This is a genomic window from Streptomyces sp. NPDC029152, from assembly GCF_055564355.1.
In genome coordinates this window covers 57,672-102,738 of the sequence record NZ_JBVHWR010000023.1, presented here as the reverse complement: position 1 = coordinate 102,738, position 45,067 = coordinate 57,672, and the positions used below count along the sequence as shown (strand labels likewise).

Genomic DNA, 45,067 nt, shown 5'->3' with positions numbered 1-45,067 from the left:
TGGTTCGGGAAGTCATGTGGGAGGTATTTCCAGGGGATTCCTGTGCGGTTCACGTAGAGGATCGCGTTGAAGACGTCCCGTAAATCGACTTTGGCTGGCTTCCCGGTTGGTCTGCGGTCGAGCCGGGCCTTTCTCCAGGCCGTCAGTGTCGGCTCGATCAGGGCCCATCGGGCGTCGGACAGGTCGCTGGGGTACGGCTTGCGCTCGCTCACGACGTAGCGTGATCACGAGCGAGACGGAGGACTCGATTCCGCTGGTCGTTGGGCGATTCCGCAGCAACTTCAAACCAGACGGACTTCCAGGCGTAAAAGCGAACGAGACGGATGACCAAGCATCCACCGCGGAGAGCGCCATTCGCCACCTACGGGATGAAAGCCCTCAAAGCAGAACAGGAGCAAAAACCGCTTACAGGGCTTAACCTGCGTAAACGCCCTCTAAGAGGTCATCTCGTTTGGGGCCGTCCCCTGCCAGCGGGTGCCAGCGCCTCACATACCTCGGTCTGGGCCGTACCAAGGCTCGGGACGTTCGCCGGCAGACATCGGGAGGTGCTGCAGTTTCACAGGGCCTGGATAGAAAGCTGAGCTGTTGGGGCCGGTCATGTCTTCGCCGACCAGGTAGCGATAGAGCCATTCGGTGAAGCACATGCGGTGCTCTGCCCAGGTTTCGTCATAGTTGACCACGAGTCTGGTGGCATCGGCGGCTGCGTCAAGGAAGATCGTCTCTCCTCGGTCGGTGCTCGCGATCGGCCACAGGCCGTTGCGGGTGCCGAAGCTCAACTCCTCGAGTCCAAGGAGCTGGCGGGGATCCTCGCCGCGCTCGAGGTCGAGCTCATCCCAGGGCACTTCTGACCACGCCTGGATGGTGTCCCGGATCCACTGGACCAGGTTCCACCGCTCGGTCGCGGGGTGGGACAAGGAGAGATGACCGTTGAGTTGGATCGGGGCGTATGCGTCGACGATCACCCGGTAGTCGGCCGGCAGCCGTATGCCGAGATCGGCGTGGAGGCGGCCCCATGCCGAGGGCTCTGCATAGCGGTTCTGGGCCGGTCCAAGCATTGCCATGGTGGCAGCCAGATAGTCGGTCATGGGGTACCTCGTTGGTATGGATCGCTGCCGGGCAGCAGGCCAGCGGCAGGGCGGGATCGTCCGAATGCGTTATGGATCATGCCAGCCTGCCGTCCTCGCCGGTCAGGTCGCCATCCTGCGGTAGCAGATCAGGGCGGCGGCGATCCCGACGAAGGCCAGGAAGTGGTCGGCCTTGCGTTCGTAGCGGCGGTGCAGGCGGCGGCACCCGGCCAGCCACGCCACCGTCCGCTCCACGGTCCAGCGGTGGCGGCCCAGCCGCTGGGAGGACTCGACACCTTTGCGGGCGATGCGCGGGATGATGCGTCGGGTGCGGAGCCATCGGCGCAGGTGGTCGTAGTCGTAGCCCTTGTCGGCGTGGAGCTTGGCGGGCCGCCGACGGCGCGGTCCGCGGCGGGAGCGGATCGGTGGGATACCCCGCACGAGGGGTTCCAGGCCCTGGCTGTCATGCGTGTTCGCCGCCGAGATGCCGACGGAGAGGGGCAGACCGGTCCGCTCGGTGATCAAATGGATCTTTGAGCCCTTCTTTCCGCGATCTACGGGATTCGGGCCCGTCAGGTCCCCCCTTTCATCGCCCGCATGCTCACCGAGTCGATCGCGCACCGCGACCAGTCCAACTCGCCGCGAGCGCCGAGCTCGTCCAGCACCAGGCGGTGAAGCTTGCCCCACACCCGGGCCCGACTCCACTCGGTGAACCGTCGGTGCGCGGTCGGTCCGGACGGGCCGAAACCCGTCGGCAGCTGGCGCCATGTACAGCCCGTCGTGGCCACGAAGATGATCGCCGCCAGCACCTGTCGGTCCCCGTACCTGCGCCGGCCACCACCCTGAGGCCGAACCGGAGCGGCGGGTACCACCCGCTGGAACAACTTCCACAACCCGTCCGGCACCAGACGCTCCACCATCGCTATCACGCCCGGCAGCCTACTGATCAAGCCAGTTGAGACGATCTCTAAGGAGGGTGGGGGTCAAATCGGCCGTCTGTGCCTCCCCTTGCTCGCGATGGGATGAACCAGCCGACGACCTCTGTGGAGAAGGTGTGATGAATCTGAGGGGACCCAAGCGTCTTTGAGTCTTCTGCATGGTCGGGTCCGTCGTTGTCAGCTGGCTCCCCACGCGGGGCTGTGACCTGCCGTGGTCGGGCCCGCAGTCTGGGTTCTAGCGATCGTTGCAACACCTCGGCTCAGAGGTGGCGATGGACGTCGAATTTCGTGAGAAGCGAAGGCCCCAGGGCAACAGGCCGCTGGTCCAAGAACGGGAGACATACTTCCTGCTTGTGGATCAAGGAATGAGCTTTGCCGAGGCCGCCAGGGCCGTCGGCATCAGCACCCGCACCGGCGAACGATGGCGCAACGGACGAGGTGCCTCGGGTCGGTTCAAGGCAGCACCACCGCTCAACGCGGCACCCGTCGATGAATCGAGCAGTCCCTCGCGCTATCTCCGTGAGGCCGAGCGCGTCTACATAGCCGACCGGCTACTGGAGAAGGCCACCATCCGGACGATCGCCGCCGAGCTGGGCCGCAGCCCGTCGACGATCAGCCGAGAAGTCCGCCGCAACGGCACAGCCCTGGCCGACGGCCGCTGGCACTACCGGCCCTATGCCGCCCAGCGACGCGCTGACGCCCGCCGGCCTCGTCCAAAGACCGGGAAGATCGGCCAGAACCCGGAACTGCACGACTTCATCCAGTCGCACCTGACCCTGCGCTGGAGCCCTGAGCAGATCTGCCACGCTCTGCGCAGACGCTTCACTCATCGGCCGGACATGCACGTGAGCCACGAGACCATCTACCAGGCCCTTTACAGCCAAGGCCGCACAGAACTCCGCCGCGAACTGACCCAAACTCTGCGCACGGGACGTGTCAGACGGCTCCCTCGCCGCCTGGCCGATCGCCGGCGCTTCCGGGCAGTCAAGAACAAGGTCATGATCAGCCAACGGCCGCCCGAGGCAGCCGACCGGGCCGTCCCCGGGCACTGGGAAGGCGACCTGATCCTCGGCCGCAAGAAGCACTCCGCGATCGCCACCCTGGTCGACCGCAGCACCCGCTACCTGATGCTGGTCCGCCTGCCCGACGGCTACAACTCCGCAGCCGTGCGCGACGCCCTCATCGCCACCGTCAACACCCTGCCACCTGACCTGAAACGGTCACTGACCTGGGATCAGGGCACTGAGATGGCCGCTCATCGCGACTTCAGCATGGCCACCAACGTCCCGGTCTACTTCTGTGACCCCGGCAGCCCGTGGCAGCGCGGCTCGAATGAAAACACCAACGGCCTGCTCCGTCAGTACTTTCCCAAGGGCACCGACCTGTCCGTCCACACTCGCGAGCACCTGAACGCGGTCGCCGCCGAACTGAACAGCAGGCCCCGCAAGACGCTCGGCTGGGAAACGCCGACCGAGCGCCTGTCTACACTGCTCAAGGCCCAACAGAGCCGGTCGTCGGCTTTCCGTCGACACACGGCAGAACCGCGGCAGGGGGAGCGGTGAGAGTACCTGCGGAGCTGGTCGGCACCCGTGTCACACGCACGGCCTTCGACCACCAGATCCGGATTAGCTTCACCGATCACGCCCCAGACGGCCGCATCCGCGTCGAGGGCGAGCTCGTCATCGAGACACCGTTCACCCTCGTGGACTCCTTGGGCCACCGGGCCCTACTGATGCCAGCCACTGGACCGTCCCTGGCGCCGGTACTCGGCCTGTTCGCCAAGTGCGTCACCCAAACCGAGGTCACCGGGCAAGGCACCCTGTCCCTCGGCTTCGACGACGGCACTCGGCTCAGCATCGAGCCAGACCCCGACTACGAGTCGTGGAACCTCACCGGCTCAGGAATCGATCCCGTCCTGGTTGGCCCAGGCGGCGAGACCGACTGGCAACACTGATCACCGCCGCAACCGACACCGTTGCGGCACTCAACCTGTTGCAACGACCGCTGGAATCCGCCCCACGAGTCCGACCACGCCCCCTTGTCCACCTCTGCTACCGCCCCGACCACGGCCGTGTTTCTCCTTGACCGGGTCCGCTACCGGCTCCGGTCAGACCGCGGACAAGGGGGTCGGTTGCACGCTGCTCCCTCGAGTCCCCGCCCACCAGGGCGGCCCGAAGCGAAGGAGCCACCGTGATGACCGCGCACCGACCCCCGGCAGGCGCCCGGCGTGCCCGCCCCGCCCACGGGCCCGACCAGCAGCGGGCAAGCCGCCCCGGCCTCCTGCGGTGCGCACTCGGGAGGCCACTGTGGAACCCACTTTGGTGCCCGGCACCATGCCGCATGACGAAAGCCCAGGTCACCACGCAGATACGATCGCGCGCCGCGTTGTCACAGCCCCCTTCTCTCCTCCTGAACTTGAAAGGAATGTCCGTGGTGGGGGAGATCATCGGGTCCGGGGGCCGGGTGCCCTTGGCGGCCGGGCGCGGCCAGCGCTCAGCAGGTGGCCGCGCGCACCAGTCGACGGGGAAGGAGCGCAGCTGATGGCGGCCAAGCGTGAGGAGAACCCGGCGGGGTCGTCGAACAACCTGCGCGGCGACGTGCTGCGCGTGCTCGGCGTGCTGAAGGTCGCCACGGCCGAACAGATCCAGCAGATCTCAGCCCCGCACCTGAGCTACCGGCACACCGACAAGCCGACCCCCTCGAAGCGGAAGCAGGCCCGCACCGCCTCCCACACCGGAGCGCTGTCCGATCTGCGCAAGCACGGCCTGGCGGAGAACGGCGGACAGCTCCCGAGCGGAGACAGGCTGCGCAACCTCACCCCGATGGGATTGAAGGCCGCCGCCCGCGAGCTGGGGCGGCCGGTGGGGGAGATGGGCGACCCGGCCCGCGGCGCCGGCCGCACCGGCGCCTCGCACCCGATGACGGTCAACGAAGCCGTGCTCGCCCTGCTGCGCCCGAAGCCGGACCTCGCCCAGCTCACAGGCGAGCCGGCCGACGTCCGCGCCGCCGCGCAGACGGCAGTCGACGCGCCCGCCGGGCTGGGCACCATCGCCTCCTACACGACCGAGGTGGCGCTGCCCGCGACCGGCACCTGGTCCAACCCGGGCAGGGGCGGCGCCCAGGCGGACATCGTCATCACCGCGCCCGAGGACGGCGTGCCGCTGCTGTTCGTGGAGATCGACAACTGCTTCGAGTCCGCGCAGGTCCTCGCCGCGAAGATCGACAAGTACATGCGGTTTGGCCAGCGCAAGGTGAAGGACGTCGACGGCACCGAGCGGCCGATGTGGCGCACCCGCTGGTGGGCGCCTGACGGACGCCACGGCGACCAGCCGCACCCACCACTGCTGCTCGTCTTCAACCGCATCGGCCCCCGCAACCCCGACACCGTCATCGCGCAGCTGGCCGAGCTCACCCAGCGGCACTGGAAGGGCACCTGGTACGAGGACGGCTTCCACATGTACGACGGCAAGCTCCCCATCGTCGTCACCGGCATGAAGCACCTCAAGGAGCACGGCCCGGCCGGGGCCGTCTTCCGGCGCTTCGGCCGGCCACAGAACCAGACGCTCCTCGAGGCGATCGGCAACCCGCGCCGCGAAGCCCACGACGCCCGCCAGCAGGCCGAGTACGCAGCCAGCCAGCGCGAGCACCAGGAGGAACTGCGCCGTATCGCCGCACAGCACAAGGCCGAGCGGGAGGCCAACCGTCCGGTGTGCGCCGGCTGCGGCAGCCGGTTCACCGACGAACGGTGGAAGGCCATCGAGCCCGCCGGGTGGGGTGCCCCACGTGAGACCCACCCGCACCTGTGCGTCGACTGCAAGCAGCAAGCCGTCACCGCCGAACGCCACGCCGAGCAGGCCGTGCCCGAGCACCAGGAGCACGACCAGGCCGTGCCCGAGCAGAAGGCCGACGGCACCTGGCTCTCCCGCTTCCGCAGGTGACGCGACCGCACCCCGGCTGACAGTGGCAGCTGCCACGCTGAACGGATGAACCGTGATGACGAGCAGCTGCCACGCCGCCGGGTCTACGGCCACGACCATGACGACCCCGCCCCGGGCCCACGGCCGGCCCGGACCTACGCCGACCTCGTCGGCGGCCCGCTGGACGGCCTGCTGCTCGACATCACCGGCTGGACACAGGACGAGGCCGACGACGGCGCCGCCCTGATCACCGAGGCCGGGCAGTTCCCCGGCGGCCGCGCCCTGTACGACCCGCGCCCCGGCGAACCACGCACACAGGGTCCCGGCATCGCCTGCCGCTCCTCCTGCTCCGGTGACACTCCCTGACCATCAGCCCGACCACGGTGGCGGACACCCCGACCATGTCTGGTCAGCGAGCCGGAGCACCGCGCCGGTCGTCCGCCCGCCCGGCGACGGCGGCCCCAGCTACGTGCCGGTGTCCTGGCGCAGGTCCAGGAAGAGGCGCAGCCGCACGCCGGGCTCGCCGGGTTCCCGGGCTGTACGGTCCGCGGGCGCGGTGACGCACCGCGCGGCGGGCAGCGCCTGGGCCGCGAAGGCAGTCTCGTCGTCGGCGGCCGCGGCCTCCACCACGGCCAAGCCCGGCACGGCCACCTGCACGTCACTGATCCGCCTCATGCCGGGCGCTGCGCGCGGGCACCCGAAGCGGTTCTCCGGTCCCGCTGTCGTCATCCGACCCAGTGGCGGCGGCCTCGAGGGACGACGCCCTGTGCCCGGGGGTGCGCGACGGCCGGCCGGGAGCAGGCGGCGGCCATGGAGGCCACCGGCCGTCTCCTGATGTTCAGCGCATTCTCTGAGACAACCTCTCTGCCCCGTGCTTTTCCGCTGTGACCGGCAAGGACGATCCGTGAGCACCGCTTGGCCGGCAGGCGGGGGAGGTCTGGCCCTGGCCGAAAGAGGGTGGTCGCTCACCTCGCACTCCATGAAAGGAGCCCAGGCCGACAGGTTCCGGTCAAGAGACCCCCGGGAATCAGTAACGGAACTGTCAATTCCGCCTGCCTGCCGTGGTGATTGATGCCGTTAGGTCCCGCTTCGCCCCGGTGAAGCGGTGGGGCTGATTCCGGCCCGCATGCAGATGACGTTCGAGGGGACGTCGCGCCGGTTTGTGTGCTTCCTGTGTCAACTTGTGCGCCACCGGTGGCCGTTGTGGTCGCTGGTTCTGACTGCCCGTCTGACTTCCTGTGGGGGGAAGCTGATGCACTCGCGTGCTGCGCGCACGCCCCTGTGGCGTGCCCGGAGAACACACAGAACCGCTCTCGTCTCGGCGATCACCACGGCCGCCGTGGTGATCGCCGCGGCTCCCGGCCTGGCGGCGGCGCCGAAGCCCCAGTTGCCAAAGCCGGAGAGTCCGTGGACGAAGCCGACGAAGGTCGAGGCTCCCGCGACGCCGGCCGGTTCGGTCAAGGCGCCGGAGTCGGAGGCGGAAGCGAAGCCGTCGGCCGAGGTCGCGGCCTGGCGGGCGGCGCAGAAGGCCCGCGCCACCGGCGAAAGCTCCGACAAGTCCTCGGCGTCCCGCTCGACGGCTGCCGCCGCGGCCGCCGGCTACCTGCCCGAGGGGCAGGGCCAGGTGCCCTGGCACCAGATCCTCGACACCCGCCTGAACGACGCCCTGGTGGCGCGGGTGAATGTCTCCGACGGCAACCTGATGCTGGCCGCCACCGACTTCGACATCGCCGGCGTCGGCCAGAAGCTCCAGCTGGCCCGTACCTACAACTCCCTCGAGGCGCCCTGGGGGAAGGTGTCGCAGCGCTGGTGGCAGGCCTACGAGCGCTACCTGCAGGTGGGCGACGGCGAGGTCGACGTCTTCGACGCCACCGGCGACCTGCTGCGTTTCACCGCCAACGCCGACGGCACCTACACCACGCCGGCCGGTTACTCGAAGGACCTGAAGAAGAACGCGGACGGCACCTACACCCTCACCGACCGCAAGTCCGGCACCAAAGACACCTACAACCAGCACGGCACCCTGCTCAAGGTGACGGACAGGAACAAGGGCACGATCACCGTCGACCAGCACGACGAGGGCAGCGAGCACAAGGGATTCAAGCTGACCGAGACCCGCTCCGGCCGCTGGATCGACCTGCTCAAGACCTACCCGAACCAGTGGCAGGCCAAGGACCACACCGGCCGCACCGCCGTCTTCGACCTCGACGCGGCCGGCAACCTCGCCAAGGCCACCGACACCGCCGGCAAGGCCACCGCCTACGAATACGACGGCTCCCGACGGGTGACGAAGGTGACCACCCCCGAGGGCACGGTCACCCAGTTCACCTACGACGCCCACAACCGCGTCACCTCCATGCAACGCGCCACCGGCACGACGGGAACTGGCCACACGGGCCCGACCTGGCGCTACGACTACAGCGCGGCCACTGCCTCGGATGCGGGCACGACGACGCTCACCGACCCCGACGGCGACGAGACCATCTACACCCACAACGCCGACGGCGAGGTCACCAAGGTCACCGACCCGCTCGGGCACTCCCGCCACTCCACGTACAAGAACCACCTGACCCAGACCGCCACCGACGCGATGGGCACCGGCACGGACGGCACCGGCGGCAACACCACCACCTACGGCTGGGACGGCCGCAACAACGCCGTCTCCCAGAAGCTGCCGATGGGCGCGACCGCATCGGTGACGGCCTATCAGACGGTCGCCGGCACGGACCTGCCCAACGACTTCACCAGTGCCGACGGCCGCAAGGACAGCTTCAAGTACGACGCCAACGGCAACACGATGTCGGTGACCACCTCCGGTACGGCGGGTGCGACCCGGGAGTACACCTACAACGAGGCCACCCCGAAGTGCGGCGGCTTCGAGGGCCAGCGCTGCACCGTCAAGGACGGCAACGGCAAGGTCACCTCCTTCACCTACGACGACCACGGCAACCTGTGGAAGGTGAAGCCGCCGGCGCCGCTGGGCGAGACGACCTACACCTACGATCCGCTGGGCCGGGTGGAGACGGTCAAGGACGGCCGCGGCATCACCACCGTCTACGGCTACGACACCCGCGACCGCGTCCGCGAGGTGTCCTCCACGAACGCCACGGTCACCTACACCTACGACGGTGACGGCAACGTCACCACCCGCACCGACGCCTCCGGCACCACCACCTGGGAGTACGACAAGCTCAACCGCGAAAAACGCCGCACCCTGCAAAACGGCGCCCAGACCGCCCTCGCCTACACCCCGGGCGGCGACGTCGACTACTACACCGACCCCACCGGCACCACGGACTACACCTGGGACAAGGCCGGCCGCCTGGACTACCTGACCGCCCCGGACGGCAAGAAGACCGACTTCGACTACGACAACAACGACAAGCGCACCAAGACCGTCTACCCCGGCGGCACCACCCAGACCGTCACCATCGACAACAACGGCCGCCCCAGCGCCGTCAAGACCACCTCCGGCACCCAGACCTTCGTCGACCTGACCTACAGCTACGCCAGCGCGGGCAAGGACACCACCAAGATCCGCACCCGCACCGACAACCTCACCAAGGACAAGACCAGCTACACCTACGACTCCCAGGACCGCCTCACCTACGCCCTCGAAGCCGACTCCGCGGGCGCGCGGAAGGCGTCGTGGCTGTACTGCTTCGACAAGGCCGGCAACCTCACCAGCCAGGACGGCAGCGCATCCGCCTGCCCGGGCGCCACGACCTACACGTACGACGACGCCAGCGAACTGACCGGAAAGAACGGCTCCACCACGGGCTGGTCCTACGACAAGCTCGGCAACGAAACCGCCGCCGCCGGCACCACCGCCCGCACCAACGAGACCTGGACCGACTACAGCCAACTCGCCGGCATCACCGCGGGCGGCAAGACCTACGACCTGGTCCACGCCGGCACCAGCAACGCCGAACGCACCAAGTTCGGTTCGACCTGGTTCCACCACACCGCCCTCGGCCTCGCCTCCACCACCACCAACGGCGTCGACACCGGATTCATCCGCGAACCGGCGGGCACCCTGAACTCCATGACGACTGGGGGGAAGTCCTACTACTACCTCACCGACGCCACCGGCAACGTCCTCGGCCTCGCCGACGACACCGGCAAGCGCACCCACACCTACGCCTACGGACCCACCGGCGCGCCGCGGAGCACGCCGACCGAGACCGTGCCCCAGCCGTACCGGTACGCGGGTGCGTACGCAGACCCGACCGGCCTGTACAAGATGGGGCACCGCTACTACGACCCCGCCCTCGGCCGCTTCACCCAGCCCGATCCCTCCGGCCAGGAATCCAACCCCTACCTCTACGCCGCCGGCGACCCCATCAACAACAGTGACCCGACGGGGCTGTTCAGCTGGCCTGATGTGGGAAGCGCTATTGGTGGTGCCGTGGCTGGCCTCGCTGCTGCAACAGCTGTGGCCGCAGCTTGCGCAGGGACGGCCGGAATAGGCTGCGTGGCCGCCGGCGCGGTAACAGGCGCCCTATGGGGAGGCGCCGGTGCAGGGCTGGGAGCCGTGGTCGCGGGCGGAGACAGCGACGACGCCAAGAACGCTGTCCTTGGCAGCGTCGTCGGCGGACTCATCGGCGGAGCGAAAGTCTGACCAACAGGGAGAACACCTGTGCCTGACGCGAGCAAGGCGTATGCGATCGCTTGGAAGCGCGGCATGCTCTTCGCACTGATCGGTGCGGTGCTTGGAACAGTGCTGAGCCTGGCCTTTGGCTTCATCGGCACACCCTGGCAGGGCGCGCTGGTGATGGGCGCCATTGGTGCCGTCGTCGGCCTGATCCAACCACCACTCGACCGAGCGGTCCGAAGGTCCGTCTATCGCGATTAGTGACGCCCGCTCTGTGACCGCTCGCGAGCAAGTGACCTTCCTCCAAATTGCGGCCCTACGCCGGATCCGGCGTAGGGCCGCAGTGCGATTGACCGTGTGAGACTGCACGGCCAGCTCTGCTGACCCTCTCGCGGGTGAACGTTGGCTTCCGGGAGAACTGCTGCCGGTGGCGGTGCGTCGTGCCGACCATGGAAGCGATCAACGAAACGCATGTGTCCGAGCCCGGTCTGGTCGTGGTCGACGTCGCCACTGCGGATGATGAGACCGCGTTCGCGTTTCACGCGGCGCTGGCGGCGTGGTGGGCGACGACGTCGGTGGAGCGCACCACCCGGGATGCCGGTCAGGCGGGTGTGCGGCTGCGCTGCTACCTCGACATGCGTCAGCCGCTGGCCGGGCCCGGCGGGGGAGGGGCCTGATGGTGCGCCGGCAGGTGGTTACCGTGCGAGGGTGACCTCGACCGGGAGGTTGGGGCAGCTCGTGGTGGCCTGGGCGCCGATGCTCGCGCTGACCGGCGAGTCCAGGTTCTGGGAGCCCCGCCGTCTGCGGTTCCGCCTGTTCAGTGCGGCGGGGCAGTTGGTGACCACCGGCCGTCGGCGGATCCTCCGCCTGGCCCGGCACTGGCCCTCCCAGATCACCGCTGCCCTCGAACGGCTCGCACTCCTGCCGAACCCTGGCGCCCAGCGGGAGCCGGCGATCCGGACCAGGTCGACGATCTCGATGCCGGCGGGTGCGTGGGCCAGGTAGTAGGCGATCTCGCCGGGGTTGGACAGGCTGCGGCGGGCCATCACCCACCGATGGTGGGTCGGCGGGTCGGGGCCGAAGATCAGGTTGGCGGGCAGTTTGGCCGCGGCCCAGTCGTAGATCCGCGGGCCCTTGGCCCTGTCGCCGCAGGAAAGCCGCTGCCAGGCATCACCAGGTGCTTCGTCGATGAGCTGGTCGATGCGCCAGATGCCCGCCAGGGACTTGATCTGCTGGGACTTGGGCACGGCGACGACGTAACCGAGGCCGAGTTGCTCGAGCAGGCGGCGGAAGCTCCAGTCCTGCCCGTAGGCCTCGTCCGCGGTGACCCACTGGGCGGGCAGGCCGGCGGCGAGGCAGCGACGGACGATGTCTCGGGCCAGTTCCGTCTGGCGTCAGTTCGCCAGATCGAGTGCTCAGCCTGAGGCGCCCTCCAGCGGAAGGTGGTCTCGGAAGTACTCCGACTCCAACCACTCCTCCTTCACGAAGAGCGGACGGGTCAGGCGCGTTGCCCCGACCTGCTGCGAGCGGAGAAAAACCCCTATATCAGTCAGGGAAAGCGAGCCATCAGGCGTGTAGAGCAGGCAGTTCCCATGCTCCGCAGCGTGGTCCAGCAGGAACTGCTGGCCCTGCTCCGGATCGCTTCCCGCCAGCGGGAAGCCAGACAGGAAGACCTGCGGACCGGTGACCGCATCCAGTGCAATGCAGGCCAGCTTGCCCACGTCGTAGAACGCTTTCAACCCATCCGGGAAGTCCTCCTGCGCATACGGACCGCCAGCCCGTTCCTGCGGTTCAGGAGCCAAAAGTGCCTGGGCGACCTCGGCTGGAGACATCCCGAACTGCAACGGTCCCACACCGACTCCCGACCGCAGCTCCCAGCGCTCCCGCTCCGCGTCCCCGCCCATCCACCCACTCCTACGCCCGGCCGACCCGGATCTGCTTCTGCTGCTCAAGCCGCATGCGCAAGGCCATGGGCCAAGATGCCAGCTCAGCTGCACAAATGCCAACGGGAGTGCTGTTCTCAGCCGGGCCCATTCTGAAACGATCAGTGAGTAACCCAGCCTGGAGACACACAGATAGGTACGCTCCGCTCCCGGAGTTGCCGTCGGTGACACCTGATGCGTCATGGTACCCAGGGGTCAGAATGGCGGGTCGTCGGAGTAACCGTCAGCCCATGGGCCCTCTACCGGTTTGGAGCCCCAGCGTCGTGGGTCGGGCAGGGGGCCGGGCTCTCTGCCCCAGGTCATGAGGCATCGCTGAGCGAGGTATCGGTAGCCTCGGTTCTCGCTGGTGCCAAGAGCGCGTACGAGCGGCACAACTTGCGGAATGTGCACGGCCAGTTCAGACACGGCGAGTGCCATCGCAACTGCGTGCACGGCGGCTTCCTGGAGCAGGGGATCCGCATCAGCGAGGTATGGCTGCGCCACCTCGTAGATCAGAGGGAGGACAGCCCGCACCGCTGCGACATCGGCAGGCTCTCCCGGGCCCTCTTCGTCACAGGTCGCATCATCGTCGCATCGTCAGCGAGGTCGCCCAGCCACTCCAGGAGCGCCGCACGCACAGGCCGGCGGCGCTCCTCGTAGAAGTAGACCCCCGAGGCCATCGTCCGGGGATGGTCAAGGATGGCGATGACGAAGCGAGCCGACGGGGCGGTAGCGGCGTAGATGCTGTTCTGGTGCGTTACTACCTGCCTGAGGTCGTCTACGGCGGCCCTTTGAACGTCCTCATCGTCATCCAGCAGCCCCGCCAGGATCACGTGAGTCGCCGGGGCGACGTTGGGACAGCAGTGATCGACGCTGCTTCAGTCCGTCGCCAGCAGGAGTGCCCAAGGGTCGATTGCCTCGCTGTCACCATTGAGCACCATGGGCGCAAGTGTGGTCTGCGGGCAGCAGGCCGAACAAGGCCCGGTCAGGTGCCTTCTGGCCATGCCCGAAGGCACCGTCGATGGCCCTAATTCCTGACAGTCACGTCTACGCCCTGTGCACCGGGCTGGACTCGCCGTCCAGCAGTCGCACCGGTTCTGTCCCGGCGTCACGTCTACCCCGCTGCCGTGCCGCAGGACGCGGGTACGAAGACCATTTTCCGATGCCGGCGGTGTTGCGAAGGCGCACGCGTACAACGCCGACCGAAGGCCGGCAAGGTGCAACGTCCTCCAGGTCTGGCCGGTCGTGCCTGTTGGTGCCGGAAATGTCCAGACGCAGGGGCAGTTCTCCAGTGGGTGGCCGGGTGGGTTCCGGGCCCCCTTACTGCGGTCGGTCGAATGCGCCCTGGTCAGGGCCGGCCTCGGGAGAGCATCCCGAGGCGTCAACTTTGTTGATCTTGCTGCGTCGCATCTGAGGCCGACTCGTGATCAACTTTCATACAACCCTCGGTAAACGTCGAATTCCTCACGTGCCGTTCCGGAACTTGACGGTATGTTGTCCGTTTTTCTGCCCGTTGACCTGACGTTCTGTTGAGGCGTTAGTTACCCCTGGCTACTTTGTAAATCTTGTGGGTGGGGTGTGGCAGGGATGTGGACCCGGTTGCGGGGCGGACGAGGGGTGCTGCCCGGGCTGAAGGGCCGTGCGGGGAAACCTGCCGGAGAACGTGGCCGCAGTGCCACTGCGGGTGTGACGGCGGTGGTGTGTGCGGCAGTGGTGGCTGCCCTGGTGCCGGGGCCGGTGGCCCACGCGGTTGATGAGGAGCCGCCGGCTTCGGCGCCGTTGTCGGAAGGGCAGAAGGCCCTTGAACAGGCGCAGGAGTCCGGTCAGCGGGTGGAGGTGACGGGGGAGCGCACGGAGCGGACCACGGTGTTCGCCAACCCCGACGGCTACACGTTCACGCTGGAGGAGTCGTCGGTTCCGGTCCGGGTGCCGGTGTCGGGCGGTGGCTGGCAGAAGCCGGACGCGACGCTGGTACAGCACGCGGACGGCATGGTGGGCCCGAAGGGTGCTGCCGTGCAGATGGCGTTCTCCGGCGGCGGCGACGGCCCGCTGGCGCGGATCGAGGACGCGGGCCGCTCACTGGCGCTGGACTGGCCGGGCACGCTGCCCGCCCCGCGCCTGGACGGGCCGAGCGCCCTGTACCCGGAGGTCCTGCCGGGCGTCGACCTGCAGGTCACGGCGACCCCGCAGAGCTTCCAGCACGTCCTGGTCGTCAAAACCCCGGAGGCGGCCGCGAGCGAGGAGCTGCGGAAGCTCACCTTCGGCCTGGAAACCAAGAACCTCGCCGTCCGTGAGGGCGCGGCCGGCAATCTGGCAGCGGTCGACGGCAACGGCACCACGGTCTTCAAGGCCCCGCCGGCCCGGATGTGGGACTCCGCCGGCCAGAACACCACCACCGGCACCCAGACCCAGCTGATGACCGCGGCCACCGACGACCCAGCACCCGGCGCCACGGGTGAGCCGTCGGACCCGGCGGAGACGGCCCCGTCGGGTTCGGGTCTGGAACCGGGCCAGGGCGACACGGTGACCCGGATGGACATCGAGGTCGGCAAGGACTCGCTGTCCGTCATCCCGGACGCGGACATGCTCACCTCCACCGAGAAATCCGCGTTCCCGGTGTTCATCGACCCGACGGTGACCTGGGGCGAGTCGGAGCGCACCCTGCTGCGCAGCGACGGCTACGAGTCCTACGGCTGGGGCAACGGCGACGACGACCAGGGCAAGGGCGCGGGCAAGTGCGGCTCCTGGAACGGCTACTACTGCGGCCCGGGCTATGTGCAGAAGCTGTACTTCGAGTTCTCCCCGTCCAGCCTGGCGGGCAAGCAGATCCTGGACGCCACGTTCCGTGTCACTGAACCGTGGGCGTTTCAGTGCGACCCCCGCTGGGTCGATCTGGTCCGCACCGACAACATTTCCTCCTCCACGACCTGGTCGTCCCGCCCGAAGGAGCTGGACTGGATGGTCGACCGGTATGTGTCGGCCGGACGGGGCTCGTTGTGCGATCCCGGCTCGGCGGATGCACCGATCGAGTTCAACGACAACCCCGAAGAGACCAACGAGAACCTCACCCCCACGGTGCGGGACTTCGCGGCCGGCAAGTTCTCCCGGCTGACCCTCGAAGTCCGCGCCCATGACGAGTCGGACACCTCTGCCTGGAAGCGGTTCAAGAACGACGCGGTGCTCGCGGTGGACTTTGTCGGGTTGCCGGACAAGCCCACGGGCGTCGGTCTGCAGGGCGGCGGAACCAGCACGACCCCGGTGTGCGAGCGCAGTGAGAGCGACCCGGCGGTCATGTCCTACCCGGAGCCGACGCTGAAGGCCACCGCCCAGACCAAGGCGGGCGGCGAGAAGGACGCTCAACTGCGGGTCTTCTTCGACGTCGACGTGAAAAGCGGCACCACCTGGGCGGACGTTCCTCCTGGCAACGGCGAACTGAGCCCCTCGACCGGTTATGTGGCCGACAACCGAGCCGTGTCCTTGAAGTGGTCGAAGCTGACCGACGGCGCCCTGTACCGCTACCACGCATGGACGTGGTCGTACTACAACGGCGGTTCCAGCCACCTGAGCAGCGTGGCCTCCGACGGCTACTGCTACTTCCGCATCGACTCCACCCGGCCCAAGGCACCGCAGATCAGTGTCGGCTCCCCGTACACCGAGTGCACGACCAACGACTGCGCGGCCCGCGGCGGCCCGGGAGTGAAGGGCACATTCACCTTCAGGCCCGCGGCCGGTGACACGAACGTCGCCTACCAGTACAAACTCTCGTCACAGGCCGCTTGGTCCGCCGAAATCAAGGGCGCGACCGCCTCCGTGCCCATCACACCCACACGGGCTGGTCTGCACCGCATCTACGTACGGGCCAAGGACAGCCTCGGCTGGGGAGCGCAGACCGTGGTCGACTTCCTCGTCGCAGCCGGAGACGGCCCCATCGGCCAGTGGTCCTTCGGCGAGGACAGCGGGATCGCGGCGGACGCCGCTACTGCGGACGGCCGTGACGACGCAATCCTGTCCGGGGGAGCGCTGCGCGACGACCGCGGCCGGCGCGGCCTGATCACCCACGACAGCAACGACGTCCCGATGGAGACACCGGTCACGGACAAGGGACTGGTGCTGAACGGCAGCACCGGGTACGCGGCCACCACCACACCGGTGGTGGAGACCCGGGCCTCCTACACGCTCTCCACCTGGGCCCGCGTCGACGCGGGCGTCAACCGCACCATGACGGTGCTCGGCCAGATACCCGACAATCCGAGCCCGTTCGCGAAGAAGTACACCCCCTTCGGCCTCTCGTACGCGGGCGGCGGAGCCAACACCTGGAGCCTGAGCGCGCTGGGCGCCGACGGGGTCCTGCACAAGGCCACCGCACCCCAGGCCACACCCCGCGGGGTATGGACCCACATCGTGGGCGTCCACGACGCCGAGAAGAACGAGATGCGTCTCTACCTCAACGGCAAACTCCAGGCCACCACCGATGCCGGAACCCCGTGGGAGACGACCGGCACGCTGCAGATCGGCCGAGCGATGTGGGCCGATGTGCCCACCGACTACTTCGCCGGCTCCATCGACGAGACCACGGTGTGGCAGCGGGCCCTGACTTCGGAAGAGATCACCGATACAGCGACACCGATGAACTCGCCCGCCCACGCGGCGGTGGAACTGGTGGCGGACTGGTCGGCCGACCGCAGCAGCAATAGCACCATCGCGGACACCACCTCCGGCTACGGCAGGTCGCTGACACTGGCGGGCGGGGCGTCGCTGGACGGCGAGGCGATCGTCCTCGACGGCGTGGACGCCGCCGCGACGGCGTCCGGACCGCTGGTGGACGACACCGGGTCGTTCACCGTCACCACACAGGTCGCTGTGGACAGGAACAAGATCGCCTCGAAGCCCGTGGGCTACACCGGGCAGGTCCTGGGCCAGCGCGCGGCGGACGGCTCTGCGTGGGGTATCTGGTTCGAGCGGGGCCCGAACAAGACCATCTGGGACGAAGAGGTCATGGATTACGTGACCGTCCCGACGGGCTACTGGCGCTTCGGTCGGCTCAACGCCGATGGCACCTTCAGCGCGGTGGCTTCCAGTGAGGAGGCCGCGATCGGTCCGATGACGCGGCTGACCGGTGTCTACGACGCCTCGACCGGCACGATCAGCCTCTATCTCAGTCATCTCCGCAACGGGGACCCGCAGGTCTTCACCGCGAAGATCGGCTCGGGTGACTTCGCTATCGGCAAGGGCCTCAGCAAGACCGCCTGGGAGCACTTCCTGCCCGTCAGGGTGACGGAGGCGCGGGTGTGGGTCGGTGCGATGGCAGGCCCGGAACAGATCGGCGAGAGCGTGGGCGGCTGACGAGGCGCCGGGTCAGGACAGCCCTGGAACGGCTGTCCTGACCCGGCACGGACAGGGCACACACGCCGAGAGCGCGAGCGGCGTACCGGACTTCCTTCTGAACATTCCTGGATGGACGAACAACGATGAGCTTTGGCATAGGCACCTCAAGACACGCCGGTGAGGGCGGCGGTAGGCGGCGCACCGGCAGGCTGCTGGCACAGTCACTGGCCCTCGCCTTGATCGTGCCCACCAGCCTGGCACAGGTGGCCCAGGCGGCCGCCCAGCCCGGCGGACTGGGCCGGCCCGACGTGCCCAAGACCCAGGCGACCAAGGTCAAAGCGTTCGTCGGACCCGGTGCGAAGAAGGCGCGGGCCAAGGCCGCCAGGGAACGCAAAGCCAACGCCGAGCAGGCCCAGCATGCGACAGCGGAACGCAAAACCGCCTGGCCCCAGCATGGCACGGCCACCATCCCGCTCACACCCGGCACGGATCGCAAGGCGACACCGGGCAACATCCCCGTCACCCTGAGCCCGGCAGCACCCCCCAAGTCGCGTTCCGCCGCACCGGCTACCGCCACGGCGGGAGGCGAGGCGCAGATCACCGTCCTGGACCAGGACACGGCCCGCAAGGCAGGGATCACGGGTGTCCTGCTGACGGCCGCGGCGGACACCCCCGGCGCGGCCACCGTCCGTGTCGACTACAGCAGCTTCGCCTCGGCGGTCGGCGGTGGCTGGTCACAGCGGCTGCGCCTGGTACAGCTGCCGGCCTGTGCGCTGACCACTCCTGGCAAGGCCGAGTGCCGTACGCAGACGCCGCTGGCGACGGACAACGACCTGGACGGCCAGACGGTTGCGACGACGGTCGCCCTGGACCGGGCACAGAGCGGTGCGTCCACACAGCTGCTCGGCAAGGCGGGCAGTACCGCCTCCGGTGTGACGGTGCTGGCGGTCACCGCCGCATCGGCGGGCTCGGGACAGGCGCCCAAGGGCGCCGGTGACTACTCGGCGACGCCGCTGTCGGCGTCGTCGTCCTGGGAGGCGGGCGGCAGCTCGGGCGCGTTCACCTGGTCGTACGACTTCACGATGCCGCCCGCGGCGGCCGGCCCGGTCCCGCCGCTGTCCCTGTCCTACGACTCCGGCAGCGTCGACGGCCGCACCGCGACCACCAACAACCAGACCACCACGGTCGGCGAGGGCTTCAACCTCACCGAGTCCTACATCGAGCGCTCCTACACTTCTTGCGACGACGACGGCCACGACGACGTCTTCGACCAGTGCTGGAAGTACGACAACGCCCGCCTGGTCCTGAACGGCAAGTCCACCCGCCTGGTCAAGGACAACACCAGCGGCACCTGGCGGCTGGCGGACGACGACGCCTCCACCGTGACCCGCTCCACCGGCGCGGACAACGGCGACGACAACGGCGAATACTGGACCGTCACCACCGGCGACGGCACCCGTTACACCTTCGGCCTCAACAAGCTGAACGGCGCCGCCGACCAGCGCACCAACTCCACCTGGACCGTCCCCGTCTTCGGCGACGACTCCGGCGAACCCGGCTACACCAGCGGCGACGCCTTCGCCGACCGGGCCCTGACCCAGGCCTGGCGCTGGAACCTCGACTACGTCGAAGACACCCGGGGCAACGCCTCCACCTACTGGTACACGAAAGAGTCGAACTACTACAAGAAGAACAAAGCAACCAAGGCCAGTACCCCCTACACCCGCGGCGGCTACCTCGACCGCATCGAATACGGCCTGCGCAAGGACGCCCTGTTCACCGACAAGGCCGACGCGAAGGTCTCCTTCACCTACACCGAACGCTGCACCGCCTCCGACTGCTCCAGCCTCACCAAGGACACCGCCGAAAACTGGCCGGACGTGCCGTTCGACGCGATCTGCTCCAAGGACGACGACGAGTGCAACGCCGCCGGCCCCTCCTTTTTCACCCGCAAGCGCCTCACCAGCATCAACACCGTCTCCTACAACGCCACCACCGGCGCCTACGACCCGGTCGACTCCTGGACGCTGACCGAGGAGTACCTGGACGGCGGGGACATCGGTGACAGCTCCGACCAGGTCCTCACCCTGAAGTCCATCAAACGGACCGCCAAGGCCGCCGACACCCCCATCACCCTCACCCCGGTCACCTTCACCTACCAGATGCGGCCCAATCGGGTCGACGCCACCGACGACATCCTGCCCCTGACCCGCCCCCGCATCTCCACCGTCACCTCGGAGACCGGCGCCATCACCGAGGTGACCCTGTCGTCACCGGAATGCGTGCGCAGCGAAGTCCTGGGCGCCGCCCCGGACACCAACACCCGCTCCTGCTATCCGCAGTACTGGCACATCAACGGCGCCGAGAACGCCGCGATCGACTGGTTCCACAAGTACCGCGTCACCGCCGTCGGCGCCCACGACGCGGCCGCCGCCAACCCGGCCGTGGAGTACGCCTACTCCTACAGCGGCGCGGCCTGGCACCACAACGACGACCCCCTCATCCCGAAGGACGAGCGCACCTGGTCCGACTGGCGCGGCTACCGCCAGGTCACCGCCTACACCGGCGCCCTCAACACCACCCGCTCCAAGACGGTCTCCCTCTACCTGCAGGGCATGCACGGAGACAAGACGAAAAACAGCACCACCACCAAAACGGTCACCGTCCCCCCACTGCTCGACACGGACGTCGACCTCCCCGACGCGGCCGACAGCGACCAGTACAAGGGCCTGCTGCGCCAGCAGATCACCTACGACGGCAGCCAGCCCATCAGCAGCGTCTTCCACAACTACACCTACAAGAACACCGCCACCCAGACCGTCCCGGACGCCGCCGCCCACACCGCCCAGTGGGTCCGCACATCCTCGACCTACACCAGCACCTACCTCACCACCTCTGCCAAGTGGCGCACCCACACCGCCGCCAACAAGTACGACGACCTCGGCATGGTGTACGCCGCCGACGACCTCGGCCAGAACGACGTGAGCGGCGACGAAACCTGCACGCTCACCTGGTACGCCCGCAACCCCGACATCGGCATCACCAGCCTCGTCTCCCGCACCCGCACCGCCGCCAAGCCGTGCTCGGTCACCGACGCCAGCCTCAACCTGCCCGCCACCAGCACCGTGTCCGGCGACGTCCTCGCCGACACCGCGGCCGTCTACGACACCGCCGGCGTCACCACCTGGCTCGCCACCCAGAAGCCCACCAAGGGCGAGGTCACCTGGGCCGGCCGGGCCACCGGCTACACCACCACCCCCGCCGGCGACGGACAGCGCCTGCCCTCCGGCTGGCAGACCACCGCCACCACCACTTACGACACCCTCGGGCGCCCCCTGACCGTCACCGACACCGCGGGCCGCACCACCTCCACCGCCTACACCCCCACCGCCGCAGGCCCCCTGACCAGGACCATCACCACCGACCCCAAGGGCTGGTACTCGGTCAGCTCCTTCGACGCCCGCCGAGGACTCGAATACCGCAGCCTCGACATCAACCGCAAAAAGACCGAGCAGACCTTCGACGCGCTCGGGCGCCTGACCCAGGTATGGCTCCCCAACCGGGACCCGGCCAACCAGGCCCCCAGCGCGAAGTTCGCCTACCACCTCGACACCACCAAGCCGTCCTGGGTGTCGACCTCGACCCTGACCAACGACAACACCACCTACAACACCAGCTACGCCCTCTACGACTCCCTCCTGCGGCCCCTGCAGTCCCAGACACCGACCCCCGACGGCGGGCGGCTGCTCACCGACACCCACTACGACACCCGCGGCCTGTCCTTCGAAACCTTCGCGGACATCTTCGACACCACCAGCACCCCCAACAGCACCTACACCCGCGCCGAATACGGAGAAGCCCCCACCCAGACGGAAACCGTCTTCGACGGCGCCGGCCGGCCCACCACCAGCACCCTGTACGTGGGCGGCGTCAAGAAATGGGCCACCACCACCAGCTACACCGGTGACTCCACCGCCACCACCGCCCTGCAGGGCGGCTCCGCACAACGCACCATCACCGACATCCGCGGCCGCACCACCGAAACCCGCACCTACGCCGGCACCACCCCCGCCGACGCCGGCTACGGCACCAGCCCCGCCACCCCCTACACGTCCACCAAGTTCACCTACACCCCCGCCGGCCGGCAGAAGACGATCACCGGCCCGGACGGCGCCACCTGGTCCTACGGCTACGACCTGTTCGGCCGCCAGACCAGCACGAACGACCCCGACAAGGGCAAGGCGACCACCGAGTACAACGCGCTGGACCAGGTCATCAAGACCACGGACTCCCGTGGCAAGGCGATCCTGAGCGCCTACGATGAACTCGGCCGTCCCACCGCCACCTGGGCGGGCTCGAAGACCGACGCCACCCAGCTCACCGGCTACACCTACGACACCCTCCTCAAGGGCCAGCCGACCTCCTCCACCCGCTACATCGGCGGCAAGACCGGCGCCGCCTACACCCAGGCCGTCACCGCCTACGACACCATGGGCCGCGCCACCAACACCGAGCTGCGCCTGCCCGCCAGCGACCCGTTCGTCAAGGCAGGCCAGCCCGCCACCCTCGCATTCGAGACGCACTACAACATCCCCGGCGCGGTGCAGCTGACCGGCGAGCCGGCACTCGGCGGCCTGCCCGCCGAACTGACCGACTACGAACACGACAAGCTCGGCAACCTCACCTCCATCGGCACCTACCTCACCGACATCGACTACTCGGCCCTGACCGAACCCCAGATGCTGACCCTGGGCACCGGCACAAGCAGCGTCTTCGTCGCCAACACCTTCGAACAGGGCACCGGCCGCCTCACCCGCAGCTACACCCAGGACCAAACCCACCCCTACCAACTGCAGGACCTCAACTACACCTACGACCAGGCCGGCAACGTCACCTCCATCGCCGATCCCACCACCCTGGGCGGCACCAGCAGCGCCGACACCCAGTGCTTCACCTACGACGCCCACCAGCGCCTGACCGAAGCCTGGACCCCCACCTCCCAGAAGTGCACCGACGCCCCCAGCGCTACCGCACTCTCCGGCCCCGCCCCCTACTGGACCAGCTACACCTACAACACCGCAGGCCAGCGCGCCACGGAAACCAAACACACCGGTAGCGCCACCACCAAAACCACCTACTGCTACACCAACACCGCCCAGCCCCACACCCTGACCGGCACCACCACCAAGACCGACTGCGCCGCCCCCGAGCGCACCTACACCTACGACACCACCGGCAACACCACCAAGCGCCCCGGCAGTACCGCCACGCAGAACCTGACCTGGTCGGAAGAAGGCAAGCTCACCAGCCTCACCGAGAACGCCCAGAGCACCGACTACCTCTACGGCGCCGACGGCACCCTCCTCATCCGCGCCACCAAGAACGGCGAACGCGTCCTCTACGCCGGCGCCACCGAACTCCACCTCCGCGCCGACGGCACCACCTGGGCCCAGCGCTACTACACCGCCGACGGCATCACCGCCGCCATGCGCTCCAACCAGACCGGCACCACCAAGACCACCTACCTCGTCAGTGACCCCCACGGCACCTCCAGCCTGGCCATCAACCGAGACAGCGCCCTGACCTTCACCAAGCGCTACACCACGCCCTTCGGTGAAGACCGTGGCAAGCCGCTGTACGGTCCCTGGCCCGACGACAAGGGCTTCCTCGGCAAAACCCGCGACACCACCACCGGCCTCACCCACATCGGCGCCCGTGAGTACGACCCCAGCCTCGGCCAATTCATCAGCGTCGACCCGCTTCTGGAAGCGGGCAGATCCCAGACGCTGAACGGCTACAGCTACGGAGCACAGAACCCCCTCCTCTTCTCCGACCCCACTGGCATGGGCCTCGCCTGCGGCGGAGCCGGCGGAGCATCGGAAGGATGCCCGAATCGTCCCGACGGCTCGAAGGGAAACGGGCGCCCCAACGAAGCAGTCTCTGGACCACCCAAGACCCAGCACCCTTGCAACAGCAACTGCGGAACCGCCGATTGGAAAACCGAAGGAACAGGCGTGGCCGCGGATGTCGACAACGACGGCTACATCTTGCTGCTGCCCGGAGTTGCCATCCCGAGCACAACTAAAGATGTACAGGTTTTTGTCCAGGCTTTCTATACCCAATTGGAAGGCCTCACTGAATACGGAATTGCCTCCTACGCGGATCACCAAGATGTGCCGTACGTTCGGGCCGATATCTACAAAGCTCTTCTCGATTCCTGTCACCTCACCGGCTGCTCAGACTGGAAGAAGTTCTTCCTGTCATGGGCGAAGGTGAACGCAGTTGCGGGCATAGCGGAAGGCGGCTTGGGTAAGGGATCCACCCGTGGGTCGGCGGCGGGGCGAGGCGGTTGCCTTCACAGCTTCGTCGCCGGGACAGAGGTGCAACTTGCCGACGGTAGTGCGAAGCCCATAGAAGATGTGGAGATCGGCGACAAGGTCACGGTCACTGACCCGGAAACCGGAAAAACCGAAGCGCACGAAGTAGTCGATACCATCGTCACCCAGCACGACGAAAACTTCGTGCAGGTCACTGTGGACCAGGACGGTGACACAGGGCAGGGATCGCTTACAGCGACGACCACGCATCCCTTCTGGTCGCCGTCTGCGGGTGGTTGGGTTGACGGTGGCGAACTCCGAGCCGGAATGACGCTACTCACGCCGGATAGGCGGGCGGCGAAGGTCGTGGAGGTCCGTCACTTCACGATGCCGCAGGTCACTTACGATCTCACGATCGAGGGTGTCCACACGTACTATGTTCTGGCGGGGGACACGCCGGTTCTCGTTCACAATTGCAACACGGGGCCTCGAGGCTTTCCGGCAAGAGCACTTCCCAGAAACAAGCATGGAGAGCCCGTCGGTGACCCGGATGCTGCCGGATATCCCCACACGGTACTCGGACAGAAGAAGGGTAGGCGCGAAACGTATGCTCAGGCCCGTGAGTTTGATGCGGAAGGGAAACCCGTCAAGGACGTGGACTTCACCGATCATGGGCGCCCGCGGGACCATCCCGATCCGCATCAGCATCCGTACAGTGAAAATTCAACCGGTGGCTCACGAAGCCGTGGTGACGCTGAGTCGTTGGAAGGGTGGGACTACTAGTGAGTAAACTGGTGAGGTTCCGAATGCACGATGGGCAGGGCGGACTTGTGGGCCTTGCTGATGTGCTGACCATGGTCCCGGACAACGAATGGGTTTGGAGCATGCTGGATTTCGATGGGATCGGGCGCGTTCCTGGCGGGCTTGAGTACCACGAATTCAGAGATAATATGCTCGCCTTGCCCGAGGGCTACATCATGTCGTGGTCTCAGTTGCAAGACTTTGCGGCCGGAATCAGGCAGTGTTTCGATTTGCTCGTTGTGGCAGTCAAAGAATACGACCACCTATCGCCAGAGAGGTTTGCTCTGGACGACTTTGGAAACTGCCTGATGACCCTCGCGGCAATTGATAGCGGTTCGTGGGAAGTGACCGTAGACGACGGCGTCGAAGCCAACTCCGGAATTGCGGTTGAGCTCCAAGAGCGCTATCGAGGCGAGTTGAGATAGGCGTGTAGCGCGCTTGCGGTAGCTATACAGTGGAGCCCCGTCAGGTGCGTCCTGACGGGGCTTCTACGTTGGGTGACGACAGTAGTCGCCGGCAACGTCAGCGGACGATGACTCCGCACTGTGCGTCATCGCGGATCAGCTTGTAGCTGAGGCTGATCCTTTGGAGTGGACACCCTGACAATGGATCTTGATAGTCCAGGGAGGGATGTCCAGGTGGGACGTAAGTCTCCGTATCCGGAGGAGTTCAGGAAGGACGCGGTCGCGCTCTACCGTGCCGGGGGCGGCAAGCGCACATACGCGGCGGTGGCGGCGGACCTCGGCATCACCGCCGAGTCGCTGCGAACGTGGGTCCGCAAGGAAAACGAGTCCCAGGCAGTGCCCGAGCGCCGCGAGGCCGGCGGGAGTCCGGCTGAGGAACTGGCCCGGTTGCGGACGGAGAACGCCCGGCTGCTGAAGGCGGAGAAGGAGTGGCAGCTGGAGCGCGAGATCCTGCGCCGGGCAGCTGCCTATTTCGCCCGGGAGGTGAAGTGAGCCCCCGCCGCTGGGACTTCATCTCCGAGAATCGCGCCGACTTCGGCGTGAAGCGGATCTGCCGGGTCCTGGGCGTCTCCCGCTCCGGCTACTACCAGCACCGGGCCACTGCAGACGCCCGCGCCGAACGAGCCGTCGAGGAAGAGCGGACGGTGTCGGAGATCCGGCAGATCCATGCCGACCACCAGGGCGCCTATGGTGCCCCGCGCGTCCATGCCGAACTCCGCTCCCGCGGGAGAAGGATCAATCGCAAGCGCGTGAGCCGGCTGATGAGGATCAACCGCATCGTCGGCCGTCATCTGCGGCGCAAGAAGCGCACGACCATTCAGGACAAGACGGCCCCGCCTGTGACGGACTTGGTGATGCGTGACTTCACGGCGGACATGCTCAACACCAAGTGGTGCGGCGATATAACGTACGTCGCCGTCGGCTCGACCTGGCTGTATCTCGCCACGGTCATCGACATCTGCTCGCGGCGCGTGATCGGCTGGTCGATCGCGGACCACATGCGCACCTCGCTGGTCACCGACGCGATCGAGATGGCCGTGGCTGCCCGCGGCGGTCACATCCACGGCGTCGTCTTTCACACGGACAGGGGCGCGCAATATGGATCGGCCGCCTTCGCCGAGGTCTGCCGTCGGCACGGCATTCGCCGCAGCATGGGCCGCGTCGGCTCAAACTATGACAACGCCCTTGCTGAATCGTTCTTCCAGGGCCTCAAGCGCGAGTTGCTGCACGGAAGGCGCTGGACCTCAAAGGCGCAGACGCGGCTGGAGCTGTTCAGGTGGCTGTCGTACTACAACCGGCGCCGCCGCCACTCCGCCCTCGGCTACCTTGCGCCAGCCGATTACGAACAGCAACTGATCACGTCACGTACGCTGTCACTCGTCGCGTGAAACCCGGTGTCCACCCCCGGGGAGCAACCTCAGGTGAGCATTTTCCCGAACGCGCGGACGTGCCCGGTGAGGGCATCCAGTTCGGGGCAGCCGGCGAGGACGGCTTTGAGCTTCAGGCGCTCGCTCTCCGGCAGGGTATCGGGGTGGGTCAGGATCCAGCTGGTAACCGTGCGTGGGGACGGCGGGCGGGCTGCTGGTGCGGTCGGGGCTGTGCGGAACGGCTGGAGGTAGGCGCGGACGGCTCCGTAGCCGCCGGTGTAGCCATGAGCCTTGATCTCTTCCCAGAGGGTCCAGGCGTTCGTGCAGCCTTCGGCCCATCGCTCGTGCAGGTAGGGCTTGAAGTCGTCGAGCTTGGTCGGGCGGTTCTGCCACTGCCCCTGGAACAGGTCTTCCGGCCTGGCAGCGTCGGCCAGCCGTTGGACGGTTCGGTAGGTCATGCCGAGCTGGCGCTGGATCGAGCGTCGGCTGTGGCCGGCAGTCAGCAGCGCGTGGACGGTGGCGTGCTTGGCCCGGGTGCGATCGGCGAAACGGTGCCCGGTCGGACATGGCGACCCGCTCTCGGCCGGGGCCGGCGCCTTCTCCGGCTCCGACTCTACGAAGGTCGCACGTAGGCACGGGCGGTGGCGGGAGACACACCGCTCGGCCGCTTCGCCGAGGTTGCGCCACAGGTGGAACCGGTCGGCGACCTGGATCGCAGTGGGCGCCCCGATCCTGGCCCCCTCGGCGAAGAACGGAGCACGGTCACGGCAGACGACCTCGATCCCCGGGCGTTCGGCCAGCCAGGCCGCGACAGTGCCCGCCTCACGATCCGGCAGCAGGTCAATCGGCCTGCGAGTCTCGACGTCGACCAGTACAGTCCCGTAGACACGGCCCTTGCGCATCGCGTACTCGTCGACACCGACCACCCGCGGGACCTGTGGCTGGGGTTCCGGGAGGGCGTCGACCAGCCGCAGGAGCGTATTCCGGCTGATCCTCGCTCCGAAGACGTCGGCCAGCCTGGCACCGGCACGGCCGGCTAATGCGAGGCCGACCTCGGCCAGCACTGACCGCATGCGTTCGGTCCGCTGGCTGTATCGCCGGGTCAGGCCCGCGACCTGCTCGACGAACGTCCGTCGCCCGCAGGAGACGTCCTCGCACGTGAAGCGCCGAACACGAAGCCGCAGCACCACGCGCCGTCCCGCCACGGGGAGGTCAGCTGGAAACCGCAGGTAGGAGCCGTGCACCCGCCCCGACCAGCTCCCACAACCCGGGCACCGAGCCCCAGCCGTCCGGCATCTGACACCGACCCGAATCACCTTGCCATCGTCCTGCACTGACTCCACCCTGATCCCCGGATCCGCCAGGAAGAGCAGCTCTTCCAGCCGGAGTAGTACCTCGCGCACAGCCCAGAACCATCAGCCCGGACGTCGTCGGCACCAGCAGTTTCCAGACGATCTCGCGAGATCTACCAAAAAGATCAACGTCACAGGGAGTAGGCACACCACAGAAGTGATGCTGTTGGTGATCTTCACTCGGTTGGGTGAAGTCTGCGGACCCTGGCTGTGTCGATGCCCCGGTGGTGCTGCGCTGGGAAGAGCGGGGCGGTTTCGGCGGTCGGAGGGGTGACCGCGGTGGCAATGGGTTCGGATTCAGGGCGGGTGATTCCGCCGTTGACGGTGCGGATGGCGCGGGCGAGCAATCCTCGTGGCACGGCTGCGATGTGGGTGCGCGATCGGCTGGATGGTTTGTTCACGGATGCCGACTTCGCCGACTGGTATCCGGCCAACGGGCGGCGTGGGCTTGCGCCGGCCCGGCTGGCGCTCGTGTCGGTGCTGCAGTACGCGGAGAACCTCACCGACCGGCAGGCGGCGGACGCGGTCCGCTGCCGTCTGGACTGGAAGTACTGCCTGGGCCTGGAGCTGGACGATCCGGGATTCGACTTCACGGTCCTGAGCGAATTCCGTGACCGGGTGGCCGAAGACGACCGCGCGGACCGGCTGTTGGCGCTGATCGTGAACCGGCTCGCGGAGGCGGGGCTGGTCAGGCGGCGGGGTCGGATCCGCACCGATTCCACCCACGTGCTGGCAGCGGTGCGCCGCCTCAACCGGGCTGAACTGGTGGCCGAGACGCTGCGCTGCGCTCTGGAGGAGCTCGCGCTGCGGGGCGAGAAGTGGCTGGCCGCGCTCGTCACCGCGGACTGGGCGGACCGGTATGGCCGGCCGGTCCGCTATGACCGGCTTCCCCGGGGCAAGGACGCGCTGGCCTCCTGGGTGCTGCAGGTAGGTGAAGACGGGCTGCACATCCTGCGCGCCGTCTATCAGGATGATGCCCCGCCCGAACTGCGGGAGTTGAGGTCCGTGCAGGTCCTGCGGCAAGTATGGGTCCAGCAGTACTGGCACGACGCATCTGGCCAACTGTGCTGGCGGCAGGCGAAGTCGACCCGCGACCGGGCCAGCCGCAGGGCGGTGGAGCAGAGGAACACCGGCAAGAGGTCGGCGGCCGGGCGGCCGGATGCTGATTACGCACGGGTGCCGTGGTCGACGATGGAGATCGTCACCCCGCATGATCCCGAGGCCCGTTACAGCCAGAAGGTCACCGCGGCCGGCCAACGTGACTGGATCGGCTATCGCGACCACCAGACCGAGACCTGCGATGAGACCGGCCCCAACGTCATTGTTCAGGTGGTCACCCGCCCGGCGCCGCAGCAGGACATCGACGCCCTCGACGACATCCACCAACAGCTGACCCGCCAGGGCTTCCGGCCCGTCGAGCACGTTGTCGACGGCGGCTACGTCACCCCGGACAGCATCCACCAAGCGGCCACGAAGTGGCACATCGCCGTGCTCGGCCCGGTCCGCGACGACCCGCAGGCCGCCCAGCGGCCGGGTTTCACCAAGGAGGACTTCCGCATCGACTGGGACAACCGCACCCTCACCTGCCCGAACGGCATCACCAGTCCGCCCTGGAAACCCACCCTGGGCGACGGACACCCCCGGCTGTCCGTCCTCTTTCCGCGCAAGGCATGCCGGGAATGCGACGACCGCCTGAAGTGCACCGGCAACGTCGACGGCAAGGGACGCCACATCTTCCTGCTGCCAGAACCTCAGCAGAAGATCCAAACGCAGGTCCGGAAAGACCAGAAGACCGGCACCTGGCAGCGGCGCTATGCCATCCGCGCGGGCTGCGAGGCCACCGTCTCCGAGACCGTCCACGCTCACGGCCTGCGGCACTGCCGCTACCGCGGCCTGGCGAAGACGCACGTCCAACACGTCCTCACGGCCGCCGGAACCAACATCATCCGCCTCAGCGAATGCTTCCCACCCGGCACCACACCAGTTTCTCTGCCCCGACCGCCCGGCCACTTCCAGCGACTCTGCCAAGGACTGACGTCCTAGAGATCACCAACAGCATCCAGAAGTTGGACCAGAGCCAAAACTCGTGAACATCACCCGACCGTGGAAACAGGCGCCTTCCAAACCCGTGTGCAACCGCCGTCACGAGTCGTGAATAAAGCCACTCCGTTGGAGACTCACGGCCGACGAGGCGGAAGTCGCGGCCCTCCACGACGTGGCGGCCGGCTGCCCGGACCAGACAGTAACGTACGAGCCCGCCGCGTAAACGGCCCGTCGGGCCCTGCTGCCCGGCCAGCACCCGTCCGGCGCCGCGTACCCCTCGCCCTGGTCACCGGCTGCCGGGGCAACCGCGGGGAACCGACTGGCTCCCAGGGTGAGGCTCGCACCCCGGTGCTCCGCCTTCTACGCGCCGGGCGGGGTGAGGGGCAGGTGGTAGAGCGCGGTGTCCATGTCCCGCGCGGTCCAGGCGCTGGCTGGTTCGGGGGCGTGCGCCAGGAGGCGGTCGATGATCTCGAGGTAGCGGCTGTAGCGGCCCCGAGAGTGGGTGAGGGTGATGCCGAGGGAGTGCAGTGCGGTGTGGGCGCGGCGGTCGTAGACGGCCATGCGGTCGGGTGCGGCGGCGGTCAGGACGGCGGAGGCCAGGGCATCGCCGGAGGTGAAGCCGGGAAGCTCGCTCAGGGCGGCCCGGCTGGCCTTTGCTGCTTGGCTGCGGCTGAGGGAGGTGTCGCGCACGGCGAGCATGGCGGCCCCGGTCGCCTTGCGTACGTCGGCGTCCGCGACGGCCATGAGCGCGCCGGCCCAACGGGTGTCGGCGCGCAGGCGCTTCCACAGCAGCAGCGCCCCGATGTCGGCTTTCCCGAGGCTTCCTTCCGTGCGGGCGCGGTGGGCGACCTGGTGAAGGACCTCGTCGTAGTGCGGGCTGACCGCGAGCGTGTAGGCGTCGCGTGCGGCGATGAGCCGCTGCCAGCCGCCGCTGTCGAGCACCGCATCCTGGGCCGTCACGGCTTCCTCTTCCCTTCGATCCGCTGGGGCTGCCTGGCAGGCGCGAGGGCCGGCCGCCGGGATGTGCCTGGCGGCCGGCCCCTCATCCAGGGCGACGGGTGGTCAGCCGTGGTAGGTGATGTAGCCGTTGCCGTCCTTGTCGTTGGCCTTCTTCGTGTAGGAGTGGACGTCGGCGCGGGAGCCGGACGGCTTGTACAGGTAGATGGTGTCCTTGTCGTTGTTCCACATGAAGTTGCAGTTCTGCCGGTAGGCGACGTTCTTGGCGTCGCTGTCGGTGCCGCGGCCGCCGCGCAGGTGCACGTAGTCGCCGGGCTCGAGGGTGTGGTTGGTCTTGAAGGTGTAGGTGTTGCCGGCGGCGTCCTTGACGACGTAGCCCTTGAGGTTGACCTTCGTGGTCTTCGAGTAGTTCTTGATCGTCAGGTACTCGCCGGCGGTGTTGCCGCCGGAGCACTTGTTGGAGTCCCGGCCGGGGGCGTCGTACTGGATGCCCTTGATCTTCAGGGCCGAGGAGTATTCGGCGGCCTGGACCGGAGCGGCCGCGGCCAGGCCGAGCCCGGCGACGGCGGCGGCGGCTGCGGCGGCGGTCAGAGTGCGACGGATGCGCATGAGGAATCCCCCCTCAGTGGTGCCAATGGAGCGCCCGGAGCATATCGAAAGTGATCAGTACGTGGAGAGGGAGTGGTGAGACTGTGACGGTGGAGTTGCCGGCTGCTGACAATGGCTTGCCGGTTGGGAGTTGAGCTGCCACGCCGAGTGCGGCCGACCCGGACGCGGATGACACCCATGGCCTCGTCTTGGCGCCCGCCGCCGACAGCCCCGCCCGGGTGAATGCGGACGATCACGCGAACTGCCGCCATAGCAGGGTGCGTCGTGCCGGTCATGGAAGCGATCAACGATGTGCACGTGTCCGAGCCCGGCCTGGTCGTCGTCGACGTCGCCGCGGCCGACGACGGGACCGCCTTCGCCTTCCATGCGGCGCTGGCCGCGCGGTGGGCGACGACGTCCGTGGAGCGCACCACTCGGGACGCCGGTCAGGCGGGGGTGCGGCTGCGCTGCTACCTCGACCTGCGGCAGTCGTTGGACCTGTCCGGCCCCTGGTAGGGCTGCGGAGCCTGCTGCAGGCAACTCCTCGTGCCTCCAGAAGTTGGAGTGGATGGCTTTATGCGTTCGATCGCCACAACCGCCGTCGCCGTCCTGGCGAATCTTCTTGGTCAGACAGGTGAGCGGGGCACGTTTCGGCAATGGCAGAAGAGGGTCGATGTCCTCCTCCAGACATGATCACAGCATCGTCCCTCACTGAGGGTAAATTCCCGGCCACTCATTGTCTCAAATGATCTTCACAGACGGTTCATAGTGTGTTCATATATACGCACCGCCTCCGTTCCGTTACCCAGAGGCGCTTTCGTGTCTGCAATCAAACGGGAGATTCTATGCGCACCAAGACCAGTGCTGCGGTCCTCGCCGGCGCCATAGCCGTCGGCTCCGTCATGTTCAGCGCGCCCGCCGCTTCGGCCGCCGCCTACTGCAGCTCCTCCGGCTACACGACGACCGGCCTGCCCATCGAGCGGTGCACCAGCCTGTCCAACGGGGTGCTGCTCCACAAGAAGGACTACAACAACCCGACCAGCCTGTGGACCCGGTACGACAAGACTGGCGGATCCACCGTCAGCGTCCGCCTCGGCTACAGCATGTCCGGCTCCACCACCTACTCCTCCTACTTCAACATCAGCTCCGGCGGGAGCGTGACCAAGAGCTGGCAGAAGTCGGGCAGCTACATGTGTTACAACAGCACCGGCGTGCTGAACTACAGCGGCGGCACCTTCCAGACGCCCGCCGCCCACTGCTGAGACCAGCAGCACCAAGGCCCCGCTCCTCGCGGCGGGGCCTTCCTGCTGCCTGTTGCCCTGACCTGGCAAGGACCCAGTGTTTACCGCAATCTTCCAGAACCACTACGGCTACCTGGCCGTGTGCACGCTGGCCGCCCTGGCCTTCGGCAGCGCGGCATGGCTGCTGGCCCGTCGTCGGCACAACCCGTACGGCCTGTGGTGGGGCGGTCTTGTCGCCACGCTCACCGGCGTGTTCGGTGTGACCTTCATGGGCAGTGGCACCGCCAGCGGTCAGTGCGTCATCAACCACGACCTGACCGAGCCGTTCCACACCACGCAGGGACTGTGGAACCTGGCGATGACCGTGCCGCTCGGCCTCTTCGCGCTCCTCGCAGTCCGCCGGGCTGGGCCCGCACTGGTCGGCGTGACCACGCTGCCCCTGGGCATCGAGTTCATCCAGGCCACCGTCGACGGCCTGGGGCGCGTGTGCGACAGCGCGGACGCGCAGATGAACATCCTCGGCGGCCTGGCAGGGCTCGCCGTCGCCGCCATACTGCTGGCCCGCAACGGCACACTCGACTGGCGCGCCGGCGCCAAACCGTCACTGATCGCCTCGGCCGCCATCCTCGTCCTGGCAACCGGCGTGGCGCGCCCCGTGCTCGCCTTCACCCACCTGGACGGGACCGGACTGACGACCGCGGGATCGAAGCAGCGCCAGGCCGTGGAGGAGGCCGTGCAAGAGGCGTTCGGAGACCACTACAGGCTGGGCGACGTGTATGAACAGTCGTGCGGAGGAGCATCCTGCACCAGCGTCATCTTCAACCTGCTCAGCCGGGACAAGGACCATCCCGAGGCATTCAGCAGCGGATCCTTGTCCTGGCCGGACAAGGATCACCTGAACGTGCTCCTCGTGGACAGCACCCGGCCCAGCGTCATGGGCTACCCGGTACCCGGAGCCGGGACGGCCGCCACGGAACAAGAGGCATACCGGATCGCCGAGACGTACATGCGGGAGCACTACCCCTGGGGGACGGGCGCGGTCACGCACAAGACCTACCAGGTCGGCGAGAACGCGGAGCTGGGCTGGATGACGAGCTACCGCTGGCTGCACAACGACGTACTCATGCCCCGGATGCTGGACATCCAGGTCAACAGAGCGGGACAGATATCGCAGGTGGACGTCACGCAGGGCCCGACGAAGGCCGACCTGCCCAAGGTGACACTCGACGCCCGACAGGCCGAGGCGGCGGTACTCGACGGCCTCGTCGCCCAGTACCGGGCCAACAGAGGCGGTGATCTCGACGACGACCAGGTCAAGAAGCAGTACCGAGTCGATGCATTCACCCTCAAAGCAGACAAGCGAGAAGGCGCCTTGCGGCCCGAATGGCTCGTCAACGTGACCATGGCCGAAGAAGAAGGCTCACCCACGGATCCCGAGGCACAGAGCACTGCCGACATGTGGCGGGTGGACGCGGCCAACGGCACCGTCTACGACGGCACCAACACACCGATCAGGACCAGCTGACGAGGAGAACGGGCGCTGAGCAGGCTGACCTGCGGGCGATGATGGACTTCGACACAGGTTCCCCCTGCTTGGTACAGGCACCCCGACGCCACGGCACGAAAGGCCGCAGCGGTCGGATGGTGCGTGGTGCGTGCGCCGCCGGTCGGCCGCGCAGCCACACCCTGCCCCCCCCGTTACCTTCTTCGTGGCTCCGCAATGGGGCCTCCGGCCTTCGGGTCCGGCATGACTTCCCCCCTTGTTGTTGATGATTCGGGGGGTGGTGTCACCGGGCCCGGAGGCATCGACGGACCGCTGATGAGGGGCTTGAGCACCGGCTGCACCCAGGCTGGAAGAGCTCTCCGTAACGTGGATGTGGCAGCTCGGTGCCCTGGCAAGGCCGGACGAAAGCGTGATGGAGGGGCCTGCACGTGATCGATACCGGCGACATCGACGTCTTCCTTGGCCTGGACGTCGGCAAGGGCGAACACCACGCCACCGCCGTCACACCGACCGGGAAGAAGGCGTTCGACAAGCGCCTGCCCAACACCGAACCCAAGCTCCGCGAGCTGTTCGCGAAACTCCAGGCCAAGCACGGAACAGTGCTCGTCGTGGTCGACCAGCCGGCCTCGATCGGCGCCCTGCCACTGGCGGTCGCCCGCGACATGGGCTGTCCCGTCGCCTACCTGCCCGGCCTGACGATGCGGCGGATCGCCGACCTCTACCCCGGCGAGGCGAAGACGGACGCGAAGGACGCGTTCATCATCGCCGACGCCGCCCGCGCGATGCCCCACACTCTGCGGGCGATCGACGGCGAGGACGAGACGATCGCCGAGCTGGAGATGATCGTGGGCTTCGACGACGACCTGGCCGGCGAGGCCACCCGGGTTGCGAACCGGCTGCACGGCCTGCTGACCCAGGTCCATCCGTCGCTGGAACGGGTGCTGGGACCGCGGTTGCAGCACCCAGCCGTCCTCACCCTGCTGGAACGGTTCGGGTCACCGGCCCAGATCCGCAAGGCCGGACGCCGGCGGCTGGTCACCCTTCTGCGGCCGAAGGCTCCCAGGATGGCTGAGCGGCTGGTCGAGGACACCTTCACCGCCCTGGACGAGCAGACCGTCACCGTTCCCGGCACCGAGGCGGCCGCGTTGATCGTCCCAAGCCTGGCCGGCTCGCTGACGGCCGTGCTTGACCAGCGGAAACTCTTGGCTGGACGGATCGAGGAACTGCTGGAGGCCCACCCTCTTTCGAAGGTCCTGACGTCGATGCCGGGAGTCGGCGTCAGGACGGGAGCCCGCATCCTGATCGAGGTCGGCGACGGCAGCACCTTCCCGACCGCAGGCCACCTCGCCGCCTACGCCGGACTCGCCCCGGCGACCCGGAGCTCAGGTTCCTCGATCCGCGGTGAACAGCCCTCCAGAAGAGGCAACAAGCAGCTCAAACGGGTTTTCTTCCTCTCCGCGTTCGCCGCCCTGGGCGACCCGGCATCCCGGGCCTACTACGACAAGAAAATCGCCCAGGGCAAGCACCACACCCAAGCCCTGCTCTGCCTCGCCAGGCGCCGGGCCGACGTCCTGTTCGCGATGCTCCGGGACGGGACCTTCTACGAACCGCAGCCGTCGGCCGCGGTCACCTGACCTGCGGGTCTGCGAGGAGAACGACTCGATCTGCCTCGACATCGAAGCCGAGGACCGGATGGCCATAGTCGCCTTCCGGGTCCATCAGCACCGGCTTGCCCAACCGCCGCCCGATCTCCCGAAGGAAGCCGCAGAACACATCAAGTCGCTCCTGGCCCTGCAACTCGCGCAGGTCGACGTCGCAGTCGACTTCATCGTCGGCATGAAAACGGAAGATCGCCAACACATCAGGCGTCGGCCAGACCCGCAGGTCCGGGCACTCGGCATCCGCCGGCCGGGACAGCACGGCCTCCGCCCGGGGCACCGGAAGCACCGTCTCTCCCTCGTAGTACTGGCACTTCCAGTCCTTCTCCGCGACAAGATCGAGGACCGCCTGCCAGTCCTCCACCGAGGCATCCGGGACACGCACGTCCGGCAGCGACCCCATCAAGTCCGGGTCGAAGAAACACTTCACGTCATCCCACAGCAGATCAGCCACCCCGACATGCTGCCCGGCCCACCGACCCGACGCACCCCCGTTTCCCTTGACCAAAGACATAGGGGCACCCCCCCACGACCGGCGCATGGAGAAGACGTGAACGCTGTTACCGATCCCCCATCGCGCCGTAACGCTCGCCTGCAACGCCCACCTATGTCGCGAACGCACCGGGTTGACGTGCCCACACGGCCAGAGCCCGCTCCAGCATTGGTCTCACGACCCCAAGCGCCAGGCCACGCCACCCCAGCCGCTCGGCAGCGTTCACCCGAAAGTGAGTAACGACGTCTCGAGCCTCGCTTGGCCCCGGATGTGAAGAAGTCCCGCTCCCGACGTTGCAGGGGGCGGGACGAGGTGGAGCGCCGGGCAGGCCTTGCACCAGCATTTTCCCGCAGGAAGCGGAGCGTCCTCGTGACATCAGCTGTCGGAAGACTGGGTGCTGTCATGCGCCCTTGAGGGGGGTGATGGTGGCGGGCGGGAGGAGGGTGCGGTGGCGTAGGGCTTGGGTGATGGCGGTGAGTGTGCGGCGGCGGTGGGGGCTTGTCGGGTGTGCCTGTTGTGCGTGCTTGTGGAGGAGGCGGGCACGGCCGTCTTCGACGGTGTGGTCCTCGGTGAGGACTTCGCTGAAGGTCTTCATGACGGCGTCGGGTCCCGCGATGCCGTCCGGTCCGGGGGTGATGGGCTGTGCGGTGGCGTCGTCTGCAGGGGTGCTCGCGGTGGCGGGTGTTGCTGCAGGGCAGGTGGGTGGCGGCTGGAGGGCTGTGTCGGGGGCGGCTTCGTGGTGGGCTTCGTGGAGGAGCTGGTGGAAGTGGTCGGTGTCGCCGCCCAAGAGCTGGACGAAGGTGTGCAGGACACCGGGCGGAGGCAGGACGGTGGCTTCGAGGAGGGAGGCGACGGTGCCGGCGGTGAGCACCCAGCGGCTGGCGACGGCCACGTCGATCGGGGTGGGCCGGCCTGCGCGCAGGTGCAGGGTGTGGATGGCGGCGCGGAAGCGTTCGGCGGCGGACAGGCCGGGGTCGTCCGGGCCGGAGGTGCGGACGCCGGCCTTGTAGCGGAGCTTCTCTGATTCCCACACGGTCCGCAGCACTTCCGGGTCGGCGCCGCAGGCCTGGGCGAACTTGCGGGTCAGCTCCCATGTAGGGATGCGTTCGCCGGACAGGATGCGGGACAGGTAGGAGGCGGAGCAGCCGATCCGGCTGCTGACGTCCTTGTTGGTGAGCTGGGCAGTGCGGATCAGCATGGACAGGATCGGTGAGAGCCGGTTGTAGGCGGCTCCCGACGACTCGACCGGCGATGTCTGCTGGTCCAGTCCTTCGCCACCGCCGCGTTCGCCAGCCATGTCGCCGGATTCGCTGCCCGGGTCACCGGACCCGTCGTGAGCGCCGCCGACAGGGGTGGAGAAGAGGGCGGCGAGAGAAGTCGGGGCGGTCTCAGAACGGTTGAACCGGGAGATGCGACGGAGGACATAGCGGTCGGTGTAACGATGGCGGGCCGTGTCCTCACTGATCCCCAGGGTGGCGCTGACCGTAGCCCAGGTGACACGCCGGTAGCGGGCCCGGCCGACCACCGCCGCGGTCATCCCGTCCAGCTGCTCCTGGAGCTGGACGATGCGACGCAGGGGCTCCTCGCCGCCCAGGGACGGCAGAAGCCGCGCGAGGTCGCGGGCACCGTCCTGGATGTCCCGCGCGATCTCAGCGAGCAGTTCGTCCCCGGCACACGGACCGTACCCGGCCGTGCGCACGGCCGACGCGGACCGGGGCGCCGGCTGCTCCACCGCCGGCTGCGGCTCCGTCTGCGTCAGGTGCGCCCTGCTGCTGGCCGTGGCGCCGGTGCTGAGGCGGCGCCGGTGGGCGGCCTGGCGGCAGGAGTCACCGCAGTACTTCCGGGGGCGTCCCTTCCCTGGGCCTGAGCCGAGAGGGGAGCCGCAGAACTCACAGGTGTCACTCACAGTTGCATCCGTCCGTAACGAAAAGGGTTCACAGCGGGTTGCGTGGCGCTGATACACCCGAAAATCCCCGGGTTTTGTCACAGCGCCGTGCCCTGCGGGAGCGGGCCGGCCTCGTCGGCGGTCCGTACCCCGCGGAGCCGGCGGGAGGGAGCCGACAGATGCCGGCTCCCTCCCGCCGGCGGCCTCTCAGTGCCGGTGGCGGCGGGTCTGGACGAGGCGGAGCAGGATGCCCGACACCCCGGCACCGAGGAAGGTGGCGACCTCGGAAGAGACGGTCACCTGAATCGGCGGGCGGAAGATGAGCACGTACCCGATGAACACAAGCCCGATGAACGCGGCGACGGCACGCTTGCCAAAGCGGTTCACGTCACGGAACTTTTCGTTACGGACATTACGCTTACGACGAGCGAAGCGGCCGGAAGGTTGTTTCGCACTGCGGCGCCGGCGGGTAGATCGTCCCACAGGGCACTCCCTTTCTGGATTGCCGTTAGGCGTGCGGGACCCCGGACGGGGTTTGGATGCCGATGTACGAGGTCCCGCACGCAACCTGAGGGTGACGCTACCGACACAAAGTGCGATAAGCGAGTCAGCCAAATGCCCCATCAGGGGGCAAAATTCTGGTTGCCCCAGGACAGCAGATTTTCGTTTCTGCGGGGCCCGAAATCTCCCTGAATTTCGTCTACCAGCACCTCAGGCGCGGCCACCTCCCGACCCTGATCAATCTCTGTCAATCCCTGTCACATGATCGCTCCTGGAGTGATCATGTCGAACAGGAGGAAGAGCGCTGGGTGCAACAACATGCTCCAAAGCGTGTCTCATTCGGTCGAACGTAGGGCTTAGCACGACCGAGAAGATGCAATTGCGCGATCACAAGTAGACATAGATATATGCCGCGCAGGGCTCGATCTACCGACGCGCAGCCCGAGTCCGCGGCCCACCCCACGACAGCCGGACCGGGGGCCTGCGGCCGCACCAACCGAACCCACCCGTCCCAGCAGGGTCAGCCCGCCAGCCTGTGAACAGAGGACACAGAACTCTCCACCCTGAGCCGGAACGGATGAATCGGGGCTGCAAGGGTCAAAGCGGGCCCTCTTGTCCAGGGTGGCCGCTTCCAGAGAGCGTCATCACCTTCACCCGCACGGCCAATGCCCGCCGCCGCGCCTTCGAGGCCCGGCAGAAGTCGGAGCAGCCGGCCGACGTGGTCAAGCCTGTCGATCAGCAGCAGCACCACGCGAACCGGCCCGACCACGGCAGGGGAGCGGGCCGTGACCGGTAAAGGATGGCAACCGGCCAGGGCGTGGCCGATCTGCGACTTCACCCGCGAGCCCCGGCGGGCCGAGCTGAGAATCAGGGGCATTGGCACCCCGTTCCCGCGGCCGCGCCCCGGCCCCCGGCATCCGCATTGGAGCGCCACGTTGCCCTACGAGGCCCGCGATCTGAACCTGACCGACCCGACGAAGGGCTACCTGAACTTCGTCCTCTACACCGAGCCCCAGCGCGGCGCCGTCACATCGTCGCTGAACGCCGTACTGAACATCGAGGCGCAGCAGACCGTGACACCTCACTTCCAGGAGTGGCTGAACAGGCTGGTGCGCTGCGAGCCGAACGCGATGCACTGCACACTCGTGGACCCGAAGAAGATCCCGGCCCTGTTCCACCCGTGCGTCACGGAGGACAAGGCCAGCCCGTCGGCCATCGACGGATCGGGCTGCCTGTGCCGCCGGACCTTCTACGATCCCGAGTTCGGGCTACCCGTCGTGGGCGAGCACTTCAAGCACGCGGGCACCGGCGGCACGGACCAGTGGAGCTACAAGACGTACGCCCCTCTCGAACTGCGACCGGACGACGTCTTCAGCCGCTTCTACACCGGCCGCAGTCTGTTCTGGGCCCGGACGGACAAGGGCGTGCTCTCGCTCCTTCCGCAGAGGAACGCCCTGGGCTACGAGATCGGGTACAGCGGCGGCGGCCCGCACGCCCTGGCCGCCTACCTCACCCAAGTCGCCACCAGCGACGGGCAGCACACGACCGCCGGGGCCCAGTACGAGGACGCCCACCCGGCGATCCTCGCGTGGACGCAGAGCAAGGCGGCGGACCGCGGCACGAACGAGCTGTCGCTCAGCGACCTCCAGGCCATGATGGCGAGCTGACCGCCGACCGCTGACCGCGCCGGCGTCCACGGACCAGATGTTCGTGGGCGCCGGCGCTTTCGCATCCTCGAGGGCCCCGGAGCTCTCGTGCAGCGCCTGCAGACCCGTCCGTCCGGATGGCCAGCGGGAGCGTGATGCGGATCACGGGCGGGCCGTACTGTGCTGCGGGCCGCGAGAAGGGCGAAGGCGTGAGGACCGGGGACTTGCCCGGCGCCAGAGAACGGACCGACGTCCATGACCCCGCTCTACCTTTCCGTGCTCGCCCTTGTGCTCCTGTGGAGCCTGGCCGCGTACGCCATCCGCCAGGCGCCCGCCGGCGACGTCCGCCGCGTCCTCCAGATCGGGACCCGGGCCGTGGTGGTGCTCGCGCTCGGCTCCCTCGGAGTGCTCCTGGTCGACCCGGCTGACGTGCCGAGCGTCCTGCGGGCCGTCCTGGCGCGGTTTTGAGGGTCAGCCCCCCTTGACCACCCGCTGGTCAAGGGAGCGGTCAAGGGGTCACGGCCCTGAAATCGCAGGATCACCCGCCAGCGACTCCTCATCGCAGCCGCAGGTGAAGGGGCCGCACTGCTTGCTGAACCACATGCGATCCACCAGTGGCACGTCCTGCATCTGGTCGGCGAGGACCTGGCCCTCGCTGTCGATCCGCGCGAACGGGGCCCCGTACTTCGCGCGGCACCTGCTACACCGCGCATCGAAAAAGTACGAGATCTCGGTGTGCTGGTCGACGGGGACCACGGGATAACTGGTGCCGCCGTCGTGGAGCTGGACGGTGAAGCCTTCGGCGCAAGTGCAGGACATGGCGGGATGGTCCCAGCGGCCGGCGGCTCGGTCGGCCTCACGGCGCGGCGCGTAAGAGGGATGCCGGAGGTTGACGGCGGCCGGTCACCGCCCTGGAGCCGGAGGCGGGGCGGCGCGGAGCCTCGCCGTCCAGCACCCGCCCCGCCCGCTGCACTCCGCCCGGACGCTGTTGCGTCGGCCACGGACAAAACCACCCTGCAAGGGTTGGTCAAGGCGGAAACGGACACCTGCCGGGGTTGGTCGTCAGACCGCGGACAAGGGGTCCTTCCTCACGGTAGCCCCGGCCTGTGCGCACATCCGCGCGCGGGCCGGACGACTACCGACCCGGCCAGCAGGCCGGAGGAACGAGGACACCGTGCCAGCCCCCGACCAACCCACCCTTTCCCGCCCCCTTGCGCGGCCGCGATCCTGGAGCCCCACCCCTCGCGCCGTCTTCGCCCGGCCCGGCCGCGCCCGCCGGGTCGGCTGCTGGGCAAGCCCCGGTGAGGCCCTGCCGCCGGCGCTTGCGTTCCCACTACCGAAGCCACTTCCGTGGCCGACAGCCGCACCACCAGCATTTCCCCTTGTCAGCGCGGGTTCTCGGGCCCGCGCCGGATCGTCACAACCCTCTTCCCTCCCCTATGACCTGAGTTGGTTGTCGGTGGTGGGGGAGATCATCGGGTCCGGGGGCCCGGTCCCCTCCACGGCCGGGGGCCGGCGCCCGGCCGCTGGCCGGTCGCGGACGACGGGAGGGCGAGCCTGATGGCGGGCAAGCGCAAGGAGAACGAGGCCGGATCGAGCAACGACCTGCGCGCGGATGTGCTGCGCGTCCTCGGGGTGCTCAAGGTCGCCACCGCCGATCAGATCCAGCGGCTGTCCTCGCCGCACCTGACCTACCGGCACACCCTCAAGCCAACCCCAGCGAAGCGGAAGGAAGCCCGGACCGCTTCCCACCGGGCTGCGGTGAGCGACCTGCGGCGTCACGGGCTGGTCGTCGACGGCGGCCGTACGCGGGGAGGGGAGGAGACCCGACTGCTCACGAAGGACGGTCTGGCCGCCGCCGCGATCGACCTGGACCGTGAGATAGAGGAGATGGGCGGCATGCCCAAGAGCGCGGGCCGCTCCGGCGCCTCGCACCCGATGACGGTGAACGAGACGGTCATCGCGCTGATCCGCCCGAAGCCCGACCTGGACCTGGTCGCGGGGGAGCCGGCCGAAGCGGTCGCGGCCGCGCGGACCGCCGCCCGTGCACCCGACGGGATCGGCACCCTCGCCTCCTACGCCACCGAGGTCGCGCTCCCGGTGAAGGGCACCTGGAAGAACCCCGCGATCGGCAGCGCCCGCGCCGACGTCGTCCTGACCGCCCCGGAGGCCGGGGTGCCGCTGCTGTTCATCGAGGTCGACAACTGCACCGAGGAAGCCGTCCTCATCGCGGCCAAGTTCGACAAGTACGCCCGGTTCTTCCAGCGGCAGGAGAAGGACACCGACGGCATCGAGAAGCCGCTGTGACGCACCCGCTGGTCCGCACCCCCCTGCGATGAGTACGAGCGGGTGCACCCGCCGGTCCTGCTCGTCTTCCACCAGGCTGGCCAGCGCACCGCCAAGAACCAGATGGCCCGGGTCGCCGACCTCACCCGCCACCACTGGCAAGGGCGGTGGCATCCCCAGGGCGGCTACCACTCCTACGACCGCTGCATCCCGATCGTGGCGACCACGCTGGAGGAGCTGCGCGCACACGGCCCGGCCGGGCCCGCCTTCTGGCGCTTCGGCCGCGACCACCGCGCCCCGCTGCTGGACGCGATCGGCAATGCCCGCCGGGACGCCTACCTCGCCCGCCGTCGCCAGGCCGCCCGGGAAGAACAGCGGCGCCGTGAGGAGCGGGAAGCCGCACAGCGGGAGGCGCGGCGGCCGGTCTGCGCGGACTGCGGGCGGAAGTTCACCGACGACCGGTGGGAGGCGATCGGCTACACCCGGGACTGGAGCAAGCGCCAGTCGCACCCGCACCTGTGCGAGGACTGCCAGGACCGGGCTGTCGCAGCGGAGCAGCAGGCTGAAGCTGACGAACGCGAGCGCCAGGAGCAGGAGCGCCTGCGTCAGGAGGCAGAGGAACAGGCCGCCGCGCAGAAGGCCGGCGGCTGGCTCCCCCGCTTCCGCACCTGACCCGGGCAAACCGCGGCCACCGACCACGCGGGCAAGCCCAAGGCAGTGCTGGGCAAGCCCGCGTTGTCGGTGGCGGCTGCAATGCTGATCAGATGAACGGCGATGAGCAGCCGCCAGGATGCGACGTGGGTTCGCTGGTCATTCCGAGCCGTCGTGGCCGTGGCGGCTCAGAAGGCGTTGGAAGAAATCGGTCAGCATCGCTTTCCCTGCTGCGTGATCGCGTAATTCGTGACCGCCGATGCGGTAGACCTCGTAGCCCTGCAGGGTGAGTTGCCGGTCCTCCGCCACCATTGGGGCGTAGCGCGCGGGATCAGCCAGCCACACGGAGCCAGGTTGCTGCGTCGTCGCAGTGTCGGCCTGCCGAGCGTAGTGCTGGATGCCGTCGACCTCGATGACCGCCCGGGCGCGTTGATTCATCAGCAGCAGGAAGTCCATCCGCTGGCGGGTAAGGCGGCTTGCACCGTCCAGCTCGGTCAAGCTGTACGGGTCGTAGTGGAGATAGACCTGGGGGACGAGCGCCGGCAGATCGAAGCCGAGCTCGGTGTAGGTGTCGAACACCAGGAGCTCGGCACCGTTGTTGCCCAGCGAGCGACGCAGCCGCTCCCGCAGTGAGACACGCGCGCCCATCGGATCATCCGCGTGCTCAGGGTGCTGGCGCACCCACCATGCCACCAAGTCTGACCAACTCAATCCGCGGTCTTCCAGCGGCTGGTCGTACACCAGGCAGTACTGCTCGTTCTTCACGATGCGGATGGTGTTGCTGATGGAGTCTGGCAGCACGATCTGCGGCTTGGGACCATCGGCAGCGAAGATGAGGTTCTTCACGTCGCCGTCGACGCCGCGAGCACCCAGTGCGCGGACGAGGGTCTGGAGGTCATCGTCTCCGTACTCGTTGATCACGCGCCGTGCGATGTTCGCTAGTGCCGCATCAGGCAACGTTTGCCCTGTCCTGACGTGTCGCCCGGTTGCTGCGCCGGGCAGCATCGGACAGCCAGAATGATCACGTGGCTGAACGCGTGCAGGTCCGGGAGATTGACGACGACGAGGGCAGACGGTTGCTGCGGATCATCCGCAGAGGCGCCGGGTCGGTGGTGACCTGGCGGCGGGCCCAAATGGTGTTGCTGTCTGCGCAGGGCATGCCGGTGGTGAAGATCGCCGAGGTGACGTTCACCAGCGCGGACCGGGTCCGGGACGTGATCCATAACTTCAACGCCGACGGCTTCGGCTCGCTCTATCCGAAGTACAAGGGCGGTCGGCCCAGGACGTTCACCCTGCCCGAGCGCCGTGAGATCAAGAAGACCGCCAAGTCCAAGCCGGCCGAGCACGGCCTGCCGTTCTCAACCTGGAGCCTGGCGAAACTGGCCGACTTCCTGGTCGCCGAGGGGGTGGTCGACGACATCAGCCACGAGGGCCTGCGCATCCTGCTCCGCGAGGAAGGCGTCACCTTTCAACGCCTGAAGACCTGGAAGACCTCCCGCGACCCCGACTACGCGGCCAAGAAGGCCCGGGTCGAACACCTCTACGCGATAGCC

General features: G+C 67.9%; 35 protein-coding genes and 2 pseudogenes (1 of these 37 running past the window's edge). 22 read left to right on the top strand and 15 right to left on the bottom strand.

The features are described from left to right. The 3 genes from ACZ4V6_RS32145 to ACZ4V6_RS32135 all read right to left on the bottom strand — a co-directional run. The coding region (locus tag ACZ4V6_RS32145; protein ID WP_467834190.1) for a transposase at window positions 1-212 on the bottom strand (212 nt) is incomplete at its 3' end. 273 nt (window positions 213-485) lie between these two features. Beyond that, entirely contained in the window at window positions 486-1,085 is a 600-nt protein-coding gene (locus ACZ4V6_RS32140; protein WP_467834188.1) for an SMI1/KNR4 family protein, read from the bottom strand. A 102-nt stretch (window positions 1,086-1,187) separates the two neighbouring features. Then, window positions 1,188-1,984 (bottom strand): IS5 family transposase gene (locus ACZ4V6_RS32135; RefSeq protein WP_467834199.1). Its coding sequence is split into 2 segments (ribosomal slippage): window positions 1,188-1,651 and window positions 1,651-1,984, totalling 798 coding nucleotides; the frame shifts between segments, so codons are not numbered across the junction. A gap of 290 nt (window positions 1,985-2,274) precedes the next feature. Here ACZ4V6_RS32135 and ACZ4V6_RS32130 point away from each other — a divergent pair. From ACZ4V6_RS32130 to ACZ4V6_RS32115, 4 genes are all read left to right on the top strand, one after another. Continuing rightward, window positions 2,275-3,564, top strand: coding sequence for an IS30 family transposase (locus ACZ4V6_RS32130; protein WP_467834186.1), 1,290 nt, complete (start codon window positions 2,275-2,277; stop codon window positions 3,562-3,564). Beyond that, a complete protein-coding gene (locus tag ACZ4V6_RS32125) occupies window positions 3,561-3,956 on the top strand; it encodes a DUF6188 family protein (RefSeq protein WP_467834184.1) in 396 nt (131 codons plus the stop codon). The genes ACZ4V6_RS32130 and ACZ4V6_RS32125 overlap by 4 nt, the downstream gene beginning before the upstream one ends. Before the next feature lie 586 nt (window positions 3,957-4,542). Continuing rightward, window positions 4,543-5,940, top strand: coding sequence for a replication-relaxation family protein (locus tag ACZ4V6_RS32120; protein ID WP_467834182.1), 1,398 nt, complete (start codon window positions 4,543-4,545; stop codon window positions 5,938-5,940). A 45-nt stretch (window positions 5,941-5,985) separates the two neighbouring features. Beyond that, window positions 5,986-6,285, top strand: a complete 300-nt coding sequence (locus ACZ4V6_RS32115) for a hypothetical protein (RefSeq protein WP_467834180.1) — start codon at window positions 5,986-5,988, stop codon at window positions 6,283-6,285. Window positions 6,286-6,384: 99 nt separating this feature from the next. Here ACZ4V6_RS32115 and ACZ4V6_RS32110 read toward each other — a convergent pair whose 3' ends face one another. Further along, window positions 6,385-6,594: a DUF6207 family protein gene (locus ACZ4V6_RS32110; RefSeq protein ID WP_467834178.1), complete on the bottom strand. Its 210-nt coding sequence runs from the start codon at window positions 6,592-6,594 to the stop codon at window positions 6,385-6,387. A gap of 577 nt (window positions 6,595-7,171) precedes the next feature. Here ACZ4V6_RS32110 and ACZ4V6_RS32105 point away from each other — a divergent pair. The 4 genes and pseudogenes from ACZ4V6_RS32105 to ACZ4V6_RS32090 form a co-directional block, all read left to right on the top strand. After that, window positions 7,172-10,540 (top strand): RHS repeat-associated core domain-containing protein, encoded by a 3,369-nt coding sequence (locus tag ACZ4V6_RS32105; protein ID WP_467834176.1) that lies wholly within the window; start codon window positions 7,172-7,174, stop codon window positions 10,538-10,540. Window positions 10,541-10,558: 18 nt separating this feature from the next. Continuing rightward, complete coding sequence (locus tag ACZ4V6_RS32100) at window positions 10,559-10,774, top strand: YMGG-like glycine zipper-containing protein (RefSeq protein ID WP_467834174.1); 216 nt, start codon at window positions 10,559-10,561, stop codon at window positions 10,772-10,774. Window positions 10,775-10,962: 188 nt separating this feature from the next. Continuing rightward, complete coding sequence (locus tag ACZ4V6_RS32095; protein ID WP_467834172.1) at window positions 10,963-11,190, top strand: DUF6207 family protein; 228 nt, start codon at window positions 10,963-10,965, stop codon at window positions 11,188-11,190. 61 nt (window positions 11,191-11,251) lie between these two features. Then, window positions 11,252-11,449 (top strand): annotated as a pseudogene (locus ACZ4V6_RS32090) (IS1380 family transposase); the annotation flags it as partial. Here ACZ4V6_RS32090 and ACZ4V6_RS32085 read toward each other — a convergent pair. The 3 genes and pseudogenes from ACZ4V6_RS32085 to ACZ4V6_RS32075 all read right to left on the bottom strand — a co-directional run. After that, window positions 11,449-11,898 (bottom strand): annotated as a pseudogene (locus tag ACZ4V6_RS32085) (transposase); the annotation flags it as partial. The pseudogenes ACZ4V6_RS32090 and ACZ4V6_RS32085 sit on opposite strands and share 1 nt — an antisense overlap. 30 nt (window positions 11,899-11,928) lie before the next feature. Next, a complete protein-coding gene (locus ACZ4V6_RS32080; RefSeq protein ID WP_467834170.1) occupies window positions 11,929-12,417 on the bottom strand; it encodes a hypothetical protein in 489 nt (162 codons plus the stop codon). Between the two features lie 530 nt (window positions 12,418-12,947). After that, complete coding sequence (locus tag ACZ4V6_RS32075) at window positions 12,948-13,268, bottom strand: hypothetical protein (RefSeq protein ID WP_467834168.1); 321 nt, start codon at window positions 13,266-13,268, stop codon at window positions 12,948-12,950. A 1,186-nt stretch (window positions 13,269-14,454) separates the two neighbouring features. On the opposite strand from ACZ4V6_RS32075, the gene ACZ4V6_RS32070 reads away from it, so the two are divergent. The 4 genes from ACZ4V6_RS32070 to ACZ4V6_RS32055 all read left to right on the top strand — a co-directional run bounded on the left by ACZ4V6_RS32070 (window position 14,455) and on the right by ACZ4V6_RS32055 (window position 26,730). Then, on the top strand, window positions 14,455-17,778 hold the full coding sequence (locus ACZ4V6_RS32070) for a laminin G domain-containing protein (protein ID WP_467834197.1): 3,324 nt from the start codon (window positions 14,455-14,457) through the stop codon (window positions 17,776-17,778). A 125-nt stretch (window positions 17,779-17,903) separates the two neighbouring features. Then, the gene (locus tag ACZ4V6_RS32065; protein ID WP_467834166.1) at window positions 17,904-24,860 is read left to right on the top strand and encodes a polymorphic toxin-type HINT domain-containing protein; all 6,957 of its coding nucleotides are present in this window, start codon (window positions 17,904-17,906) and stop codon (window positions 24,858-24,860) included. 23 nt (window positions 24,861-24,883) lie between these two features. Beyond that, complete coding sequence (locus tag ACZ4V6_RS32060) at window positions 24,884-25,303, top strand: hypothetical protein (RefSeq protein ID WP_467834164.1); 420 nt, start codon at window positions 24,884-24,886, stop codon at window positions 25,301-25,303. A gap of 213 nt (window positions 25,304-25,516) precedes the next feature. Beyond that, window positions 25,517-26,730, top strand: a protein-coding gene (locus ACZ4V6_RS32055; protein WP_467834162.1) for an IS3 family transposase whose coding sequence is annotated in 2 segments (ribosomal slippage) — window positions 25,517-25,766 and window positions 25,766-26,730 — 1,215 coding nt in all. Because the reading frame shifts where the segments join, the coding sequence is not laid out codon by codon here. Window positions 26,731-26,759: 29 nt separating this feature from the next. On the opposite strand, the gene ACZ4V6_RS32050 is transcribed toward ACZ4V6_RS32055, so the two are convergent. Next, a complete protein-coding gene (locus ACZ4V6_RS32050; protein WP_467834195.1) occupies window positions 26,760-28,025 on the bottom strand; it encodes an ISL3 family transposase in 1,266 nt (421 codons plus the stop codon). A gap of 306 nt (window positions 28,026-28,331) precedes the next feature. Between ACZ4V6_RS32050 and ACZ4V6_RS32045 the strand changes: the two genes are divergently transcribed. Beyond that, window positions 28,332-30,104 carry an IS1182 family transposase gene (locus ACZ4V6_RS32045; RefSeq protein WP_467834160.1) on the top strand — a complete coding sequence of 591 codons (1,773 nt, stop codon included), beginning with the start codon at window positions 28,332-28,334 and terminating at the stop codon, window positions 30,102-30,104. 360 nt (window positions 30,105-30,464) lie between these two features. On the opposite strand, the gene ACZ4V6_RS32040 is transcribed toward ACZ4V6_RS32045, so the two are convergent. Continuing rightward, the gene (locus ACZ4V6_RS32040; protein ID WP_467834158.1) at window positions 30,465-31,064 is read right to left on the bottom strand and encodes a hypothetical protein; all 600 of its coding nucleotides are present in this window, start codon (window positions 31,062-31,064) and stop codon (window positions 30,465-30,467) included. A gap of 102 nt (window positions 31,065-31,166) precedes the next feature. Then, entirely contained in the window at window positions 31,167-31,670 is a 504-nt protein-coding gene (locus tag ACZ4V6_RS32035; RefSeq protein WP_467834156.1) for a lamin tail domain-containing protein, read from the bottom strand. A 273-nt stretch (window positions 31,671-31,943) separates the two neighbouring features. On the opposite strand from ACZ4V6_RS32035, the gene ACZ4V6_RS32030 reads away from it, so the two are divergent. The 4 genes from ACZ4V6_RS32030 (at window position 31,944) to ACZ4V6_RS32015 (ending at window position 36,028) form a co-directional block, all read left to right on the top strand. Continuing rightward, window positions 31,944-32,165, top strand: coding sequence for a DUF6207 family protein (locus ACZ4V6_RS32030; RefSeq protein ID WP_467834154.1), 222 nt, complete (start codon window positions 31,944-31,946; stop codon window positions 32,163-32,165). Between the two features lie 329 nt (window positions 32,166-32,494). Next, window positions 32,495-32,911 carry a hypothetical protein gene (locus ACZ4V6_RS32025; protein WP_467834152.1) on the top strand — a complete coding sequence of 139 codons (417 nt, stop codon included), beginning with the start codon at window positions 32,495-32,497 and terminating at the stop codon, window positions 32,909-32,911. Between the two features lie 76 nt (window positions 32,912-32,987). Further along, complete coding sequence (locus tag ACZ4V6_RS32020; protein ID WP_467834150.1) at window positions 32,988-34,415, top strand: VanZ family protein; 1,428 nt, start codon at window positions 32,988-32,990, stop codon at window positions 34,413-34,415. Between the two features lie 407 nt (window positions 34,416-34,822). Beyond that, window positions 34,823-36,028, top strand: coding sequence for an IS110 family RNA-guided transposase (locus ACZ4V6_RS32015; protein WP_467834148.1), 1,206 nt, complete (start codon window positions 34,823-34,825; stop codon window positions 36,026-36,028). Here ACZ4V6_RS32015 and ACZ4V6_RS32010 read toward each other — a convergent pair. From ACZ4V6_RS32010 to ACZ4V6_RS32000, 3 genes are all read right to left on the bottom strand, one after another. Continuing rightward, window positions 36,021-36,506 carry a hypothetical protein gene (locus ACZ4V6_RS32010; protein ID WP_208868869.1) on the bottom strand — a complete coding sequence of 162 codons (486 nt, stop codon included), beginning with the start codon at window positions 36,504-36,506 and terminating at the stop codon, window positions 36,021-36,023. The genes ACZ4V6_RS32015 and ACZ4V6_RS32010 overlap by 8 nt on opposite strands. A 439-nt stretch (window positions 36,507-36,945) precedes the next feature. After that, a complete protein-coding gene (locus ACZ4V6_RS32005) occupies window positions 36,946-38,451 on the bottom strand; it encodes a helix-turn-helix domain-containing protein (RefSeq protein ID WP_467834146.1) in 1,506 nt (501 codons plus the stop codon). Window positions 38,452-38,637: 186 nt separating this feature from the next. Continuing rightward, window positions 38,638-38,913 (bottom strand): hypothetical protein, encoded by a 276-nt coding sequence (locus ACZ4V6_RS32000; RefSeq protein ID WP_467834144.1) that lies wholly within the window; start codon window positions 38,911-38,913, stop codon window positions 38,638-38,640. A gap of 953 nt (window positions 38,914-39,866) precedes the next feature. On the opposite strand from ACZ4V6_RS32000, the gene ACZ4V6_RS31995 reads away from it, so the two are divergent. Together ACZ4V6_RS31995 and ACZ4V6_RS31990 are read left to right on the top strand one after the other, a co-directional pair. Beyond that, complete coding sequence (locus ACZ4V6_RS31995; protein ID WP_467834142.1) at window positions 39,867-40,598, top strand: hypothetical protein; 732 nt, start codon at window positions 39,867-39,869, stop codon at window positions 40,596-40,598. Between the two features lie 234 nt (window positions 40,599-40,832). Further along, window positions 40,833-41,045: a hypothetical protein gene (locus ACZ4V6_RS31990; protein ID WP_467834141.1), complete on the top strand. Its 213-nt coding sequence runs from the start codon at window positions 40,833-40,835 to the stop codon at window positions 41,043-41,045. A gap of 48 nt (window positions 41,046-41,093) precedes the next feature. On the opposite strand, the gene ACZ4V6_RS31985 is transcribed toward ACZ4V6_RS31990, so the two are convergent. Further along, window positions 41,094-41,396, bottom strand: coding sequence for a hypothetical protein (locus ACZ4V6_RS31985; RefSeq protein ID WP_467834139.1), 303 nt, complete (start codon window positions 41,394-41,396; stop codon window positions 41,094-41,096). A gap of 741 nt (window positions 41,397-42,137) precedes the next feature. Between ACZ4V6_RS31985 and ACZ4V6_RS31980 the strand changes: the two genes are divergently transcribed. Together ACZ4V6_RS31980 and ACZ4V6_RS31975 are read left to right on the top strand one after the other, a co-directional pair. Next, complete coding sequence (locus tag ACZ4V6_RS31980; protein WP_467834138.1) at window positions 42,138-42,884, top strand: replication-relaxation family protein; 747 nt, start codon at window positions 42,138-42,140, stop codon at window positions 42,882-42,884. Window positions 42,885-42,926: 42 nt separating this feature from the next. After that, entirely contained in the window at window positions 42,927-43,535 is a 609-nt protein-coding gene (locus tag ACZ4V6_RS31975; protein WP_467834136.1) for a hypothetical protein, read from the top strand. A 138-nt stretch (window positions 43,536-43,673) separates the two neighbouring features. On the opposite strand, the gene ACZ4V6_RS31970 is transcribed toward ACZ4V6_RS31975, so the two are convergent. Further along, window positions 43,674-44,435, bottom strand: a complete 762-nt coding sequence (locus ACZ4V6_RS31970; protein WP_467834134.1) for a hypothetical protein — start codon at window positions 44,433-44,435, stop codon at window positions 43,674-43,676. Window positions 44,436-44,539: 104 nt separating this feature from the next. On the opposite strand from ACZ4V6_RS31970, the gene ACZ4V6_RS31965 reads away from it, so the two are divergent. Beyond that, a protein-coding gene (locus ACZ4V6_RS31965) for an IS630 family transposase (RefSeq protein ID WP_467834133.1) crosses the window boundary here: on the top strand, window positions 44,540-45,067 show its beginning. It continues 606 nt past the right edge of the window; only the first 528 of its 1,134 coding nucleotides appear in the window; it begins with the start codon at window positions 44,540-44,542; the stop codon falls past the right edge of the window.

Bases quoted from the DNA above. Each gene is read 5' to 3' on its own strand.
- ACZ4V6_RS32105 (WP_467834176.1), top strand. From the start codon at position 7,172: ATGCACTCGCGTGCTGCGCGCACGCCCCTGTGGCGTGCCCGGAGAACA.
- ACZ4V6_RS32120 (WP_467834182.1), top strand. From the start codon at position 4,543: ATGGCGGCCAAGCGTGAGGAGAACCCGGCGGGGTCGTCGAACAACCTG.
- ACZ4V6_RS32080 (WP_467834170.1), bottom strand. From the start codon at position 12,417: ATGGGCGGGGACGCGGAGCGGGAGCGCTGGGAGCTGCGGTCGGGAGTC.
- ACZ4V6_RS31980 (WP_467834138.1), top strand. From the start codon at position 42,138: ATGGCGGGCAAGCGCAAGGAGAACGAGGCCGGATCGAGCAACGACCTG.
- ACZ4V6_RS32030 (WP_467834154.1), top strand. From the start codon at position 31,944: ATGGAAGCGATCAACGATGTGCACGTGTCCGAGCCCGGCCTGGTCGTC.
- ACZ4V6_RS32025 (WP_467834152.1), top strand. From the start codon at position 32,495: ATGCGCACCAAGACCAGTGCTGCGGTCCTCGCCGGCGCCATAGCCGTC.
- ACZ4V6_RS32115 (WP_467834180.1), top strand. From the start codon at position 5,986: ATGAACCGTGATGACGAGCAGCTGCCACGCCGCCGGGTCTACGGCCAC.
- ACZ4V6_RS32035 (WP_467834156.1), bottom strand. From the start codon at position 31,670: ATGCGCATCCGTCGCACTCTGACCGCCGCCGCAGCCGCCGCCGCCGTC.
- ACZ4V6_RS32065 (WP_467834166.1), top strand. From the start codon at position 17,904: ATGAGCTTTGGCATAGGCACCTCAAGACACGCCGGTGAGGGCGGCGGT.
- ACZ4V6_RS32130 (WP_467834186.1), top strand. From the start codon at position 2,275: ATGGACGTCGAATTTCGTGAGAAGCGAAGGCCCCAGGGCAACAGGCCG.
- ACZ4V6_RS32060 (WP_467834164.1), top strand. From the start codon at position 24,884: ATGCACGATGGGCAGGGCGGACTTGTGGGCCTTGCTGATGTGCTGACC.
- ACZ4V6_RS32095 (WP_467834172.1), top strand. From the start codon at position 10,963: ATGGAAGCGATCAACGAAACGCATGTGTCCGAGCCCGGTCTGGTCGTG.
- ACZ4V6_RS31985 (WP_467834139.1), bottom strand. From the start codon at position 41,396: ATGTCCTGCACTTGCGCCGAAGGCTTCACCGTCCAGCTCCACGACGGC.
- ACZ4V6_RS32110 (WP_467834178.1), bottom strand. From the start codon at position 6,594: ATGAGGCGGATCAGTGACGTGCAGGTGGCCGTGCCGGGCTTGGCCGTG.
- ACZ4V6_RS31990 (WP_467834141.1), top strand. From the start codon at position 40,833: ATGACCCCGCTCTACCTTTCCGTGCTCGCCCTTGTGCTCCTGTGGAGC.
- ACZ4V6_RS32070 (WP_467834197.1), top strand. From the start codon at position 14,455: ATGGCGTTCTCCGGCGGCGGCGACGGCCCGCTGGCGCGGATCGAGGAC.
- ACZ4V6_RS32140 (WP_467834188.1), bottom strand. From the start codon at position 1,085: ATGACCGACTATCTGGCTGCCACCATGGCAATGCTTGGACCGGCCCAG.